The organism is Pseudomonas sp. PI1 (assembly GCF_000812405.1).
GTDB classification, from domain to species: domain Bacteria; phylum Pseudomonadota; class Gammaproteobacteria; order Pseudomonadales; family Pseudomonadaceae; genus Pseudomonas; species Pseudomonas citronellolis.
Window position 1 is genome coordinate 1 of record NZ_JWMC01000094.1, and the last position, 55,931, is coordinate 55,931.

The 55,931-nt window shown below is 66.2% G+C and carries 50 protein-coding genes and 1 pseudogene (1 of these 51 running past the window's edge); 15 read left to right on the top strand and 36 right to left on the bottom strand.

Going from position 1 to position 55,931, the window contains the following annotated elements; all coding sequences use genetic code 11:
• Window positions 1-1,052: 1,052 nt before the first annotated feature.
• The gene (locus tag RN02_RS27065) at window positions 1,053-1,742 is read right to left on the bottom strand and encodes a crotonase/enoyl-CoA hydratase family protein (protein ID WP_043272090.1); all 690 of its coding nucleotides are present in this window, start codon (window positions 1,740-1,742) and stop codon (window positions 1,053-1,055) included.
• A 226-nt stretch (window positions 1,743-1,968) separates the two neighbouring features.
• Here RN02_RS27065 and RN02_RS27070 point away from each other — a divergent pair, with 226 nt between their 5' ends.
• Window positions 1,969-3,243: a hypothetical protein gene (locus tag RN02_RS27070; RefSeq protein WP_009623399.1), complete on the top strand. Its 1,275-nt coding sequence runs from the start codon at window positions 1,969-1,971 to the stop codon at window positions 3,241-3,243.
• Between the two features lie 22 nt (window positions 3,244-3,265).
• On the top strand, window positions 3,266-3,550 hold the full coding sequence (locus tag RN02_RS27075; RefSeq protein ID WP_009623398.1) for a GNAT family N-acetyltransferase: 285 nt from the start codon (window positions 3,266-3,268) through the stop codon (window positions 3,548-3,550).
• A 57-nt stretch (window positions 3,551-3,607) separates the two neighbouring features.
• Here RN02_RS27075 and RN02_RS27080 read toward each other — a convergent pair whose 3' ends face one another.
• Both RN02_RS27080 and RN02_RS27085 read right to left on the bottom strand, forming a co-directional pair.
• On the bottom strand, window positions 3,608-4,684 hold the full coding sequence (locus RN02_RS27080; RefSeq protein ID WP_043272089.1) for a 3-deoxy-7-phosphoheptulonate synthase: 1,077 nt from the start codon (window positions 4,682-4,684) through the stop codon (window positions 3,608-3,610).
• 165 nt (window positions 4,685-4,849) lie between these two features.
• Entirely contained in the window at window positions 4,850-5,269 is a 420-nt protein-coding gene (locus tag RN02_RS27085; RefSeq protein ID WP_024128653.1) for a PilZ domain-containing protein, read from the bottom strand.
• Between RN02_RS27085 and RN02_RS27090 the strand changes: the two genes are divergently transcribed.
• The 5 genes from RN02_RS27090 to cysB all read left to right on the top strand — a co-directional run bounded on the left by RN02_RS27090 (window position 5,268) and on the right by cysB (window position 9,268).
• The gene (locus RN02_RS27090; RefSeq protein WP_009623296.1) at window positions 5,268-5,657 is read left to right on the top strand and encodes a thioredoxin; all 390 of its coding nucleotides are present in this window, start codon (window positions 5,268-5,270) and stop codon (window positions 5,655-5,657) included. The genes RN02_RS27085 and RN02_RS27090 overlap by 2 nt on opposite strands.
• Window positions 5,658-6,611, top strand: coding sequence for a putative 2-dehydropantoate 2-reductase (locus RN02_RS27095; protein WP_043272088.1), 954 nt, complete (start codon window positions 5,658-5,660; stop codon window positions 6,609-6,611).
• Window positions 6,612-6,632: 21 nt separating this feature from the next.
• On the top strand, window positions 6,633-7,544 hold the full coding sequence (locus tag RN02_RS27100) for a 5'-nucleotidase (protein WP_043272087.1): 912 nt from the start codon (window positions 6,633-6,635) through the stop codon (window positions 7,542-7,544).
• 64 nt (window positions 7,545-7,608) lie between these two features.
• Window positions 7,609-8,097 (top strand): universal stress protein, encoded by a 489-nt coding sequence (locus RN02_RS27105; RefSeq protein WP_009623290.1) that lies wholly within the window; start codon window positions 7,609-7,611, stop codon window positions 8,095-8,097.
• 196 nt (window positions 8,098-8,293) lie between these two features.
• On the top strand, window positions 8,294-9,268 hold the full coding sequence (gene cysB, locus RN02_RS27110) for an HTH-type transcriptional regulator CysB (RefSeq protein WP_009623289.1): 975 nt from the start codon (window positions 8,294-8,296) through the stop codon (window positions 9,266-9,268).
• A gap of 679 nt (window positions 9,269-9,947) precedes the next feature.
• On the opposite strand, the gene RN02_RS27115 is transcribed toward cysB, so the two are convergent.
• The 3 genes from RN02_RS27115 to RN02_RS27125 all read right to left on the bottom strand — a co-directional run bounded on the left by RN02_RS27115 (window position 9,948) and on the right by RN02_RS27125 (window position 11,811).
• A complete protein-coding gene (locus RN02_RS27115) occupies window positions 9,948-10,577 on the bottom strand; it encodes a phosphatase PAP2 family protein (protein WP_043318261.1) in 630 nt (209 codons plus the stop codon).
• A gap of 77 nt (window positions 10,578-10,654) precedes the next feature.
• Window positions 10,655-10,999, bottom strand: coding sequence for a hypothetical protein (locus RN02_RS27120; protein WP_009623287.1), 345 nt, complete (start codon window positions 10,997-10,999; stop codon window positions 10,655-10,657).
• Between the two features lie 77 nt (window positions 11,000-11,076).
• The gene (locus tag RN02_RS27125) at window positions 11,077-11,811 is read right to left on the bottom strand and encodes a phosphoadenylyl-sulfate reductase (RefSeq protein WP_043318263.1); all 735 of its coding nucleotides are present in this window, start codon (window positions 11,809-11,811) and stop codon (window positions 11,077-11,079) included.
• Between the two features lie 187 nt (window positions 11,812-11,998).
• On the opposite strand from RN02_RS27125, the gene thrH reads away from it, so the two are divergent.
• Window positions 11,999-12,616 (top strand): bifunctional phosphoserine phosphatase/homoserine phosphotransferase ThrH, encoded by a 618-nt coding sequence (thrH, locus tag RN02_RS27130; RefSeq protein WP_009623284.1) that lies wholly within the window; start codon window positions 11,999-12,001, stop codon window positions 12,614-12,616.
• A gap of 468 nt (window positions 12,617-13,084) precedes the next feature.
• Here the strand turns inward: thrH and RN02_RS34785 are convergent, their stop codons facing one another.
• Together RN02_RS34785 and RN02_RS34790 are read right to left on the bottom strand one after the other, a co-directional pair.
• Complete coding sequence (locus RN02_RS34785; RefSeq protein ID WP_371263880.1) at window positions 13,085-13,840, bottom strand: methyl-accepting chemotaxis protein; 756 nt, start codon at window positions 13,838-13,840, stop codon at window positions 13,085-13,087.
• Between the two features lie 102 nt (window positions 13,841-13,942).
• Window positions 13,943-15,367, bottom strand: a pseudogene (locus tag RN02_RS34790) (PDC sensor domain-containing protein); the annotation flags it as partial.
• 44 nt (window positions 15,368-15,411) lie between these two features.
• On the opposite strand from RN02_RS34790, the gene RN02_RS27140 reads away from it, so the two are divergent.
• On the top strand, window positions 15,412-16,476 hold the full coding sequence (locus RN02_RS27140; protein ID WP_043318269.1) for an AI-2E family transporter: 1,065 nt from the start codon (window positions 15,412-15,414) through the stop codon (window positions 16,474-16,476).
• A gap of 224 nt (window positions 16,477-16,700) precedes the next feature.
• Here the strand turns inward: RN02_RS27140 and nuoN are convergent, their stop codons facing one another.
• The 23 genes from nuoN to RN02_RS27255 form a co-directional block, all read right to left on the bottom strand.
• The gene (gene nuoN / locus RN02_RS27145) at window positions 16,701-18,167 is read right to left on the bottom strand and encodes an NADH-quinone oxidoreductase subunit NuoN (RefSeq protein WP_009623278.1); all 1,467 of its coding nucleotides are present in this window, start codon (window positions 18,165-18,167) and stop codon (window positions 16,701-16,703) included.
• A gap of 7 nt (window positions 18,168-18,174) precedes the next feature.
• Window positions 18,175-19,704 carry an NADH-quinone oxidoreductase subunit M gene (nuoM, locus tag RN02_RS27150; RefSeq protein WP_009623276.1) on the bottom strand — a complete coding sequence of 510 codons (1,530 nt, stop codon included), beginning with the start codon at window positions 19,702-19,704 and terminating at the stop codon, window positions 18,175-18,177.
• 28 nt (window positions 19,705-19,732) lie between these two features.
• Complete coding sequence (nuoL, locus tag RN02_RS27155) at window positions 19,733-21,577, bottom strand: NADH-quinone oxidoreductase subunit L (protein WP_043318270.1); 1,845 nt, start codon at window positions 21,575-21,577, stop codon at window positions 19,733-19,735.
• The gene (gene nuoK, locus RN02_RS27160) at window positions 21,574-21,882 is read right to left on the bottom strand and encodes an NADH-quinone oxidoreductase subunit NuoK (RefSeq protein WP_009623272.1); all 309 of its coding nucleotides are present in this window, start codon (window positions 21,880-21,882) and stop codon (window positions 21,574-21,576) included. Before nuoK ends, nuoL begins: the two co-directional genes overlap by 4 nt.
• Before the next feature lie 4 nt (window positions 21,883-21,886).
• Window positions 21,887-22,387 carry an NADH-quinone oxidoreductase subunit J gene (nuoJ, locus tag RN02_RS27165; protein ID WP_043318272.1) on the bottom strand — a complete coding sequence of 167 codons (501 nt, stop codon included), beginning with the start codon at window positions 22,385-22,387 and terminating at the stop codon, window positions 21,887-21,889.
• Window positions 22,388-22,398: 11 nt separating this feature from the next.
• On the bottom strand, window positions 22,399-22,947 hold the full coding sequence (gene nuoI / locus RN02_RS27170) for an NADH-quinone oxidoreductase subunit NuoI (RefSeq protein ID WP_009623268.1): 549 nt from the start codon (window positions 22,945-22,947) through the stop codon (window positions 22,399-22,401).
• Window positions 22,948-22,958: 11 nt separating this feature from the next.
• Window positions 22,959-23,951 (bottom strand): NADH-quinone oxidoreductase subunit NuoH, encoded by a 993-nt coding sequence (gene nuoH / locus RN02_RS27175; RefSeq protein ID WP_024128655.1) that lies wholly within the window; start codon window positions 23,949-23,951, stop codon window positions 22,959-22,961.
• An 11-nt stretch (window positions 23,952-23,962) separates the two neighbouring features.
• The gene (gene nuoG, locus RN02_RS27180; RefSeq protein WP_043318274.1) at window positions 23,963-26,677 is read right to left on the bottom strand and encodes an NADH-quinone oxidoreductase subunit NuoG; all 2,715 of its coding nucleotides are present in this window, start codon (window positions 26,675-26,677) and stop codon (window positions 23,963-23,965) included.
• A 129-nt stretch (window positions 26,678-26,806) separates the two neighbouring features.
• Window positions 26,807-28,156: an NADH-quinone oxidoreductase subunit NuoF gene (nuoF, locus tag RN02_RS27185; RefSeq protein ID WP_043318276.1), complete on the bottom strand. Its 1,350-nt coding sequence runs from the start codon at window positions 28,154-28,156 to the stop codon at window positions 26,807-26,809.
• Window positions 28,153-28,647 carry an NADH-quinone oxidoreductase subunit NuoE gene (gene nuoE, locus RN02_RS27190; RefSeq protein WP_009623260.1) on the bottom strand — a complete coding sequence of 165 codons (495 nt, stop codon included), beginning with the start codon at window positions 28,645-28,647 and terminating at the stop codon, window positions 28,153-28,155. The genes nuoF and nuoE overlap by 4 nt, the downstream gene beginning before the upstream one ends.
• A gap of 2 nt (window positions 28,648-28,649) precedes the next feature.
• Window positions 28,650-30,431, bottom strand: a complete 1,782-nt coding sequence (gene nuoC / locus RN02_RS27195) for an NADH-quinone oxidoreductase subunit C/D (RefSeq protein WP_009623258.1) — start codon at window positions 30,429-30,431, stop codon at window positions 28,650-28,652.
• A gap of 60 nt (window positions 30,432-30,491) precedes the next feature.
• On the bottom strand, window positions 30,492-31,169 hold the full coding sequence (locus RN02_RS27200) for a NuoB/complex I 20 kDa subunit family protein (RefSeq protein WP_009623256.1): 678 nt from the start codon (window positions 31,167-31,169) through the stop codon (window positions 30,492-30,494).
• A 10-nt stretch (window positions 31,170-31,179) separates the two neighbouring features.
• Window positions 31,180-31,593, bottom strand: a complete 414-nt coding sequence (locus tag RN02_RS27205) for an NADH-quinone oxidoreductase subunit A (protein WP_009623254.1) — start codon at window positions 31,591-31,593, stop codon at window positions 31,180-31,182.
• Between the two features lie 1,065 nt (window positions 31,594-32,658).
• Complete coding sequence (locus tag RN02_RS27210; protein ID WP_009623252.1) at window positions 32,659-34,254, bottom strand: isocitrate lyase; 1,596 nt, start codon at window positions 34,252-34,254, stop codon at window positions 32,659-32,661.
• A 489-nt stretch (window positions 34,255-34,743) separates the two neighbouring features.
• Window positions 34,744-35,559, bottom strand: coding sequence for a secretin N-terminal domain-containing protein (locus RN02_RS27215; RefSeq protein ID WP_043318280.1), 816 nt, complete (start codon window positions 35,557-35,559; stop codon window positions 34,744-34,746).
• On the bottom strand, window positions 35,556-36,173 hold the full coding sequence (locus RN02_RS27220; RefSeq protein WP_009623248.1) for a DUF7931 domain-containing protein: 618 nt from the start codon (window positions 36,171-36,173) through the stop codon (window positions 35,556-35,558). Before RN02_RS27220 ends, RN02_RS27215 begins: the two co-directional genes overlap by 4 nt.
• A gap of 10 nt (window positions 36,174-36,183) precedes the next feature.
• A complete protein-coding gene (locus tag RN02_RS27225) occupies window positions 36,184-36,612 on the bottom strand; it encodes a GNAT family N-acetyltransferase (RefSeq protein WP_009623246.1) in 429 nt (142 codons plus the stop codon).
• Window positions 36,605-37,780, bottom strand: coding sequence for a ribosomal protein uL16 3-hydroxylase (locus RN02_RS27230; RefSeq protein WP_043318282.1), 1,176 nt, complete (start codon window positions 37,778-37,780; stop codon window positions 36,605-36,607). The genes RN02_RS27225 and RN02_RS27230 overlap by 8 nt, the downstream gene beginning before the upstream one ends.
• A gap of 60 nt (window positions 37,781-37,840) precedes the next feature.
• Window positions 37,841-39,211, bottom strand: coding sequence for an adenylosuccinate lyase (gene purB / locus RN02_RS27235; protein WP_043318284.1), 1,371 nt, complete (start codon window positions 39,209-39,211; stop codon window positions 37,841-37,843).
• Window positions 39,212-39,325: 114 nt separating this feature from the next.
• Window positions 39,326-39,952 (bottom strand): high frequency lysogenization protein HflD, encoded by a 627-nt coding sequence (hflD, locus tag RN02_RS27240; protein ID WP_043272073.1) that lies wholly within the window; start codon window positions 39,950-39,952, stop codon window positions 39,326-39,328.
• Window positions 39,949-41,088, bottom strand: coding sequence for a tRNA 2-thiouridine(34) synthase MnmA (gene mnmA / locus RN02_RS27245; RefSeq protein ID WP_043318286.1), 1,140 nt, complete (start codon window positions 41,086-41,088; stop codon window positions 39,949-39,951). Before mnmA ends, hflD begins: the two co-directional genes overlap by 4 nt.
• A 40-nt stretch (window positions 41,089-41,128) precedes the next feature.
• The gene (locus RN02_RS27250) at window positions 41,129-41,596 is read right to left on the bottom strand and encodes an NUDIX hydrolase (RefSeq protein ID WP_043318288.1); all 468 of its coding nucleotides are present in this window, start codon (window positions 41,594-41,596) and stop codon (window positions 41,129-41,131) included.
• A 432-nt stretch (window positions 41,597-42,028) separates the two neighbouring features.
• Window positions 42,029-44,251 (bottom strand): NADP-dependent isocitrate dehydrogenase, encoded by a 2,223-nt coding sequence (locus tag RN02_RS27255; protein WP_009623237.1) that lies wholly within the window; start codon window positions 44,249-44,251, stop codon window positions 42,029-42,031.
• Window positions 44,252-44,648: 397 nt separating this feature from the next.
• On the opposite strand from RN02_RS27255, the gene icd reads away from it, so the two are divergent.
• Window positions 44,649-45,905, top strand: coding sequence for an NADP-dependent isocitrate dehydrogenase (icd, locus tag RN02_RS27260; protein WP_043318291.1), 1,257 nt, complete (start codon window positions 44,649-44,651; stop codon window positions 45,903-45,905).
• Window positions 45,906-45,985: 80 nt separating this feature from the next.
• Here icd and cspD read toward each other — a convergent pair whose 3' ends face one another.
• A complete protein-coding gene (gene cspD, locus RN02_RS27265; protein WP_043318293.1) occupies window positions 45,986-46,261 on the bottom strand; it encodes a cold shock domain-containing protein CspD in 276 nt (91 codons plus the stop codon).
• A gap of 227 nt (window positions 46,262-46,488) precedes the next feature.
• Between cspD and clpS the strand changes: the two genes are divergently transcribed.
• Both clpS and clpA read left to right on the top strand, forming a co-directional pair.
• Window positions 46,489-46,851, top strand: a complete 363-nt coding sequence (gene clpS, locus RN02_RS27270) for an ATP-dependent Clp protease adapter ClpS (protein WP_024128657.1) — start codon at window positions 46,489-46,491, stop codon at window positions 46,849-46,851.
• A 27-nt stretch (window positions 46,852-46,878) separates the two neighbouring features.
• A complete protein-coding gene (gene clpA / locus RN02_RS27275) occupies window positions 46,879-49,152 on the top strand; it encodes an ATP-dependent Clp protease ATP-binding subunit ClpA (protein WP_043272069.1) in 2,274 nt (757 codons plus the stop codon).
• Between the two features lie 88 nt (window positions 49,153-49,240).
• Here the strand turns inward: clpA and infA are convergent, their stop codons facing one another.
• The 4 genes from infA to trxB form a co-directional block, all read right to left on the bottom strand.
• Complete coding sequence (infA, locus tag RN02_RS27280) at window positions 49,241-49,459, bottom strand: translation initiation factor IF-1 (RefSeq protein WP_002553999.1); 219 nt, start codon at window positions 49,457-49,459, stop codon at window positions 49,241-49,243.
• Window positions 49,460-49,560: 101 nt separating this feature from the next.
• The gene (locus tag RN02_RS27285) at window positions 49,561-50,268 is read right to left on the bottom strand and encodes an arginyltransferase (protein ID WP_043272068.1); all 708 of its coding nucleotides are present in this window, start codon (window positions 50,266-50,268) and stop codon (window positions 49,561-49,563) included.
• 31 nt (window positions 50,269-50,299) lie between these two features.
• Window positions 50,300-51,004: a leucyl/phenylalanyl-tRNA--protein transferase gene (gene aat, locus RN02_RS27290; RefSeq protein WP_043318295.1), complete on the bottom strand. Its 705-nt coding sequence runs from the start codon at window positions 51,002-51,004 to the stop codon at window positions 50,300-50,302.
• A gap of 37 nt (window positions 51,005-51,041) precedes the next feature.
• Window positions 51,042-51,995 (bottom strand): thioredoxin-disulfide reductase, encoded by a 954-nt coding sequence (gene trxB / locus RN02_RS27295; protein WP_043318297.1) that lies wholly within the window; start codon window positions 51,993-51,995, stop codon window positions 51,042-51,044.
• 193 nt (window positions 51,996-52,188) lie between these two features.
• Between trxB and ftsK the strand changes: the two genes are divergently transcribed.
• The 3 genes in view from ftsK to RN02_RS27310 are tightly spaced (at most 38 nt apart) and all read left to right on the top strand, a layout consistent with a single transcriptional unit that may run on beyond the window.
• Window positions 52,189-54,627 carry a DNA translocase FtsK gene (ftsK, locus tag RN02_RS27300; protein ID WP_009623226.1) on the top strand — a complete coding sequence of 813 codons (2,439 nt, stop codon included), beginning with the start codon at window positions 52,189-52,191 and terminating at the stop codon, window positions 54,625-54,627.
• Window positions 54,628-54,639: 12 nt separating this feature from the next.
• On the top strand, window positions 54,640-55,263 hold the full coding sequence (gene lolA / locus RN02_RS27305; protein WP_009623215.1) for an outer membrane lipoprotein chaperone LolA: 624 nt from the start codon (window positions 54,640-54,642) through the stop codon (window positions 55,261-55,263).
• A gap of 38 nt (window positions 55,264-55,301) precedes the next feature.
• On the top strand, window positions 55,302-55,931 hold the 5' portion of the coding sequence (locus RN02_RS27310) for a replication-associated recombination protein A (protein ID WP_043318300.1). It continues 696 nt past the right edge of the window; only the first 630 of its 1,326 coding nucleotides appear in the window; it begins with the start codon at window positions 55,302-55,304; the stop codon falls past the right edge of the window.

The window sequence follows — 55,931 nt, forward strand, 5'->3', positions numbered from 1 at the left end:
CTAACGCCGAAACACCAACGCACGCCGAACGGTCCCCTCTCCCTCCGGGAGAGGGTTAGGGTGAGGGGGCCGCAGGCCTGCTCGCTCGATTCCGTGCCTCTATGCGCTTCGTGAGGCACGGCATTTCCCCCGCACCTGTAAGCGGGCCCTGCCCGCGAAATCGCGTGCAGGGCGCGCTCCTATAGGGGAATGGCATCGGCGCTCGGGCTTTCCCCTCACCCCAGCCCTCTCCCGGAGGGAGAGGGAGCCAGTCCGCGCCGAGAGAAGACCTGGTTTCAGCCGGCAACCCCTGCGCTAGCCGGCTAACGCCGAAACACCAACGCACGCCGAACGGTCCCCTCTCCCTCCGGGAGAGGGTTAGGGTGAGGGGGCCGCAGGCCTGCTCGCTCGATTCCGTGCCCCTATGCGCTTCGTGAGGCACGGCATTTCCCCCGCACCTGTAAGCGGGCCCTGCCCGCGAAATCGCGCGCAGGGCGAATGGCATCGGCGCTCGGGCTTTCCCCTCACCCCAGCCCTCTCCCGGAGGGAGAGGGGGCTAGTCCGTGCCGAGAGAAGGCCTGGTTTCAGCCGGCAACCCCTGCGCTAGCCGGCTGACGCCGAAACACCAACGCACGCCGAACGGTCCCCTCTCCCTCTGGGAGAGGGTGAGGGGTCGCAGGCCTGCTCGCTCGATTCCGTGCCTCTATGCGCTTCGTGAGGCACGGCATTTCCCCCGCACCTGTAAGCGGGCCCTGCCCGCGAAATCGCGCGCAGGGCGCGCTCCTACAGGGGAATGGCATCGGCGCTCGGGCTTTCCCCTCACCCCAGCCCTCTCCCGGAGGGAGAGGGGGCTAGTCCGCGCCGAGAGAAGGCCTGGTTTCAGCCGGCAACCCCTGCGCTAGCCGGCTGACGCTGAAACACCAACGCACGCCGAACGGTCCCCTCTCCCTCCGGGAGAGGGTTAGGGTGAGGGGGCCGCAGGCCTGCTCGCTCGATTCCGTGCCCCTATGCGCTTCGTGAGGCACGGCATTTCCCCCGCACCTGTAGGAACAGTGGGGCGGCGTAGGAGCACCTCAGGCCAGGTGCTGCTTGTCCTTCTCGATGGCCTGGTCGAGGGTTTCCAGCAGTTGCCGGCGCACCTTCAGCTTGGTGTTGCGGTGCGCGGTCATGTTCAGTTTCTTCAACTGCTGGGCGGCGGCGCGGGCGGTGTCCAGCAGTTCCTCGGCGCTGACCACCTTGTCGAGGAAGCCGGCGGCCATGGCTTCTTGCGGGGCGAACATCTCGGCGTTGATCACCGAACGGTTGAAGGCCGACTTGCGCAGGCGGTCGCGGGCCAGTTCGATGCCCACGTGGTGCATGGTCATGCCGATGGCCACTTCGTTCAGGCCGATCTGGAAGGGGCCGTCGACGCCGATGCGGTAGTCCGCCGAGAGCAGCAGGAAGGCGCCCTTGGCCACCGCGTGGCCGGGGCAGGCGACGATGATCGGGTAGGGATGGGCCAGCATGCGCCGGGCCAGGGTCGAACCGGCGGCCACCAGGGCCACGGCGTTCTCCGGGCCGGAGGTCATCACCTTGAGGTCGTAGCCGCCGGAAAGGATGCCCGGCTGGCCGGTGAGGATCACCACCGCGCGGTCCTGCTCGGCACGGTCCAGCGCCTGGTTGAAGGCCTCGATCACGGCGGGGGAGATGGCATTCACCTTGCCGTTGGCTAGGGTCAGGGTGGCGACGCCGTCGTCGAGTTGATAGCTGATCAGTTCACTCATGGCAGGACATCCGGAAAAAGGGGCGTGGCGCAGAACATACTGGCGGCCACGGCGACCGTAAAGCGCTGTGTCCGACCGGCCGGTCACCGCGGTTTTGCGACGGACTTCACTCTCCGATGGGCGAGCCGGTGAATTTCGCGGGGTGTGCGTGGAGGCGCGCAGGCCGTGCTGTTAAGCTGCCAGCACCGCCGTCCGTATCAATCCGCTTACAGGGAAGTCCTTCCGAATGTCGAAACTGCTCAAGTGGGGCCTGCTCGGCATCGTGGCCGTCGCGCTCATCATCAAGGTGTCGCTGTGGCTGTCCGTGCGCAGCATCGTCGACGACGCCGTGGCGCGCCTGTCGCCGATGGTGGAGATCACCTACGGCGGGATTTCCTCTTCCTTCGACGGCCGCGTCGGCCTGAAGAACGTGGAGATCCGCGTGCCGGCCGCCCGCGACAGCCTGAAGGTGGCCCATGCCCAGCTCAGGTTCAACGGCCTGCGCGAGCTGCTGAGCTTCAAGGAGCGCCTGGCCGAGGGCAAGCTGCCCAAGCAGATGGCCATGGAACTCACCGGCGTCGAGCTGCAGGTGCACGGGCCGTTCATGCAGGCGCTGTACCAGCAGCCGGCGGAGAGCAGCGTGTTCACCGCCATGAGCGAGGTGGCCTGCGGCAACATCCGCAACATCGGCTCCGACGAGCTGCTGCAGATGGGCTACCGCACCCTGGAGTCGGACATCGAGTTCTCCTACCTGTTCGAGCCCGGCGCGCAGAAGCTGACCTTCAACCTGCGCTCGGACGCCCGCGGCATGCTCGACACCCGCGTCGGCATGTCCCTGAGCAACGTCTCCGAACGCCCCGGCGACATGCGCGTGAACCCGCCGCGGGTGTCCCAGGTGACCGTCGAGCTGGACGACAACCAGTACCAGCGCAAGGTCCAGGAATTCTGCGCCGCGCGCCTGGGCGTCAAGCGCGAGGAGTACCTCAAGCAGGCCCTGGCGCAGTTCGACAAGGCCATGCGCAGCCAGCGCGTGGCGCTGGATCAGCCGCTGCTCGACGCCTACGCTCGCTACCTGGCCGACCCGCAGTCGCTGCGCCTGGAACTCAACCCCAGCGAGGGCATGACCTGGAGCGGGTTGCAGTTCTTCGAGGCCAAGGACGTGGTCGGCATGCTGCGCCCGGTGGTGCTGGTGAACCAGCAGGCGGTGAACCCGATCGGCTTCGCCTGGGTCGACCCGCTGAAGCACAAGGTCACCGCCGATTCGGCCACGCATAAGATTTCAGCCGAAGAAACGGTTGAGTCGGAGAAGAGAACGCAGCAATATGGCTTCGTCAGTATCGACAGCCTTGCCCAGTACACCGGCAAGCGCCTGCAGTTCATCACCTTCGATGGTGCCTATTATCAGGGTGTACTGCACAAGGTGGAGAACGGACGAGTCTATATCACGGTCCTCATGGGGACGGGCTCGGCCGAGATGAACCTCCGCCTGAACAAGATCAATCAGGTGCGCGTCGAGTTGTGAGACGCGCAAGAGGAGAGTGCAAGTGAGTGAGTCGTTGTCCATCCATCATGATGAGTCCAGCCACCAGTTCGTCACGACGGTGGACGGTCATCGTGCCTACCTGGCCTACATGGATCTGGGCAAGCAGACGCTGGACATCTACCGCACCTTCGTGCCCGACAGCCTGCGCGGCCGCGGCATCGCCGCGGCGCTCACCGAGCACGCGCTGCAGTACGCCGAGCGCAAGGGCTACAGCGTGATTCCCTCGTGCTCCTACGTCGAGCGCTACCTGGAGCGCCATCCGCGCCACGCCGACCGCATGGCCTGAGTCGCCAGCACCCATGAAAACGCCGGGCATTGCCCGGCGTTTTTCGTTGCGTCCGATTCAGCCGCGCTGGCGCTTGGGCAGCACGTCCTTGAGCTTGGCGTGCATGCTGCGCACGGCCTTCTCGGTGGTTTCCCAGTCGATGCAGGCGTCGGTGACGGAGACGCCGTACTGCAGCTGGCAGAGGTCCTTCGGGATCGGCTGGCTGCCCCAGCCCAGGTGGCTTTCCACCATCAGGCCGACGATGGAGTTGTTGCCTTCGACGATCTGGTTGGCGACGTTGTCCATCACCAGCGGCTGCAGGGCCGGGTCCTTGTTTGAGTTGGCGTGGCTGCAGTCGACCATCACGTTCAGCGGCACCTTGGCCTTGTTCAGCTCCTGCTCGCACAGGGCCACGCTCACCGAGTCGTAGTTCGGCTTGCCGTTGCCGCCGCGCAGCACCACGTGGCCGTAGCGGTTGCCCTTGGTGGTGACGATGGAGACGCCGCCTTCCTGGTTGATGCCGAGGAAACGGTGCGGGCTGGAGACCGACTGCAGGGCGTTGATCGCCACGGTCAGGCTGCCGTCGGTGCCGTTCTTGAAGCCGACCGCGGAGGACAGGCCGGAAGCCATCTCGCGGTGGGTCTGGGATTCGGTGGTGCGCGCGCCGATGGCCGACCAGCTGATCAGGTCCTGCAGGTACTGCGGGGAGATCGGGTCGAGCGCCTCGGTGGCGGTGGGCAGGCCCATCTCGGCCAGGTCGCGCAGCAACTGGCGGCCGATGTGCAGGCCGTCCTGGATCTTGAAGGAGTCGTCCAGGTAGGGGTCGTTGATCAGGCCTTTCCAGCCCACGGTGGTGCGCGGTTTCTCGAAGTACACGCGCATTACCAGGAACAGGGTGTCGGCGACTTCGGCGGCCAGGACCTTGAGGCGCTCGGCGTATTCGTGGGCGGCCTTGACGTCGTGGATGGAGCAGGGGCCGATCACCACGAACAGGCGGTGGTCCTTGCCATCGAGGATGTCGCGGACGACCTGGCGGCCATGGGCGACGGTGTTCCGCGCGGCTTCGGTCAGGGGAATTTCGCGCTTGAGCTGCTCCGGCGTGATCAGGGTCTCGTTGGAGGCAACGTTAAGGTCGTCGATCTGTAAATCAGCCATCGTGGTACTCAGTCAGGTCACGGGTGCCGGCCGCCAGGAACCCCCATGCGATGGGGCGCAGGCATGAATCTCGCTAAGGGGAAGTCGAACCTTAACGCGTCGGACGCCGGCTCGACAATGGGCAGGCAGCGGGAAAATGCCCGGATGACGGGGTTCGGCGCCGTTTCAGATGGCGCAGAACAGGGGGAAGTCGGCGGCGTTGCAGGCGATCCACTCCAGGGCGGTGTCTTCCACCGGCTGCGCCTGCCCGCTTTCGCGCTCGCGCTGGCGGCGGAAGTGCTCGATCTGGCAGACCTGTTCGACCATTCGCGCGCGGAACAGGGTGTCCTCGTCGAGGAAGGCCACGCCCACCAGGTAGTCGTCGCTGAGCTTGCGGCTCCAGGCCACCACGCCGGGGTAGCGCGCGGCGTCGCCCAGCAGCGGGATGCGCAGCTCGACCGCGGTGCCGCGGCGGAAACCGCGCGGGGCGTTGCAGGCCACCCCGCCGAGGCTGATATTGTACAGGCGCTGGCGCGGCAGGAAGAGCTGCCTGCGGACCACCAGCTCCACCGGTAGATCACAGGGGTGACGCAGGAACTGTCGCATGACGGAAGGCTCCGACTGCAATCTTTTTGGCGTTGGCATTGGGCAAAGTATAGTGCCGTCGCTGGAACTCACCGACCTGGATGCCGATCACCGGTTGCTCGAGTTGCCAGGCGACTCGCTGCTGGTGTTCAGCGCCGAGGGCTGCGCTTCCTGCCGCTGGGCCCGCGCGCAGTTGCCGGGCATGGGGCTGCCGGTGCGGCGCCTGTGCTGGGTCGATGCCGGGCGCAATGGCGGCCTGGTCGAGCGTTATGAAGTCTTCCACCTGCCGGCGCTGTTCCTGGTGCGCGACGGCGCCTTCCATGGCCGCCTCGACGCGCCCCTGCGCGCCGGCCCACTGGCCCAGGCCCTGCGCGCCGCGGCCTTGCGCATTCCCGAGGAGTTGCCCTGAATGACTGTTTCCCCCGTCCGCATCGGCGTGATCGGCACTGGCGCCATCGGCGGTTTCTACGGCCTGATGCTGGCCCGCGCCGGCTTCGACGTGCATTTCCTGCTGCGCAGCGAATACGCCGCGGTGGCCGAGCACGGCCTGCGCCTGAACAGCCAGGTGCACGGCGCCCTGGGCCTGGCGCCGGTGCAGGCCTACCACGACGTCGCCGAGATGCCGCCGTGCGACTGGTTGCTGGTGGGCGCCAAGACCACCAGCAACGCCGAGCTGGCGCCGCTGATCGCCCGCGCCGCGGCGCCGGGCGCCAAGGTCCTGCTGCTGCAGAACGGCCTGGCGGTGGAGGAGGGCCTGCGCCCGCTGCTGCCGGACGCGCTGCACCTGCTCGGCGGGCTCTGCTACATCTGCGTGCACCGCTCCGCGCCGGGAGTGATCGAACACCAGGCCCTGGGCGCGGTGCACCTGGGCTACCACAGCGGGCCGGCCGCCGCTGCCGCCGGCCAGGCTATCGCCGAGGAGGGCGCGGCGCTGTTCCGCCAGGCCGGGCTGGATTCCGTGGCGATGCCGGCGCTGGAGCATGCGCGCTGGCAGAAGCTGGTATGGAACGTCCCTTACAACGGCCTGTCGGTGCTGCTGGACAGCGGCACCCGGGCGCTGATGGCCAATGCCGACAGCCGCGCGCTGATCGCCGCCATCATGGACGAGGTGATGGCCGGCGCCGCCGCCTGCGGCCATGAGTTGCCGGCCGGCTACCCGGCGGCGATGCTGAGCTCGACCGAACGCATGCCCGACTACCTGCCGAGCATGTACCACGACTTCGCCCAGCGCCGGCCGCTGGAGCTGCAGGCGATCTATGATGCGCCCCTGGCCGCGGCGGCCGCCGCCGGGGTGGCGATGCCACGCATCGAGGCGCTGCAACGGGCGCTACGCTTCATCGACGCGCGCAACCAGGCGCGCTGATCCATCACGGGGGAACGGGCAATGGGCAAGGGGCTGGGCGACAAGCTGGTGGTGGCGATCTCCTCGCGGGCGCTGTTCGACCTGGACGAGAGCCACCGCATCTACGAATCCGAAGGCGTGGAGGCCTACCGGCAGTACCAGATCGCCCACGAGGACGAGGTGCTGCAGCCCGGCGACGCCTTCGCCCTGGTGCAGAAGCTGCTGGGGCTCAACGAGATGCTCGGCCGGCAACTGGTGGAAGTGGTGCTGGTCTCGCGCAACAGCGCCGACACCGGCCTGCGGGTGTTCAACTCCATCCAGCAGCATGGCCTGGGCATCTCCCGCGCGGCCTTCGTCGGCGGGCGCAGCCCTTATCCCTACCTGGCGGCGTTCGGTTGCCACCTGTTCCTCTCCACCCACGTCGAGGACGTGCGCAGCGCCCTGGAAAACGGCTTCGCGGCGGCCACCATCCTCTCCGCCGGGGCCCGCCGCGAGACCGCCGGCGAACTGCGCTTCGCCTTCGACGGCGACGCCGTGCTGTTCTCCGACGAGGCCGAGCGGGTGTTCCAGCAGGGCGGCCTGGAGGCCTTCCAGACGCGCGAGCAGGCGTCCGCCCGCGAGCCATTGGGTGGCGGCCCGTTCAAGCCCTTCCTGGCGGCGCTGAACCGCGTGCAGCAGGCCTTCCCCCAGGAGTCCTGCCCGATCCGCACGGCGCTGGTCACCGCGCGCTCGGCGCCGGCCCACGAGCGCGTCATCCGCACCCTGCGCGAATGGGACATCCGCCTGGACGAATCGCTGTTCCTCGGCGGCCTGGACAAGTCGGCGTTCCTCGAGGCCTTCAGCGCCGACGTGTTCTTCGACGACCAGCCCGGGCATTGCGAGCGGGCCCGGGAGGTGGTCGCCACCGGTCACGTGCCCCACGGCGTCAGCAACGAGCCGCAGACGGCCAGCTAGCGCGGCCTCGGCCGCTTGCTGCTACTCTGCTCAGAGGCCCGCCGCCGAGGCAGTAGGAGGCCGCATGATCCGATCGATTCTCTACGCTACCGACCTTGGTCTCTACGCCCCGTACGTCCTCCAGCACGCCATGTCCCTCGCCCGCGCCTACGACGCCGAGATCCACGTGGTGCACGCCGTGGAGCCGATGGGGCTGTTCGCCGACTCCGTGCTGCAGACCTATCTGGATGCCGACACCCTCGCCGAGCTGCGCAGCAGCGGTTTGAGCACCGTCATGGGCAACATCGAGCGGCGGGTGATGGAAGGCTTCCGCGACGAACTCGGCGAGCTGCACGAGGAGTCGGACATGATCCGTTCGGTACGGGTGCTGCAGGGCGACCCGCCACAGGTGATCCTCGACGAGGCGCAGCGCCTGGCCGTGGACCTGATAGTCGCCGGCAGCCACAGCCATGGCGAGGGCATGAACACGCCCCTGGGGCGCACCGCCGCACGGGTGGTGCAACTGGCGGAAGTGCCGGTCTACCTGGTGCCCATGCTGCAGCACCGCAGCTGAAGGCGGCTGCGCGACGAACGGATGCGGCGCTCTGCCGCGCACTTTTCCCGGTGTCCGTGGGGTGCCGGGATGTTGCCAGAGGGGACGTAGTAGGCAAGCTCGAAAAAAACGTCTAACTTTATTCCTCAAACCATTAATATGGTTATAAAAGCAGAGCCCGGGTCGCGGGCCGCGACATCCATTTCGAGGAATCTCCATGAAGCTTCAGCAACTGCGCTATATCTGGGAAGTCGCGCACCACGACCTCAACGTTTCCGCCACCGCGCAGAGCCTGTACACGTCGCAGCCGGGCATCAGCAAGCAGATCCGCCTGCTGGAAGACGAACTGGGCGTGGAAGTCTTCGCCCGCAGCGGCAAGCACCTGACCCGTGTCACCCCCGCCGGCGAGCGCATCATCAACACCGCCGGCGAGATCCTGCGCAAGGTCGAGAGCATCAAGCAGATCGCCCAGGAATTCTCCAACGAGAAGAAGGGCACCCTGTCCATCGCCACCACCCACACCCAGGCGCGCTACGCGCTGCCGAGCGTGATCAGCGGCTTCATCAAGCAGTACCCGGACGTGTCCCTGCACATGCACCAGGGCACGCCCATGCAGATCGCCGAGATGGCCGCCGACGGCACCGTCGACTTCGCCATCGCCACCGAGGCCCTGGAGCTGTTCGGCGACCTGATCATGATGCCCTGCTACCGCTGGAACCGCTGCGTGATAGTGCCCCAGGGCCACCCGCTGACCAAGGTGCCGAAGCTGACCCTGGAACTGCTCGCCGAGCAGCCGATCGTCACCTACGTGTTCGGCTTCACCGGCCGCTCCAAGCTGGACGAGGCCTTCAACCAGCGCGGCCTGGTGCCCAAGGTGGTGTTCACCGCCGCCGACGCCGACGTGATCAAGACCTACGTGCGCCTGGGCCTGGGCGTGGGCATCGTGGCGCACATGGCGGTGGACCCGAAACTGGACAGCGACCTGGTGATGCTCGACGCCAGCCACCTGTTCGAGTCCAGCGTGACCAAGATCGGCTTCCGCCGCGGCACCTTCCTGCGCGGTTTCATGTGCGACTTCATCGAGAAGTTCGCTCCGCACCTGACTCGCGAGTTGCTGGCCAAGGCGGTGCAGTGCCACAACAAGGCTGAGCTGGATGAGCTGTTCGAAGGGATCGAGCTGCCGGTTTATTGAGGCAGGTGTGAAATGGGTGGGGATTGGCGGGGGTTAGGTGGGGTAGGTGTTGGGTTCAAGAGCGCCCTCTCCCCAACCCTCTCCCGCAAGCGGGAGAGGGGGCTGTCCTGAGTGGCTTGTTGGTCCGGCGTCATCCTCCACCTTCATCATTCCCGCGAACGCGGGACGCGGCTCCATCGCGAACAGCGCTTGCGCTGGCCCGAAGGGGGAATAACCCAGTTGCCTCGGCTTGGGTGTTTCTGCGCCGCTCCGAGTTTGCCCGACCGTCTTGTTTCGCCCCCTCGGGCGAGTCCCTTTTGTCAGTCGCCACAAAAGGAACCAAAAAGGCTTGCCCCGACATACGGGCCCGATGGAGCCGGGCTACCCTCGCGAATTCCCCCGCCACGGAGGCCCGCCCCGAGGTACGTCCCTGTAGCCCATCGGGGCTCTCGCGACATCCATGTCGCATGACCTCCTGAGCGCGGGTTTCGCTCGGCCTCCTGAAGGGGCGTTTCGGAGTGCGCGGATGTTTCTCTGGAAGTCTCAAGAGCAGCCAGAGCGAATGCGTTTGGCTTTTCGTAGGAGCGAGCTTGCTCGCGAACCGCCCGTCACTGGGTTCCCTCGTCCGCAGGAATGACGAGGTTAAGGAAGGCGCGAGAGGCAAGGCTCACACCGAAACCAGGCCGCTCGCCAGGCGCATTCAGTGACGCAACCACCCCCGGCTGATTGCCGGCGCCAGAACGCGTCGGTATAGCGTCTCGGCCTGGGCGGTCAACGTGCCGCCGTGGCGCTGCCAGAGCAGCCAGACCAGGCTGTTGCTCACCCCCGCCACGGCCAGCGCGCCGAGCATGTCCAGCGGGGAGTGGATGCCCAGGTAGACCCTCGCGTAGCCCACCGCCAGGCCGACGGCGCCGATCAACGCACCCAGCAGCCAGGCATCGTCGAACAGCAGGCTGAGAGCGCAGCCGGCGAAGAGGGTCAGGTGGTCGCTGGGGAAGGAGGCGTTGGCGGCGTGGGCCAGCCAGGCGTGGCCCAGGCCTATGGCGAAGGGGCGCGGGTGCGGCCAGAGCAGGCCGATCAGCAGGCTGAGCCCCAGCGCCAGCGAGGTCACGCCCAGGGCGCGCAGCAGGCGGCCGCGCAGGCCGTGGTCACCCCGGCACCACAGGTACAGCAACGCCAGCGGCAACAGGTAGAGCGGCACGGTGGCGATGAAGCGCGCGGCGTCGATCAGCCAGGCTGGCGTCTGCGCAGTGGCGTTGATGGCGAGGAACGCCTGGCGGTCGAGCGCCTCCAGCAGGCTGGGGCCGGGAGTAGGGAGCAAGGTGGGCATGGTCGATTCTTGTAAGAGGGCACGCAGGACTATAGGCGTCGGAGCCTGAAGACGGCATTAAGCCGGGACGGAGGCGGTCAGAGTCGGTCGAGGTCGCTGCGCAGGGCCAGCTCGGCCAGTGCCTCGGGCGAGTCCTGCGGCGCCGGGCCGCGGCCTTCGAGAATCTCGTGGAGGAAGCTCATGAACACGGTGAACACCTGCTCGCGGCCGTCGTCGTGGCGCACCACGAAGAAGGGCGCGCTGTCCACGCCGTACTGGGCGGCGACCATCCAGCCGGCGCTGCCCGGGTTGCGTTCGTCGGCCACCAGCACGCGGTCGATGCGCGGCAGGTAGCCGCCTTTCTCCAGGCGTTGCTGCACGTCCTTGCACTTGCCGCAGTCCTCGCCGTCGGCCAGGACCTTCTTGACCATGGTGATGCGCATGGGGCTTTCCTCTTGCGGTAGGGGCAGGGCCTACCTTAAGCGCTGCGGCGCCGGCGGAAAACCCGCCGGCGACGAGCTCAGCCCTTGCTGATCAGGTTGCCGGCGTGCAGGCCGCATTCCTTCTGGGTGGCTTCCTCCCACCACCAGCGGCCTTCGCGCTCGTGCTGGTTGGGCAGCACCGGGCGGGTGCAGGGCTCGCAGCCGATGCTGATGAAGCCGCGCTCGTGCAGGCTGTTGTAGGGAATCTCCAGCATGCGGATGTAGGCCCAGACTTCCTCGCTGCTCATGCTGGCCAGCGGGTTGAACTTGTACAGCGGCTTTTCCGCCGTGGAGAAGGCGCCGTCCAGTTCGACCACCGCCACCTGGCTGCGGGTGCCGGGGCTCTGGTCCTTGCGCTGGCCGGTGGCCCAGGCGCTGATGGTGGCGAGCTTGCGCTTGAGCGGCTCGATCTTGCGGATGCCGCAGCACTCGCCGTGGCCGTCCTTGTAGAAGCTGAACAGACCCTTTTCCTTGACGAAGGGCTCCAGCAGGCGCGGATCGGGGGTCATGACCTCGATGGCGATGCCGTAGTGCTCGCGTACCTGCTCGATGAAGCGGTAGGTCTCCGGGTGCAGGCGGCCGGTGTCCAGGCTGAACACCTTGACGTTCTTGTTGATCTTCCAGGCCATGTCCAGCAGCACCACGTCCTCGGCGCCGCTGAAGGAGATCCACAGGTCGTCGCCGAAGTGCTCGAAGGCGAACTTGAGGATGTCCTGGGGGGACTTGCTGGCATAGGTCGCGGCGATTTCGGCGACGTCGAACGGATGGCTCATCAGGCGGTTTTCCACTTGTACTTGCGCGGTGCGCTATAAGGCTGCCGATCTTAACAAAGGCAGGGATATGCCCCTAAATAACCATCAGGAAGGTCGACTGTATGCTTTGGGTATAAGTGCCGCGTTGCGCCGGCCCGGGCTAGCCGCTAGAGTGCCGCCTTCTGTCCAAACCTGCGGGGAATCGTTCGTGGAAATCGCCTGTCTCGACCTGGAAGGGGTACTGGTCCCGGAAATCTGGATCGCCTTCGCTGAAAAAACCGGTATCGAAGCGCTCAAGGCGACTACCCGCGATATCCCCGACTACGACGTGCTGATGCAGCAGCGCCTGCGCATCCTCGACGAGCACGGCCTGAAACTGGCCGACATCCAGGAAGTGATCGCCACCCTGAAGCCGCTGGAAGGCGCGGTGGAGTTCGTCGACTGGCTGCGCGAGCGCTTCCAGGTGGTGATCCTCTCCGACACCTTCTACGAGTTCTCCCAGCCGCTGATGCGCCAGCTGGGCTTCCCGACCCTGCTGTGCCACAAGCTGGTCACCGACGAGACCGACCGCGTGGTCGGCTACCAGCTGCGCCAGAAGGACCCCAAGCGCCAGTCGGTGATCGCCCTGAAGAGCCTGTACTACCGCGTGATCGCCGCAGGCGACTCGTACAACGACACCACCATGCTCAGCGAAGCCCACGCCGGCATCCTGTTCCATGCGCCGGAGAACGTCATCCGCGAGTTCCCGCAGTTCCCGGCGGTGCACACCTACGAGGACCTGAAGCAGGAGTTCCTCAAGGCATCGAACCGCCAGCTCAGCCTGTAATGCCGGCGGGCCGGCGATGGCCCGCAGTTCGAGAAAGAACGCCGTTTCCCGTCATGGGAAACGGCGTTTTTTGTGGGTTCCAGGAAAACACGGGCGGGCTTGTCGACTGCGCCGAGGCGCTCTTCGTAGGATGGGTTGAGCTTGCGAAACCCATGCGGCCGCGATGATGGGTATCGCTTCGCTCAACGCCATCCTACGGGTGTGGACCGGGGCATTGGTGTTTCCGGCCAACGGCGGATAACCGCGAACGGTTATGCGCCCTACGTCCCTGCGCCGAGGCGCTCTTCGTAGGATGGGTTGAGCTTGCGAAACCCATGCGGGCGGGGCGATGGGTATCGCTTCGCTCAACGCCATCCTACGGGTGTGGACCGGGGCATCGGTGTTCCGGCCAACGGCGGATAACCGCGAACGGTTATGCGCCCTACGTCCCTGCGCCGAGGCGCTCTTCGTAGGATGGGAGTCCGCAGGTCACACCCGGAACTGCCCCATCAACCCCTGCTGGTGATTTGCCAGGTCATTCAGCGATTGGCTGATCTGCGCCGACTCCTGGGCCTGGCCGGACAGCGATTCGGTCACGTCGCGGATGCCCGCCACGTTGCGGTTGATCTCCTCGGCCACCGCGCTCTGTTCCTCGGCGGCGCTGGCGATCTGCAGGTTCATGTCGTTGATCACCCCCACCGCCTCGCCGATGCGCTGCAGCGCGGCGACCGCCTGCTCCACCTGGCTGACGCTGCCCTGGGCCTGCTGGTGGCTGCTGTGCATGGCGGTGACCACTTCGCGGGTGCCGTTCTGCAGGCCTTCGATCACCTGGCGGATTTCCTCCACCGAGTCCTGGGTGCGCTTGGCCAGGTTGCGCACTTCGTCGGCCACCACCGCGAAGCCGCGCCCGGCCTCGCCGGCGCGGGCCGCTTCGATGGCGGCGTTGAGCGCCAGCAGGTTGGTCTGCTCGGCGATGGCGCGGATCACTTCCAGCACCGAGCCGATCTGCTCGCTGCTGGCGGCCAGGCCTTCGACCTGGGTCATCGCCTGGCTCATGTCGCGGGCCAGTTCGTCGATGGCGCGGGTGGTCTGGTCGATCACCGCCAGGCCGTCGCGGGTGGCGCCGTCGGCCCCGCGGGCGGCGTCGGCGGCCATGGCCGCGCTGTTGGCTACGTCGTGGGCGGTGGCGCTCATTTCCTGGGAGGCGGTGGCCACCTGCTCGATCTCGCGGAACTGTTGCTGCATGCCGGCGCTGGTCTGGGTCGACAGCGCGGCGGACTGGTCGGCGGTGGCGCGGGCATCCTGCACCGAGGCCTTCACGTCACGGATGATCGGTTGCAGCTTGTCGAGGAAGCGGTTGAACCAGCCGGCCAGCTCGCCCAGTTCATCCCGGCCCTGGTATTTCAGGCGTTGGGTCAGGTCGCCCTCGCCGCTGGCGATGTCGCGCAGCATGCCGGCCACGCCGAGGATCGGGCGGGTCACGCCGCGGGCGGTCAGCCATACCAGCAGCAGGCCGAGCAGGGCGGCGAGCAGGCCCAGGCCGAGTTCGACGACGGTGCCCTGGGTGCGTTGCTGGTCCAGCTCCTGCTGCAGTTTCACCGCCGGGCCCTGCAGCGCCTGCAGCGGCACGTCGATGAGCACGCCCCAGGCGTCGGCCTCGGGGATCGGGCGCAGCGGTTGCAGGGCGCGCAGTTCGCTGTCGTGTTCGAGGACCTTGTGCTGGCCGGCGCCGAGCAGTTGCAGCAGCTGCCCGCCCTGAGCGGGGTAGACCTCCTGCAGCTTCTTGCCGAGCTTGCCGGCGTCGGCGCTGTAGCCGGCGAGCAGGCCGGCGGGGCTGACGATGGCGACGCGGCTCTGGCCTTCGTAGAGTTCCTGGCTGCCTTCATGGGCGATTTCCTGCAGGCGGTCGAGGGCGATGTCCACGCCCAGCACGCCGACCAGCTTGCCGTCCACCCGCAGGGGCAGGGCGATGCTGGTCATGAGGATCTTGCGGTTGCCCACTTCGTCGACGTAGGGCTCCAGCACGCAGGTCTTGCCGGCGGCCTTCGGGCAGGTGTACCAGGCGTTGTAGGCTGCGCCGCTGGGCCCGGGGCTGGTGTCGGCGAGCATCTTCTCGTCCATCGGCTCGGCCTCCAGCTTGCCGGGGGTGGCCTGCGCCCAGTATTGCGAGAAGCGCCCCTTCTCGTTGCTGCCGATCTCCGTGCGGCCTTCGGCCTGGGCGTCGCGGCCGTCGAGGGCGTCGGGCTCGAAGGCGAGGTACAGGCCGAGCAGTTCCGGGTTGGCCGCCACCGCATCGTGCATCTGCCGGTTCAGGTCCTCGCGCAGGGCCAGGGTGTCCAGGCCGCGCTGGGCGGCGAGCTGGCGCATGGCCAGGGCCTGGCGGGCGAAGCTCTGTGCGTAGCGGTAGGCGTCGCTGAAGTAGCGTTGGATGCGCATCGCCTGGATTTCCCCGCGGGCGCGCAGGCGGGCTTCGGCGGCATCGTCCAGCATGCGGGTGCTGGATTCCTTCACCAGCGCGGTGCTGTGCTGCATGCGGAAGATCGAGAGGCCGGCGAGCAGCGAGACCACGCCGAGCAGGCACAGGCCCGCGAGCAGGGTGATCTTCCACTGGATGGAGAGGCGACGGAAGGGCATGGGGGTGTCCTCTGCGGGAACCTTGGGGATGTTCGGAAATATCGGCGGCTGTGCGATTTTCTTTACAGACATTGCTACCGTCCGTCGGCTGAGCTTCTGGGGCGCCAGTCTCGCGCCGGGTTGCACTTCGCCACCCATCTGCTGACTAATGTGCAGGCCACTCTCGGCAGATGGGATTGCACATGCTCGATTCGAAACTGGAAAACCGGACGTTCCTGATACTGCTGGCGGTGGTCAGCATCGCCTTCGCCTGGCTGCTGCTGCCGTTCTACGGCGCGGTGTTCTGGGGCACCATCCTGGCCATCATCTTCACCCCGGTGCACCGCCGGCTGCAGGCGCGCCTGGGCGGGCGCAGGAACCTGGCGGCGCTGATCACATTGAGCGCCTGTATCCTCATCGTGATCCTGCCGGTGATCTTCATCGCCGGCTCGCTGGTGCAGGAAGGCGCCAACCTCTACCAGAGCCTGAAGTCCGGCCAGCTGAACCTCGCCGGCCTGGTGCAGCAGGCCTTCGCCGCCTTGCCGCCGTGGGCCCACCAGTGGCTGGAACGCTTCGACCTGGGCGACCTGTCGAGCCTGCAGGAGAAGCTTTCCAGCGGCGCCATGCAGGCCAGCCAGTTCGTCGCCACCAAGGCCTTCAGCATCGGCCAGAACACCTTCGACTTCGTCGTCAGCTTCGGCGTGATGCTCTACCTGCTGTTCTTCCTTTTGCGCGACGGCCGCACCCTGGGCCGGCGTATCAAGCAGGCGGTGCCGCTGGACCACGAGCACAAGCAGCACCTGTTCACCAAGTTCACCACCGTGGTGCGCGCCACGGTGAAGGGCAACATCGCCGTGGCCGCCACCCAGGGCGCGCTGGGCGGGCTGATCTTCTGGTTCCTGGGCATCCAGGGTTCGCTGCTGTGGGGCACGCTGATGGCCTTCCTGTCGCTGCTGCCGGCGATAGGCGCGGGGCTGGTATGGGTGCCGGTGGCGGCCTGGTTCCTGCTCACCGGGGCGATCTGGCAGGGCGTGGTGCTGATCCTCTTCTGCGTGCTGGTGATCGGCCTGGTGGACAACATCCTGCGCCCGATCCTGGTGGGCAAGGACACCAAGATGCCCGACTACGTGGTGCTGATCTCCACCCTGGGCGGCATGTCGCTGTTCGGCCTCAACGGCTTCGTCATCGGCCCGCTGATCGCCGCGCTGTTCATCGCCAGCTGGGACCTGTTCACCGGCCGCGAGGAACTGGAAGACCCGGCGGGGTAGGGGAGGGAGGGCCTGGGGATAGCGTAGGCGCAACTGTTTGCGCCGAGGCGTCTTTCGTAGGATGGGTTGAGCTTGCGAAACCCATGCGGTTGCGCTGATGGGTATCGCTTCGCTCAACACCATCCTACGAAAAGCCATGCTTGCTCCTACGGTTCCAGGGAGCACGGTGTTTCGCAGGCAACAAAAAACCCCGCCGAGGCGGGGTTTTTCTTTGCTGCCTGCGCTCAGCCGGCGACGGCTACCGCCAGGCCGGAGTGCTGGAGGATGTCCAGCAGCGGCTGCGGGTAGACGCCGAGGAAGAAGGCCAGCAGGGCGATGGCCACCAGCATGATGCCGCCGGCGCGCTGGGCCCAGTCCAGGGGCGCGTCGTGGCGCTTCATGTTCGGCTCGACCAGGAACAGGGTGACCATGACGCGCAGGTAGTAGTACAGGCCGATGGCGCTGCCCAGCACCAGGGCGCCGACCAGCCACCACAGGTGCGACTCGACGCCGCTGGCGATGACGTAGAACTTGCCGATGAAGCCGGCGGTCAGCGGGATGCCGGCCAGGGACAGCATCATCACGGTCATCACCGCGGTCAGCACCGGACGGCGCCAGAACAGGCCGCGGTACTCGAACAGCGCGTCGGCGTCGCGGCCGCCGTAGGGGGTGGACATCAGGGTGACCACGCCGAAGGCGCCCAGGGTGGTGACCACGTAGGTGGTCAGGTAGACGCCGACGGTCTCCACGGCCAGGCCGTTGCTGGCCACCACGGCGATCAGCAGATAGCCCAGGTGGGCGATGGAGGAGTAGCCGAGCAGGCGCTTGAGGTTGCTCTGGGTCAGCGCCAGCAGGTTGCCGACCAGGATCGAGATGACCGCGATGACCGCCAGGGCGACGTGCAGCACGCCGCTGTGCAGGGCCGCCGGGGCGATCTGGAACAGGCGCAGCAGCACGGCGAACACGGCGACCTTGGCGGCGGTGGCGAGGAACGCCGCCACCGGGGCCGGGGCGCCTTCGTAGACGTCCGGGGTCCACAGGTGGAAGGGCGCCAGCGACAGCTTGAAGCCCAGGCCCACCAGCATCATGCCCACGCCGATGGTCAGCAGCGGGCTGTGCACGGTGCCTTCGGCCAGGGCGCTGCCCAGGCCGGCGAAGTCCAGGGTGCCGGCTTCGGCGTAGAGCATGGCCATGCCGAACAGCAGGAAGGCCGAGCCCGCCGCGGACAGCACGGTGTACTTGATGCCGGCTTCCAGGCTGCGCTTGTTGAAGAAGGCGTAGGCCACCATGCCGTAGACCGGCACCGAGAGCAGTTCCAGGCCGATGAACAGGCCGGCCAGGTTCTGCGCCGCCACCAGCACCAGGCCGCCGGCGGTGGCCAGCAGCAGGAGCAGGTAGAGCTCCTCGCGGTTGCCTGGGTAGCTCTCCATGTAGGCATGGGCGAGGGTCGAGCAGGCGAGGGCGGCGATCAGGATCAGCGCCGAGTAGAACAGCGCGAAGTTGTCGATCAGTAGCAGCGGGGTGACGGCGATGGGGGTCGCCTTGATCGCCCAGAGGATCGACAGCAGCGCCAGGTTGAGGCCGATCATCGAGAGGGTGGCGATCAGCCGGTGGTTGCGTTTCCAGGCGACCGCCAGCATCACCACCACCAGAGTGGCGCTGGTGATGAGCAGCGGCAGGAGCGCGATGAAGTGTTGGATCGTGAAGGTCATTTCGCGACTACCGTGCGGCAAGGGTGGAAAGGGCGGAATCGAACCACTGCTGGACACCGTGCATGGTGGCGGCGGAGGTATCGAGAACCGGCTGCGGGTAGATGCCGAGGATGATCAGCAGGACCGCCAGGCCCAGGACCATGCTCAGCTCGCGGGCGTTCAGGCCGGCGATCGGCGTGTCCGCCTTCGCCGGGCCGAAGTAGGCGCGGTGGATCATGATCAGCGAGTAGATCGAGGCGAACACCAGGCCGAAGGTGGCGATGACGATGACCACCGGCACGGTCTTGAAGGCGCCCAGCAGGATCAGGAACTCGCCGACGAAGTTGCCGGTGCCCGGCAGGCCCAGGGACGCGGTCGCGAAGAACAGGGCCACGGCCGGCAGGTACGGGATGCGCGACCACAGGCCGCCCATCTTGCGCATGTCGCGGGTGTGCAGGCGCTCGTAGAGCTGGCCGCAGAGGATGAACAGCGCGGCGGCGGACAGGCCGTGGGCGATCATCTGGATCACCACGCCCTGCAGCGCCTGGGGGCTGCCGGAGTAGATGCCGATCATCACGAAGCCCATGTGCGACACGCTGGAGAAGGCCACCAGGCGCTTGATGTCGGTCTGCGCGAAGGACAGCAGGGCGCCGTAGAAGATGCCGATCAGGCCCAGGGTCATGGCGATGGGCGCGAACTCCGCCGAGGCGTTGGGGAACAGCGGCAGGGCGAAGCGGATCAGGCCGTAGGCGGCGGTCTTCAGCAGGATGCCGGCCAGGTCCACGGAACCGGCGGTGGGCGCCTGGGCGTGGGCGTCCGGCAGCCAGGAGTGCACCGGCACCACCGGCATCTTCACCGCGAAGGCGACGAAGAAGCCGAGCATCAGCAGCCACTCGACGTGCTCGCTCATCTGCGTCTTCAGCAGGTCGGCGTAGTTGAAGGTCAGCACGCCGGTGCTGTTGTAGTGCACGAACACCAGGCCGAGGATCGCCACCAGCATCACCAGGCCGCTGGCCTGGGTGAAGATGAAGAACTTGGTGGCGGCGTAGATGCGCGTCTTCTTGCCGTCGTCCGAGCTATGGCCCCAGAGCGCGATGAGGAAGTACATCGGCACCAGCATCATTTCCCAGAAGAAGAAGAACAGGAACAGGTCGACGGCGAGGAACACGCCGATCACGCCGCCGAGGATCCACAGCAGGTTCAGGTGGAAGAAGCCGATGCGGCGCTGGATCTCGTTCCACGAGCAGAGCACGGACAGCACGCCGAGCAGGCCGGTGAGGGCGACCATCAGCAGCGACAGGCCGTCGATGGCCAGGTGCACGCTGATGCCGAAGCGCTCGATCCATTGCAGCTTGAATTCGGCGGTCCACTGCGGCTCGCCACCCGGCGCGGGCGCCAGGTGGAAGTCGCCGGTGTGCCACAGCCACAGGCTCAATGCCAGGGTCAGGGTCATGGAACCCAGCGCGACCCAGCGGGGCAGGGTCTTGCTGGTGTACTCGGCGATCCAGCAGAGGAAGCCGCCGATGAAGGGGATCAGGATTAGCCAGGGCAGAATCATGACGGGCTCGATCTCTTTCGTGAATGCGTTAGGCCAGTAGCAGCGCGAGCAGCAGCACCGCGCCGCCGACCAGGGAAGCGGCGTACCAGCGCAGGCGGCCGTTCTCGGTCAGGCTCAGAAGGGTGTGCCCACCGCGGGCGGACAGCGGCACCAGGACCAGGGTCTGGTCGATGGGGTCGCGGCCGAGCAGGCGGCAGAGCAGCAGGTAGGGTTTCACGAACAGCTTGTCGTACAGCCAGTCGAAGCCCCAGGCGTGGTACCACCAGGTGCCGAAGAAGCGGCCCGGCGCGCTCTTGGCCAGGGCGCTGACGAAGCGGCGCTTGCCGAGGAACAGCAGGCCGGCCAGCAGGATGCCGGCCAGGGCGATGGCGCCCGAGGCAATTTCCAGGCTGTGCTGGGCTTCGCCGCCGGCATGGCCGACGCTTTCCGGCAGCACGCCGTGCAGCGGCGGGGTGATCAGCGCGCCGACGAAGGTCGACAGCACGATCAGCACCGACAGCGGCAGCCAGTGGCTGATGCCATGGCCGGCGTGGGCCTCGGTCTTCTGCTCGCCGTGGAAGGCGATGAAGATCAGGCGGAAGGTGTAGATCGAGGTCAGGAAGGCACCCGCCAGGCCGGCGATCAGCAGGTTCTGGTGACCGCTGGCGAAGGCTTCCCAGAGGATCTCGTCCTTGGAGTAGAAGCCGGCGGTGACCAGCGGCAGGGCGGCCAGGGCCGAACCACCGACGATGAAGCTGGCGTAGGCCAGCGGCAGCTTCTTCCACAGGCCGCCCATCTTGAAGATGTTCTGCTCGTGGTGGCAGGCGACGATCACCGCACCGGAGGCGAGGAACAGCAGGGCCTTGAAGAAGGCGTGGGTCATCAGGTGGAAGATCGCCGCGTCCCAGGCGCCGACGCCCAGGGCCAGGAACATGTAGCCGATCTGGCTCATGGTCGAGTAGGCGAGGATGCGCTTGATGTCGGTCTGCACCAGGGCGGCGAAGCCGGCCAGGACCAGGGTGACCGCGCCGACCACGCCGACCAGTTCCAGCACGTTCGGCGCCAGGGTGAAGATGCCGTGGCAGCGGGCGATCAGGTAGACGCCCGCGGTGACCATGGTCGCCGCGTGGATCAGCGCCGAAACCGGGGTCGGGCCGGCCATCGCGTCCGCCAGCCAGGTCTGCAGCGGCAGCTGGGCCGACTTGCCGACCGCGCCGCCGAGCAGCGCCAGGGCCGCCAGGCTCACCCACATATCGCCCTGGGCGAAGTGCTGCGGGGCCAGCACCAGCAGTTCCTGGATGTTCAGGGTGCCCAGCTGCTGGAACAGGATGAACAGGCCGAAGGCCATGAACACGTCGCCCACGCGGGTGACGATGAAGGCCTTGAGCGCCGCGTTGCCGTTTGGTACGTGGCTGTAGTAGAAGCCGATCAGCAGGTAGGAGCACAGGCCCACGCCTTCCCAGCCGAAGTACAGGAACAGCAGGTTGTCGCCCAGCACCAGGAACAGCATGCTGGCGATGAACAGGTTGGTGTAGGCGAAGAAGCGCGAGTAGCCGGCTTCACCGCGCATGTACCAACTGGCGAACAGGTGGATCAGGAAGCCGACGCCGGTGACCACGCCGAGCATGGTGACCGACAGGCCGTCCAGGTACAGGGCGAAGTTCGGCGCGAAGCCGTCGACGCTCATCCACTGCCACAGCACCAGGGTGTAGGCGCCGCCTTCCGGCGGGGCGCTGTGGAAGCTCCAGATCGCCCAGAAGGCGGACAGCGCGGCCAGGCCGACCGAACCGACGCCGACCAGCGCGGAGAGATTTTCCGACCACTTGCCGCGGGAGAAAGACAGCAGCAGGAAGCCGACCAGGGGGAACAGGAAGGTGAGGGGCAGCAGGTTCATCCGCGCATCTCGCTGGCAGCGTCGACATCGAGGGTATGGAAGCGGCGATACAGTTGCAGCAGGATCGCCAGACCGATGCTCGCCTCGGCCGCGGCCAGGCTGAGCACCAGGATGAACATCACCTGGCCGTCGGGCTGCGCCCAGCGGCTGCCGGCGACCACGAAGGCCAGCGCGGCGGCGTTCATCATCACTTCCAGGCTCATGAGTACGAACAGGATGTTGCGCCGGACCATCAGGCCGGCCAGCCCGAGACAGAACAGCACGCCGGAGAGTGCCAGCCCGTGTTCCAGGGGGATTGCATTCATGGTGTTATTCCTTCGCGTCGTGGCGGCCGAGGTGGTAGGCGGCGACCAGTGCCGCCAGCAGCAGCATCGAGGCCAGTTCGACGACCAGCAGGTAGGGGCCGAACAGGGCGATGCCCACGGCCTTGGCGTCCACGGTGGTGTGGCCGATGCCGGCGCCGCTGGGGTTGCGCGACAGCACCAGCAGCAGCTCGACGAGCAGGACGGCGGAGAGCACGCCCGGGCCGATCCAGACCCCGGGCTTGAGCCACTTGCGCTCCTGCTCGGCGATCGCCGGGCCCAGGTTGAGCATCATCACCACGAAGACGAACAGCACCATGATCGCGCCGGCGTAGACGATGATCTCCAGGGCGCCGGCGAACGGGGCGCCGAGGCTGAAGAAGGTCATCGACACGGCGAGCAGCGAAACGATGAGGTAGAGCAGGGCATGCACCGGGTTGCTGTTGGTGATGACCCGCAGGGTTGCCAGCACGGCGACGCCGGCGGCGAAGTAGAAAGCGAATTCCACGCGACGTCTCCTTACGGCAGCAGGCTCTTGACGTTGATCGGTTCGGCCTCGTTCTGCGCGCTGCCCTTGGGCTTGCCGGCGATGGCCATGCCGGCGACGCGGTAGAAGTTGTAGTCCGGGTTCTTGCCGGGGCCGGAGATCAGCAGGTCTTCCTTCTCGTACACCAGATCCTGGCGCTTGAACTCGCCCATCTCGAAATCCGGGGTCAGCTGGATCGCGGTGGTCGGGCAGGCTTCCTCGCACAGGCCGCAGAAGATGCAGCGGGAGAAGTTGATGCGGAAGAACTCGGGGTACCAGCGGCCGTCGTCGGTCTCGGCCTTCTGCAGCGAGATGCAGCCGACCGGGCAGGCCACGGCGCACAGGTTGCAGGCCACGCAGCGCTCCTCGCCGTCGGGGTCGCGGGTGAGGACGATGCGGCCGCGGTAGCGCGGCGGCAGGTAGACCTGCTCTTCCGGGTACTGCAGGGTGTCGCGCTTGCGGAAGGCATGGCCGAAGATCATCACCAGGCTGCGCAGCTGGGTGTAGGTGCCATGCACGATGTGCAGGATTTCTTTGATCATGGTGGTTCTCCTTACTGGGCCGCGGCCAGCACGCAGGCGCCGGTCACCAGCAGGTTGATCAGGGTCAGCGGAAGGCAGAACTTCCAGCTGAAGGCCATCACCTGGTCATAGCGCGGACGCGGCAGCGAGGCGCGGATCAGGATGAACAGCATGATGAAGAAGCTGGTCTTCAGGGCGAACCAGATGAACGGGATCTGCGGCAGCAGGCCGAACGGGCCGTGCCAGCCACCGAAGAACAGCGTCACCAGCAGCGCCGAGATCAGCACGATGCCGATGTATTCGCCGACGAAGAACATGCCCCATTTCATCCCGGCGTACTCGATGTGGTAGCCGTCGGCCAGTTCCTGCTCCGCTTCCGGCTGGTCGAACGGGTGACGGTGGGTCACGGCGACGCCGGCGATGATGAAGGTGCAGAAGCCGAAGAACTGCGGAATGATGAACCACAGGTGCTGGGCTTGGTAGTCGACGATGTCGCGCATGTTGAACGAGCCGACCTGGGCCACGATGCCCATCAGCGACAGGGCCAGGAACACCTCGTAGGAGATGGTCTGGGCCGAGGCGCGCAGGCTGCCGAGCAGGGCGAACTTGTTGTTGCTCGACCAGCCGGCGAAGAGCACCGCGTACACGGTCAGACCGGCCATGGCGAAGAAGAACAGGATGCCGATGTTCAGGTCCGCCACGCCCCAGCTGGGGCTGATCGGGATGATGACGAAGGCGATCAGCAGCGCGCCCATGGCGATGACCGGGGCGAGGGTGAAGATCATCTTGTCGGCGAACGGCGGCGTCCAGTCTTCCTTGAAGAACATCTTGATCATGTCCGCGCCGAGCTGGAAGGCGCCGAACGGGCCGACCCGGTTGGGACCGTAGCGGTCCTGCCAGAGGCCCAGCAGGCGCCGCTCGACCCAGCTCAGCAGCGCGCCGCAGACGACCACGGCGAGCAGGATGACGATGGCCTTGATGACCTCGACGATGATGTCGACGATGGCGGGTGTCAGCCAGCTCATGCTCATCAAACTCATTGGGCAGCCTCCTGCAGACCTTCAGCGACACCGCCGAAGACACCGGCGGGGATGCCGGCCAGGCCGGCCGGCAGGGCGACCAGGCCCGCGCCCAGCTCTTCGCTGATGCGCAGCGGCAGGCGCAGCTCGTGGCCCTTGACGCTCAGGCGCAGCAGCTTGCCTTCGGCCAGGCCCAGGCGCTCGGCTTCCTCGCGGCCCAGGGCCACGTAGGTTTCCGGGATGCGCTCCTGCACCGGCTTGGCGCGGGCGCTGTTCTCCTCGCTGCCGAACAGGTGGTAGAAGGGCACCACCTTGAACTGGCTGGCCGGGGTGTGGAACGGCGCCGGTACGTCGCTGAACCACAGGGCCTCGCCCTTGGCCTCGATCAGGCGCACGCCCGGGTCGCCGGCGCGCAGGTGGCCGCCGACCTCGTCCTGGAACTTGTTCCAGGCCTGCGGCGAGTTCCAGCCCGGGGACCAGGCGAAGGGAATCTGCTGACGCGGCTCGGTGCTGCCGGAATAGCCCTCCATGGAGAAGGCGAAGGCGCTGTCGATGTCCTGCGGGGCGCGGGGCTCGCTGACGTTGATGTTGGCGCGCATGGCGGTGCGGCCGGAGTAGCGGTGCGGTTCGCGCGCCAGCTTCAGGCCCTTGATGCGGAACGCGGCGTTCGGCGCGGCGTCGCGGATGCCGGCCAGGTGCGGCTTGGCGGCGACCACGGCGTCGATCACGTGGTCCAGCTGCGTCCAGTCGACGCGCTTGCCCTCGAGGGTGCTGTGCAGGGCGTGCAGCCAGCGCCAGCCTTCGCGGACCAGGTTGTCGGCGTTGTAGTAGGTCGGGTCGAAGACCTGGAAGAAGCGCTGGGCGCGGCCTTCCTGGCTGACCAGGGTGCCGTCGCCTTCGGCGAAGCTGGCGGCCGGCAGGACGATGTGCGCCTTGGCGCTGGTCGCGGTGCTCTGGTGGTCGGCGACGATCACCAGCTTGGCGGCGGCCAGGGCGGCGTCGACCTGGGCGGCTTCGGCGCGGCGGTACAGGTCGTTCTCCAGCACCACCACGGCGTCGGCGGCGCCGGAGGTCAGCTGCTCCAGCGCGGCTTCGACGGACTCGCCGCCGAACAGGGCAAGGCCCAGGCTGTTGGCTTCCGGCACCACCAGGCTCAGCGAGCCGTTCTTCTCGCGCTGCTTCAGCGCGCTGGCGATGTTCGCCGCGGCTTCGATCAGGGCGTTGCTGCGCAGCGAAACGCCGGAAACCACCAGCGGGCGCTTGGCGGCGACCAGGGCGTCGGCGATGCGCTGGGCCAGGGCTTGCGCTTCCGGTTCCAGACCGGCCACGGCCGGGGCGCTCGGGTCGATCGCGTGGGCCACGGCGAAGCCCAGGCGGGCCAGGTCCTCGGGGGCGGCGTGCACGCACTCGGCGGCGACATCGTCCAGGCGCGTCTCGGCCAGGCTGGCGATGAACAGCGGGTTCTTCTCGTGCTGGGCGATGGTCTTCACCGCGGCGTCGAGCCACGGCTGGATCTTCATCGCGGCGGCCATGTCCTCGCCCTTGCCCTTCACCGACTGGCGCAGGGCCAGGGCGATGCGGGCGGCGGTCTGGGTGAGGTCTTCGCCGAGCACGAAGACCGCGTCATGGTCTTCCATGTCGCGGATGGTGGGGGAGGGCAGCGGGCCTTCCTGCATCACCTTGAGCACCAGGCGCAGGCGCTGCAGCTCGTCGGCGGCGATGCCGCTGTAGAAGTTGCCGGCGCCGACCAGCTCGGACAGCGCGTAGTTGCTTTCCAGGCTGGCGCGCGGCGAACCGATGCCGATCATCTTGCGGCCCTTGAGCAGGGCGGCGGCCTGGTCGAGGGCGCCGTCCAGGCTCAGCTTCTGCTTGCTGAGCATCAGCATCGGCTGGCGCGGACGGTCCTCGCGGTTGACGTAGCCGTAGCCGAAGCGGCCGCGGTCGCAGAGGAAGTAGTGGTTCACCGAGCCGTTGTAGCGGTTCTCGATGCGGCGGATCTCGCCGTAGCGCTCGCCGGGGCTGATGTTGCAGCCGCTGGAGCAGCCATGGCAGATGCTCGGGGCGAACTGCATGTCCCACTTGCGGTTGTAGCGCTCGGAGTGGGTCTTGTCGGTGAACACGCCGGTCGGGCAGACCTCGGTCAGGTTGCCGGAGAACTCGCTCTCCAGCACGCCGTCCTCGATGCGGCCGAAGTACACGTTGTCGTGCGCGCCGTAGACGCCCAGGTCGGTGCCGCCGGCGTAGTCCTTGTAGTAGCGCACGCAGCGGTAGCAGGCGATGCAGCGGTTCATCTCGTGGGCGATGAACGGGCCGAGCTCCTGGTTCTGGTGGGTGCGCTTGGTGAAGCGGTACCGGCGCTTGTTGTGGCCGGTCATCACCGTCATGTCCTGCAGGTGGCAGTGACCGCCTTCCTCGCACACCGGGCAGTCGTGCGGGTGGTTGGTCATCAGCCATTCGACGACGCTCTCGCGGAAGGCCTTGGCCTCTTCGTCCTCGATGGAGATCCAGGTGTTGTCGGTGGCGGGGGTCATGCAGGACATGACGAGGCGACCACGCTTGTCGTTCTCGTCGGTGTACTGCTTGACCGCGCACTGCCGGCAGGCGCCGACGCTACCGAGCGCCGGGTGCCAGCAGAAGTAGGGGATGTCGAGTCCGAGGGACAGGCAGGCCTGCAACAGGTTGTCCGCCCCATCGACTTCTAACGTCTTGCCGTCTACGTGGATAGTGGCCATGGTTCAAGTTCTTCGTTGGCCCGTTGTCAGCGGGCTTGGCTAAGGGAAATCACGGCTCCGTCGGGCCGGCGGCATGCCGCGGCGCTACGACGGAACATCGCCGGGCCCGCGGGCCCGGCATCCAAAGCTTTACGCGCCGACGCGTTGCGGTTGCGGCGCGGCCTGAGCCTGGCGGGAGACGCCCGCTTCGAACTCGGGACGGAAATATTTCAAGGCACTGCCCAGCGGTTCGACGGCGCCCGGTGCGTGGGCGCAGAAGGTCTTGCCCGGGCCGAGGAAGTTGACCAGCTGCTCGAGGGTCTCGAGGTCGCCGGGCTGGCCTTCGCCGCGCTCCAGCGCGCGCAGGAGCTTCACGCTCCACGGCAGGCCGTCGCGGCACGGAGTGCACCAGCCGCACGACTCGCGGGCGAAGAACTCTTCCATGTTGCGCAGCAGCGAGACCATATTGATGCTGTCGTCCACCGCCATGGCCAGGCCGGTGCCCATGCGGGTACCGACCTTGGCGATGCCGCCAGCGTAGAACAGGGCGTCCATGTGCTCGGGGAGCAGGAAGCCGGTGCCGGCGCCGCCGGGCTGCCAGGCCTTGAGCTTGTAGCCCTCGCGCATGCCGCCGGCGTAGTCCTCGAAGACCTCGCGCACCGGGATGCCGAAGGGCAGTTCCCAGATGCCGGGGTTCTGCACCTTGCCGGAGAAGCCCATGAGCTTGGTGCCCATGTCTTCGCTGCCCGGGCGCGCCAGGCCCTTGTACCAGTCGACGCCGTTCTCGACGATCGCCGGCACGTTGCACAGTGTCTCGACGTTGTTGACGCAGGTCGGCTTGCCCCAGACGCCGACGGCAGCGGGGAAGGGCGGCTTGGAGCGCGGGTTGGCGCGGCGGCCTTCCAGGGAGTTGATCAGCGCGGTTTCTTCACCGCAGATGTAGCGGCCGGCGCCGGTGTGGACGAACAGCTCGAAGTCGAAGCCGCTGCCGAGGATGTTCTTGCCCAGCAGGCCGGCGGCCTTGGCTTCGTCGATGGCGCGGTTGAGGTTGCGCGCCGCGTCGACGTATTCGCCGCGCAGGAAGATGTAGCCGCGATAGGCTTTCAGCGCCCGCGCGGAGATCAGCATGCCTTCCACCAGCAGGTGTGGCAGCTGCTCCATGAGCATGCGGTCCTTCCAGGTGTTGGGCTCCATCTCGTCCGCGTTGCACAGCAGGTAGCGGATGTCGAGGGATTCGTCCTTGGGCATCAGGCCCCATTTCACGCCGGTGGGGAAGCCCGCGCCGCCGCGGCCCTTGAGGCCGGAGTCCTTGACGGTCTGGACGATGTCGTCGGCAGCCATTTCGGCCAGCGCCTTGCGCGCGGCAGCGTAGCCGTTCTTCGCCTGGTATTCCTCCAGCCAGACCGGGGCGCCGTCGTCGCGCAGGCGCCAGGTCAGCGGGTGGGTTTCCGCGGCGCGCGCGGTGCGGTTGGGCGTGCCGTAGGAGGTGAGGAGCGTCATGCGTAGGCCTCCAGCAGTTTGGCGACCGCCGACGGCTCGAGATTGCCGTGGGTATCGTCGTCGATCATCAGCGCCGGGGCCTTGTCGCAGTTGCCCAGGCAGCACACCGGCAGCAGGGTGAAGCGGCCGTCGGCGGTGGTCTGGCCGAGGCCGATGCCCAGTTGCTTCTGGATCTCGCCGACCACGGACTCGTGGCCGCCGATGTAGCAGACCATGCTGTCGCACACGCGGATGATGTGGCGGCCGACCGGTTGGCGGAAGATCTGGCTATAGAAGGTGGCCACGCCCTCGACGTCGCTGTCGGGGATGCCGAGGATCTCGGCGATCGCGCCGATGGCGCCGTCCGGCACCCAGCCGCGCTCCTTCTGGACGATTTTCAGGGCTTCGATGGACGCCGCGCGGGAGTCCTCGTAGTGGTGCAGTTCGTGCTCGATGGCCGAGCGCTCGGTTTCGCTCAGGGCGAAACGGTCAGTCTGGATGATGGTGCTCATGATCAGCGGTCCACGTCAGCCATAACGAAGTCGATGCTGCCCAGATAGGCGATCAGGTCGGCGATCATGCTGCCGTTGATGACCGACGGAATCTGTTGCAGGTGCGCGAAGCTGGGCGTGCGGATGCGCGTCCGGTAGCTCATGGTGCTGCCATCGCTCGTCAGGTAGTAGCTGTTGATACCCTTGGTCGCCTCGACCATCTGGAAGGCTTCGTTGGCCGGCATGACCGGGCCCCAGGAAACCTGCAGGAAGTGGGTGATCAGCGTCTCGATGTGCTGCAGCGTGCGCTCTTTGGGCGGCGGCGTGGTCAGCGGGTGGTCGGCCTTGTACGGGCCTTCGGGCATGTTCTTCAGGCACTGCTCGATGATGCGCAGGCTCTGGCGCATCTCGCCCATCTTCACCATGCAGCGGTCGTAGGCGTCGCCGTTGTGGGCCAGCGGCACTTCGAACTCGAAGTTCTCGTAGCCGGAGTAGGGGCGGGCCTTGCGCAGGTCGAAGTCGCAACCGGTGGCGCGCAGGCCGGCGCCGGTGGTGCCCCATTCCAGGGCCTGCTTGGTGTTGTACTGCGCCACGCCGATGGTCCGGCCGCGCAGGATGCTGTTCTGCAGCGCCGCCTTTTCATACTCGTCCAGGCGCTTGGGCATCCAGTCGAGGAATTCGCGGACCAGCTTGTCCCAGCCGCGCGGCAGGTCGTGGGCGACGCCGCCGATGCGGTACCAGGCCGGGTGCAGGCGGAAGCCGGTGATGGCCTCGACCACCTTGTAGGCGCGCTGGCGGTCGGTGAAGGTGAAGAACACCGGGGTCATGGCGCCCACGTCCTGGATGTAGGTGCCCAGGTACAGCAGGTGGTTCAGGATGCGGAAGAACTCCGACATCATGATGCGGATGACGTCGACGCGCTGCGGCACCTTGATGCCGGCGAGCTTCTCCACCGAGAGCACGTACGGCAGGTTGTTCATCACCCCGCCGAGGTAGTCGATGCGGTCGGTGTAGGGGATGAAGCTGTGCCAGGACTGGCGCTCGGCCATCTTCTCGGCGCCGCGGTGGTGGTAGCCGATCTCCGGCACGCAGTCGAGGATCTCTTCGCCGTCGAGCTGCAGGATGATGCGGAAGGCACCGTGGGCGGAGGGGTGGTTCGGGCCGAGGTTGAGGAACATGAAGTCCTCGTTCTCGCCGTGGCGCTTCATGCCCCAGTCCTCGGGCTTGAAGCGCAGGGCTTCCTGTTCCAGCTCCTGCTTGGCCACGGAGAGCGAGTAGGGATCGAACTCGGTGGCGCGCGCCGGGTAGTCCTTGCGCAGCGGGTGGCCCTGCCAGGTCGGCGGCATCAGCATGCGGGCCAGGTGCGGGTGGCCGTTGAAGTGGATGCCGTACATGTCCCAGACCTCACGCTCGTACCAGTTGGCGTTGGGCCAGATACGGGTGGCGGTGGGCAGGTTGAGGTCGTTCTCGGAGAGGGCCACCTTGATCATCACGTCGCTGTTACGCTCGAGCGACATCAGGTGGTAGAACACGCTGAAGTCGGCGCCCGGCAGGCCGCGACGGTGGGTGCGCAGGCGCTCGTCGACCCCGTGGAGGTCGTAGAGCATCACGTAGGGCTTGGGTACGTTGCGCAGGAAGGTGAGGACGTCGATCAGCTTCTCGCGGCTCACCCAGAGGACCGGCATGCCGGTGCGGGTGGCCTGGACGGTGAAGGTCTCGGCGCCAAAGCGGGAATTCAGTTCGACGACTATGTCTTGGTCGTCCGCCTTATAGGGCGGGATGTACAGAGCGGAGTCTGCGGTCATGGTCTCGGTCGCTATCGGTCAACGGTGGAGTGAAGTAAGGGCCTCTCGTGGAGGTCGGCTTCACACTTCGTCGGGGCTGCGCAGGTTGGTGACCGCAATGCGCTGTTCGCGCTTGAGGTCCTTCTGGGCAGGCATTTCGGCACGGTAGATGCCTTGATCGCCAACCACCCAGGACAACGGGCGACGCTCCTGGCCGATGGATTCCTGCAGCAGCATCAGGCCTTGCAGGAACGCCTCGGGGCGGGGCGGGCAGCCGGGGATGTAGACGTCCACGGGGAGGAACTTGTCGACCCCCTGGACCACCGAGTAGATGTCGTACATGCCGCCGGAATTGGCGCACGAGCCCATGGAGATCACCCACTTGGGTTCCAGCATCTGCTCGTACAGGCGCTGGATGACCGGGGCCATCTTGATGAAGCAGGTGCCGGCGATGACCATGAAGTCCGCCTGGCGCGGCGAGGCACGAATCACTTCGGCGCCGAAGCGGGCGATGTCGTGCGGCGCAGTGAACGCCGTGGTCATCTCCACGTAGCAGCAGGACAGGCCGAAGTTATAGGGCCACAGCGAGTTCTTGCGACCCCAGTTGACGGCGCCGTTGAGAACATCCTCGAGCTTGCCCATGAAGATGTTCTTGCTGACCTGCCCCTCTACCAGAGGGTCGTCTACCGTTTCGCGCTGGCCGATCGGGTACTGATCGTTGGCCGCATCGGGGTCGATCCGGGTAAGTTTGTATTGCATCGCCAAAGCCTCATTGTTTTAGCTTCGCCTGCCGCTCGCGACGTGCCGCCGGCGCCCAATCGAGCGCGCCGACCCGCCAGAGGTAGACAAGACCTGCCAACAGAATTGCAATGAAAATGGTGGCCTCGACCAGACCGGCCCAACCGCTTTCACGGACGGACACGGACCAGGCGAAGAGGAAGAGGGCTTCGACGTCGAAGATCACGAAGAGCATCGCGACCAGATAGAATTTTGCCGACAGGCGCAGGCGTGCGCTGCCGGTGGGAACGATGCCGGATTCGAAGGGCTCGTTCTTGCTGCGACCAAATGCCTTGCTGCCCAGCAGCGAGGAAACCCCTAGCATGAAGGCCAGCAGGCCGACCACGCCTAGAAGGAAGGCGGCGAGTCCCCAGTGTTGAGCTGCAAGTTCAGCTGGGTTGGGCATGCCGATACTCCTTCCTACAAAAATTAGCGGTGGTCTTGGATTCCGGGCCTTCGCCCGGCTGCATGAACCTCGGGCTCAAGATAGCGAGCTAAGGGTTCGAGTGATCTTTCCAATTTTATGCCCAAAGCCTCGGGCAAGTAAATTTTTCTAACACAAACAGATGCTTCCAAATCGGGCAAAAGGCTTTTGCATTTTTGTCCGGGCCCCGGCTGCAGGCCGCTCCACGCCTGGGCTGGCACGATTCAGGCTTTGGTCGAATGGCACTTTTGCAGATAAGAAGAAAGTATTTCTGTCGTTCCTTAAATGATAAATATTATCATTCGCGGTGTCGTTTATCCGTAACTTTACTACATATAGGCGTCGTACTTTTTATTGTCGGCGGTTTTAAGGGTTTATGGGCGTCAATTGGTGTCGGGAATTTCCCAATGGTCTGTTTAGGGGCTGCTGCGTAGGGGGCAATCGTCGGCATGGGCCGGCCTGCCGGCCGGATCGCGGATAAATCCGCTCCTACAGGTGGGTGTCAGCCCGGAGCGCAGTGCCTCCCAGCGAACTGTAGGAGCGGGCCCTGCCCGCGATTCGCGCGCAGGGCGCGCTCCTACATGGAATGACGCGGGTGGGGCAGCGTAGGAGCGGATCTTATCCGCGAATCGCGCCGATATGTCCGGCTATCGCGGACAAGGTCCGCTCAGGGTACAGGGGCGTCGTAGGATGGTGTTGAGCGAAGCGATACCCATCGCCGTGGCCGCATGGGTTTCGCAGGCTCGACCTGTCCTACGAAGAGCGCCTCGGCGTAGCCGGCAGGCCAGTTGTTCGCTCCGCGTACTCGCGAAGAGCGCCCTCTCCCCAATCCTCTCCCGCAAGCGGGAGAGGGGGCCGTTCGGAGTGGGTGGATGGTTCGGCGTCAGCCGGCGAGTGCGTAGGGCGCATAACCCTTCGCGGTTATCCGCCGCATCTCGGCGGCGGACATGAAAAAACGCCGCTTCCCTGGGGAGGCGGCGTTTTCCTGAAGCTACACCTTTGCGGCTGGGCCGCTTCCCGGCCCCGAGGGGCCGGGCGAACCGGTTCTTAGTGGAACTGGTTCATGGTGTTGTCTTTGCCCGAGGCCTTCAGTGCGGCTTCGCCGGCGAAGTACTCTTTGTGGTTGTCGCCGATGTCGGAGCCAGCCATGTTCTGGTGCTTGACGCAGGCGATGCCCTGGCGGATTTCCTGACGCTGCACGCCCTTCACGTAGGCCAGCATGCCCTGGTCGGCGAAGTAGCCCTTGGCCAGGTTGTCGGTGGACAGGGCCGCGGTGTGGTAGGTCGGCAGGGTAATCAGGTGGTGGAAGATGCCGGCGTGGGCCGAACCGTCGCGCTGGAAGGTGCGGATCTTCTCGTCGGCGATCTGGGCCAGTTCGGTCTCGTCGTACTCGACGCTCATCAGCTTGGCGCGGTCGTAGGCGGAAACGTCCTTGCCTTCGGCGACGAACGCATCGAACACCTGCTGGCGGAAGTTCAGGGTCCAGTTGAAGGACGGGCTGTTGTTGTACACCAGCTTGGCGTTCGGGATGACTTCGCGGATGCGGTCAACCATGCCCTTGATCTGGCCAACGTGCGGCTTCTCGGTTTCGATCCACAGCAGGTCGGCGCCGTTCTGCAGCGAGGTGATGCAGTCCAGGACGCAGCGGTCTTCGCCGGTGCCCTTGCGGAACTGGAACAGGTTGGAGGGCAGGCGCTTGGGACGCAGCAGCTTGCCGCCGCGGTTGATCACCACGTCGCCGTTCTGCAGTTCGGCCGGGCTGATCTCGTCGCAGTCCAGGAAGGAGTTGTACTGGTCGCCCAGGTCGCCCGGTTGCTTGGTCACGGCGATCTGCTTGGTCAGGCCGGCGCCCAGGGAGTCGGTACGGGCGACGATCACGCCGTCGTCAACGCCCAGTTCGAGGAAGGCGTAGCGAACGGCGGCGATCTTGGCGAGGAAGTCTTCGTGCGGGACGGTCACTTTACCGTCCTGGTGGCCGCACTGCTTCTCGTCGGAAACCTGGTTCTCGATCTGGATGCAGCAGGCACCGGCTTCGATCATCTTCTTGGCCAGCAGGTAGGTGGCTTCCGGGTTGCCGAAGCCGGCGTCGATGTCGGCGATGATCGGCACCACATGGGTTTCGTAGTTGTCGATCTGGTTCTGGATCTCTTCCTGCTTGGCCTTGTCGCCGGCTTCGCGGGCGGCGTCCAGGGCGGTGAACAGCAGGTCCAGTTCGCGGGCGTCAGCCTGGCGCAGGAAGGTGTACAGCTCTTCGATCAGGCTGGAGACGGCAGTCTTCTCGTGCATGGACTGGTCGGGCAGCGGGCCGAACTCGGAGCGCAGCGCGGCGACCATCCAGCCGGACAGGTAGAGGTAGCGCTTGTTGGTGGTCTTCAGGTGCTTCTTGATGGAGATCAGCTTCTGCTGACCGATGAAGCCGTGCCAGCAGCCCAGGGACTGGGTGTAGAGGGAGGAGTCGGCGTCGTATTCGGCCATGTCCTTGCGCATGATGGCCGCGGTGTACTTGGCGATATCCAGGCCAGTCTTGAAGCGGTTCTGGGCGCGCATACGGGCGACGGACTCGGGGTTGATAGCGCTCCAGCTGCTGCCGAACTTCTCTTTCAGGGCGGCAACGGCCTTGATGTCGTTCTGATATGCGGACATGGTCAACAATCCTTCAAAAAATGTGTTGGTTGAGCACCGACTTCCCACGCAGGGCTCGTGGGATCGCTCGCCGCGGATGGCGAAATGACGACTGGAAGGATTGACGCAGAGGGGGAGGGGTGGCGCGGGCGAACAGGTAGATGATCGCAGCGATGGCATCCGGGATCGCTTGCCGGCTCGTGGCTGCCGTTGGGCGAGGGCGAATGGCTGCATTCGACCATCTTGCTGATACGTTGGTTGCTTCCCCGTCCCTCAGGACAACTTCTTGCCAGTCGCAACCTCGTCATTTCGCCTTGTGGGCTGTAACAACACGGACCGGCACAGCGAGTGGGCTGCGGACTCGGTCCGGAGGCCCGGTTCAGGGCCCCTGGTTAGCGGGAGCGAGGCCATCATGCCTTTCGAACAAACGTTCGTCAAACGTTTTGTAGTGTTTTTTTTGGGCTACTACACGAAGGTCTAAGGAGGACTCTCCGGTCACCTTCGGAAGGCTCAGTCGAGCACTTCGACCTTCACCCGCAGGCTGCTGTCGCTGCGGCCCTGGGTGCTGTAATTGCGCGTCAGGCCGCCCTGGCTGCCCTGGCTGTTTTCGCTGACGCCGCCCACCTCGATCCACTCGCCGAGGCGGCCGCTCAGGCGGGTGCTGGCGCCGGCCGTGTCCATGGCGCCGGGGGCGCTGTTGTTGAAGCGGTCGTTGCGGGTGTCCAGGTCGATGTGGACGATGTTGCCGCTCAAGGTGGCGGTCACGTACATGCCGCGGTTGGCGTCGCGGTACTCGGTCTGGCTGTAGACCTGGCCGTAGGGGCCGACGCCGACGTTGTACACCGGCTGGCTCTGGCCGACCTGGATCAGCGCCGGCGAGCCCTCGGTGGTCTGGATCTGCTGCACGCCGCCGCTGCGGCTGGCGGTGGAACTGTCGATGATGCGCACCTGGTCGCGGCCGTGGACCTCGCCGCGGCCGCTGTGAATCTCGACGTTGCCGACGCTGGCCGAGCCGTTCACCGAATAGCCGCTGCGGCTGCGCTGGCTGGAGTCTCTGGTGTCGACGCTGATCAGTAGGCGGTGGGGGCGGGTGTCCAGTTGTTCCAGTACCTGCTGCAGCTCGCGGATCTTCGCCGGCTCGGCGTTGACCACCAACTGGTTGCCGTAGGCGGTCACCCGGCCTTCGTTGCCGAGGACCTGCTGCGCCACCGGGAGGATTTCGTCGGCGCTGCGGTAGCTCAGCGGCAGGATCTCGGTGCGCGGCGCGGCCTGGACGGCCAGGCTGATGGCGCAGGCGAGGAGCAGGGCGGTTCGGCGATGGCTCACAGCAGGAAGCTCCGCAGGTTCGGGTCGGCGAGGCTGGTGTCCCAGGCCTGGTCGAACTGCGCCTGCAACTGGCGCACCCGGCCGGGGTCGTTGTAGTGGGCGTGGCCGGCGGGCAGCGCCGGTTCGGTTCGCAGCAGCAGGCCGAGCTGGTCGGCGAGCAGGAAGGCCTGTTCAGGGCTGGGGTAGTCCGGGTTGAGCAGGCGGATATGCAGGTTGCTCGACAGGCGCCGGCTGAGGTTGAGCAGGCGGTGGCCTTCCCTGACCGGGCGGGTGCTGTCGCGCAGGAGGATACGCAGGCGGTTCTGCGGATGGCGCAGCAGCAGGCGGGTGCAGGCTTCCTGGATGCTGCTGTGGTTGTACAGCCAGGCTTCCAGGTCGGGGCTGTACAGGCACAGGCTGCGGCTGGCCTGCTGCATCAGCGCCAGGGCATGGGAGCGGGCGGCCTCCGGTTCGCCGAAGCGTTGCAGGCCGCTGGCCTCGCCGAGGCGGAAGGGCGCCGGTTCCCAGGGCTGGGAGGCCGGCAGGTCGGGCGCCGGATTGTGCACGCTGAAACGCCCCGGGGACTGGAAGTCGATGGCCGGGAGTTGGCCTTCGTGGTCCGGGGCGTCTTTCATCGCGGCTTCCTCAGGCGCTTTCGCGCACCATGTCGACGTGGGGCAGGCCGGCTTCGAGGAATTCGCCGCTGGCCACCTTGAAGCCTAGCCGCTCGTAGAAGGGGATGGCATAGACCTGGGCGGTGAGCAGCTGACGCTTGAGCTGGCGGCGCTCGGCTTCCTCGATGGCGGCGCGCATCAGCTGGTCGCCGACCTTCAGCCCGCGCCAGTCCTTGAGTACCGAGACGCGGCCGATGTGGCCGTCGGGCAGCAGGCGCGCCGTGCCGATTGCGTAATCCCCCTCGAAGGCGAGGAAGTGCACGGCTTCCGCGTCCTCGGCATCCCACTCCAGTTCCGGCGGCACCGATTGCTCGGCGATGAAGACCGCCTCGCGGATGCGTCGCAGGTCGGCATTGTCCTTCTGCCAATCGGCCAGGCGAACCCTGATCTTGTTACTCATCGGCAAACTCCAAACTGCCCTGTTTGACCAATTCTGCCAACAGCTTACGCCCATCCTCGTCGCCCAGCCATTGGCCGAGGTTGTCGCTGTGCAGGGCGTCCGCCGAGCACACCAGCTTGAGCAGCGGCTCCATGGCCTTGGGCAGCACCACGCTCTGGCCGCTGGAGAACAGCAGCAGGCCGACGTCCACTTCGCTCCAGGCCAGGCGCGCGCTGGGGTTGCGCACCAGCACGGCGCCGTCTTCCAGGGCCTGCCGCAGGTCCGTGTCGTCGATCTCCTCGCCGGTCACCAGTTCCGGGTAGCGCGGCTCGGTCATGAACTGGCCGAACCAGGTGAGCAGCAGGCGCTCGTCGCTCATGTGTTCCTGCAGCAGGTTCTTCAGGCGGTCGAGGGCGTCGCGCTGGATCTTGTGCTGGTCCTCGCCGCTCTGCACGGCGGCCATGCCGGCGTCGCTGTAGCGTTCCTCGTCGGAGAGGAACTGGGCGAGGAAGTCGGTGAAGTGGGTCAGCACTTCGGCGGCGCTGGGCGCGCGGAAGCCCACCGAGTAGGTCATGCACTCGTCTTCGGCGATGCCGTAGTGGGCCACGCGCGGCGGCAGGTAGAGCATGTCGCCGGGCTCCAGCACCCACTCGTCGCTCTGCTGGAAGTCGGCGAGGATGCGCAGGTCGGCGTGCTGCAGCATCGGGCTGTCGGCGTCGCACAACTGGCCGACCTTCCAGTGGCGGCGGCCGTGGCCCTGCAGCAGGAACACGTCGTAGTTGTCGAAGTGCGGCCCTACACCGCCGCCGGGAGCCGCGTAGCTGATCATCACGTCGTCGATGCGCCAGCTGGGCAGGAACTTGAAGTGCTCCAGCAGTTCGGCGACTTCCGGCACGAACTGGTCGACGGCCTGCACCAGCAGGGTCCAGTCGCGCTCGGGCAGTTCCTTGTAGGTGTCCTCGCTGAAGGGGCCGCGGCGCATTTCCCAGGGGGTGTTGCCGTGTTCGAGGACGATGCGCGACTCGACGCTGTCTTCCAGGGACAGGCCGGCCAGCTCGTCGGCCTCCAGCGGGCTTTCGAAACCGGGGATGGCCTGGCGCACCAGCAGGGGTTTCTTCTGCCAGTAGTCGCGGAGGAATTCATCGGCGCTGATGCCGCCCAGGAGCTGAAGAGGAATAGCAGGATTCATATGTAAGTCCTTGAAACAAAAACGCCCGGCACAGCCGGGCGTGCAAATGTTCAGCGCATGTCAGATGCGCTTGGCCTGGGCGGCGGCGTTGCCGATGTAGTTCGCCGGGGTCAGCTTCTTCAGCTCGGCCTTGGCTTCGGCGGGCATGTCGAGGCCGTCGATGAACACCTGCAGGGCCTTGGCGCTGATGCCTTTGCCGCGGGTCAGCTCCTTGAGCTTCTCGTAGGGGTTCTCGATGCCGTAGCGGCGCATCACGGTCTGCACCGGCTCGGCCAGGACTTCCCAGCAGGCATCCAGGTCTTCGGCGATGCGCGCGGCGTTCAGCTCCAGCTTGCCGATGCCCTTGAGGCTGGCTTCATAGGCGATGACGCTGTGGGCGAAACCGACGCCCAGGTTGCGCAGCACGGTGGAGTCGGTCAGGTCGCGCTGCCAGCGGGAGATCGGCAGCTTGCTGGCCAAGTGCTGGAAGATCGCGTTGGCGATGCCCAGGTTGCCTTCGGAGTTCTCGAAGTCGATCGGGTTGACCTTGTGCGGCATGGTCGAGGAGCCGATCTCGCCGGCCACGGTCTTCTGCTTGAAGTAGCCCAGGGAGATGTAGCCCCAGACGTCGCGGTCGAAGTCGATGAGGATGGTGTTGAAGCGGGCGATGGCGTCGAACAGCTCGGCGATGTAGTCGTGCGGCTCGATCTGGGTGGTGTAGGGGTTCCAGGCCAGGCCCAGGTCATGGACGATGAACTCGCGGGCGTTGGCTTCCCAGTCCACCTGCGGGTAGGCCGACAGGTGGGCGTTGTAGTTGCCCACGGCGCCGTTGATCTTGCCCAGCAGCTCGACCGCGGCGACCTGCTTGATCTGCCGCTCCAGGCGGTAGACCACGTTGGCCAGTTCCTTGCCCAGGGTGGTCGGCGAGGCCGGCTGGCCGTGGGTGCGCGAGAGCATGGGCACGTCGGCGAACTGGACCGCCAGCTCGCGGATCGCCTCGGCGATCTGGCGCATCAGCGGCAGCAGCACCTGGTCGCGGCCTTCGCGCAGCATCAGGGCGTGGGACAGGTTGTTGATGTCCTCGCTGGTGCAGGCGAAGTGGATGAACTCGCTGACCTTGGCCAGTTCCGGCAGCTTGGCCGCCTGTTCCTTGAGCAGGTACTCCACGGCTTTCACGTCGTGGTTGGTGGTGCGCTCGATTTCCTTGATGCGCTGCGCATGCTCCAGCTGGAAGTCCTCGGCCAGCTTGTCGAGCAGGGCGTTGGCTTCGCCGGAGAAGGGCGCCACCTCGGGGATGCCGGCGTGCGCCGCGAGGCGCTGCAGCCAGCGGACCTCAACCAGGACGCGGAAACGGATCAGGCCGTACTCGCTGAAGATCGGACGCAGGGCGCTGGTCTTGCTGCCGTAACGGCCGTCGACGGGGGAAACCGAGGTGAGGGAGGAAAGCTGCATGGGGCGTTCTCGTGGCTGTCGGTCAACGAAAAGGGCGCACATCATACACGAACGAACGCGCTTTCGCCCGTACTCGCTGCCGCACGAAGACGCCCGGGCGGGCGCCTCGGCGGATCAGTCGGTGCCGCGCAGGATCGGGCGCAGCTCGCCCAGCAGCTTGCGCCGGCCGAACACCATTTGCCAGCGGTTGCCGCCCAGCTGCCGCCACAGGCGCGCCGAGCGGATGCCGGCCAGCAGCAGGGCGCGGATGCGCGCGGCGTTGGCGTTGATCTGCAGGTAGCGCATGTCGCCGTGCACCTGGATGCGCTGGCGGAAGGTGCTCAGGGTGTCCTGGTAGAGGCCGGCGCAGGAGGCGATGACGTTCTCGTGGACCAGGCCGAAGTGCTGCACCTGCTGCTGCACCTGGTCCAGGCGCGAGCCGATCAGGTCGAGCATGTCGTCGCGCTTGGCCAACTGGCGCTCCAGGCCGATCAGCGACAGCGCGTAGCGCAGCGGTTCGCGCTGCAGGCTGTTGGGATCGCGCTCCAGGGCGCTGGCCAGGGCGCGCAGGCCCTCGCGCAGGTTGTGGATGTCGCCGCCGAACACCTCCAGGGTGGTCTTCGGCTCGCGCACCAGCAGGCTGCCGAGCATGCAGCCCAGCGGGGCTTCGGGAATCTGCCCGGTGCGGGCCAGGCGGTCCACCAGGGCGGCGGCTTCGAAGACGCCGGCGAGGGCGATCAGTTGGTCGCGCAACTCGCTCATGCACGCTCCTTCGCGTAGGCCGGTTCGGCCGATTCGATCACACCACCGCCCAGGCACACCTCGCCGTCGTAGAACACCACGGACTGGCCCGGGGTGACGGCGCGCTGCGGCTGGTCGAACACCGCGCGGTAGCCGTCGGCGGTACGTTCCAGCACGCAGTCCTGGTCGGCCTGGCGGTAGCGCACCTTGGCGTGCAGGGCGCGCGGCTCGGGCAGCTCCAGCGGGTTCACCCAGAAGATGCTGGAGGCGTGCAGGGCGCGGGAGAACAGCCAGGGGTGGTCGTTGCCCTGGCCGACGATCAGCACGTTACGCGCCAGGTCCTTCTCCAGCACGTACCAGGGGCTGTCGTCGGCGTTCTTCATGCCGCCGATGCCCAGGCCCTGGCGCTGGCCGATGGTGTGGTACATGAGCCCGGCGTGGCGGCCGATGACGGTGCCGTCGGTGGTCTCGATGTCGCCCGGCTGGGCCGGCAGGTACTGCTTGAGGAAGTCGCTGAAGCGCCGTTCGCCGATGAAGCAGATGCCGGTGGAGTCCTTCTTCTTCGCCGTGGCCAGGCCGTATTTCTCGGCGATGGCGCGGACTTCAGGCTTCTCCAGCTCGCCGACCGGGAACAGCGTCCTGGCGATCTGCTCGCCGCCCACGGCGTGGAGGAAGTAGCTCTGGTCCTTGTTCGGGTCCAGGCCCTTGAGCAGCTCGGTGCGGCCGTCGATGTCGCGGCGGCGCACGTAGTGGCCGGTGGCGATCAGGTCGGCGCCCAGGGCCAGGGCGTAGTCGAGGAAGGCTTTGAACTTGATCTCGCGGTTGCACAGGATGTCCGGGTTCGGCGTGCGCCCGGCCTTGTATTCGGCGAGGAAGTACTCGAAGACGTTGTCCCAGTACTCGGCGGCGAAGTTGGCGGTGTGCAGCTTGATGCCGATGCGGTCGCAGACGGCCTGGGCATCGGCCAGGTCGGTCATGGCGGTGCAGTATTCGGTGCCGTCGTCCTCTTCCCAGTTCTTCATGAACAGGCCTTCCACCTCGTAGCCCTGCTCCTTGAGCAGGAGGGCGGAAACCGAGGAATCCACGCCGCCGGACATGCCGACGATGACGCGGCCCTTGCCGGGCTGGACGGGGGAGGTGGTGCTGGAATCGGACATGGCGGGCTATCGCAGGCGTCGGTGCAAAAGCGGGATTCTATCAGGCCGGGTTCGGCACGGGCAGTTCGGCGTCGCGGATCAGCGCCAGGGGGAAGCGTCCGCCGGCCAGGTAGTCGTCGATGCAGCGCGCTACCAGATGGCTGCGCCAGCTGTCCCGGCAGGCTTCCAGCTCGTCGCGGGTCAGCCAGCGCGGGCCGATGATGCCGTCGTCCAGCGGCAGTTCCGGGCGGTGCCGCAGCGGGCGGGCGGCGAAGCATACGCGCTGGTAGGTCACGCCGTTGCTGGGCGCGGTGTAGAGGTAGATGCCGGTGACCGCAGTCAGCTCGACTTCCCAGCCGGTTTCCTCGAGGGTCTCGCGCACGGCGGCCTGCAGCAGGCTCTCGTCGGCCTCCAGGTGGCCGGCGGGCTGGTTCAGCACGGTCTTGCCGTGGGAGGTTTCCTCCACCAGCAGGAAGCGGCCCTGGTCTTCGACGATGGTTGCGACTGTGATATGCGGTTGCCAGCGCATGGGTGGTCCTCCGGGGGAAATGGGCATGATAACCCTGGAAGGTGGGGTGGTGTTGGGGGTGTTTTTTGGAGCGAGCTTGCTCGCGAGCGGTGCTATCCGGCGACTCCGTTGCCAAACCCACCCCTGATCCCCTCTCCCTAACCCTCTCCCTGAAGGGAGAGGGGACCGTTCGGCGCGCTCGGTTGTTTTCGAGTCAGCCGGCAACGCCGAAGTTGCCGACTGAAACCAGGTCCTCTCTCGGCACGGGCAGGCTCCCTCTCCCTTCAGGGAGAGGGCTGGGGAGAGGGTTGCGGGGGCAATCCAACACACCGTGTCCGCCGGGAAGCACTGTTCGCGAGCAAGCTCGCTCCTACGAAAAGCCCGGCGCAGCCCCGGAAAAGCAAAAACCCCGGCGCCGGGCCGGGGTTTTCGTCGGTCACGCTAGCCTTCGATTCAGTTCAGCGAGTCGATGGCGGCGTTGAAGGTGGCGCTGGGGCGCATCACCTGGCTGGTTTTCTCCGGGTTGGAGCGGTAGTAGCCACCGATGTCCACGGCCTTGCCCTGGGCGCCGTTCAGTTCGGCGACGATGGTCGCTTCCTGCTCGGTCAGGGTCTTTGCCAGCGGGGTGAAGTGGGCTTTCAGCTCGGCGTCTTCGTTCTGCGCGGCCAGGGCCTGGGCCCAGTACAGCGCCAGGTAGAAGTGACTGCCGCGGTTGTCGATCTCGCCGACCTTGCGCGCCGGGGACTTGTTGTTGTCCAGCAGCTTGCCGGTGGCTTCGTCGAGGGTCTTGCCCAGGACCTTGGCCTTGGCGTTGCCGGTCTTGATGCCTTCTTCTTCCAGGGACACGGCCAGGGCCAGGAACTCGCCCAGGGAATCCCAGCGCAGGTAGTTCTCTTCAACCAGCTGCTGCACGTGCTTGGGCGCCGAGCCGCCGGCGCCGGTCTCGTACATGCCGCCGCCAGCCATCAGCGGAACGATGGACAGCATCTTGGCCGAGGTGCCCAGTTCCATGATCGGGAACAGGTCGGTCAGGTAGTCGCGCAGGACGTTGCCGGTCACCGAGATGGTGTCCTGGCCGCGGATCATGCGCTCCATGCTGGTGCGGATGGCTTCGTTGTAGCCCTTGATGCTGATGTCCAGGCCGGTCAGGTCGTGGTCCTTCAGGTACAGCTCGACCTTCTTGCGCAGCTCGTTGTCGTGGGCGCGCTCCGGGTCCAGCCAGAAGATGGCCGGGGTGTTGGACTGGCGGGCGCGGGTGACGGCCAGCTTGACCCAGTCGCGGATCGGGGCGTCCTTGGTCTGGCAGGCGCGCCAGATGTCGCCGGCTTCGACTTCGTGCTGCATCAGCACCTTGCCGTCTTCGTCGACCACGCGCATGGTGCCGTCGGCTTCCATCTCGAAGGTCTTGTCGTGGGAGCCGTATTCCTCGGCCTTCTGCGCCATCAGGCCGACGTTCGGCACGCTGCCCATGGTGGTCGGGTCGAAGGCGCCGTTGGTCTTGCAGAAGTTGATCATCTCCTGGTAGATGCGGGCATAGGTGCTCTCCGGCATCACCGCCTTGGTGTCCTTCTGCTTGCCGTCCTTGCCCCACATCTGGCCCGAGTTGCGGATCATCGCCGGCATCGAGGCGTCGACGATCACGTCGCTGGGGATGTGCAGGTTGGTGATGCCCTTGACCGAGTCGACCATCGCCATTTCCGGACGGTGGCTGTACACCTCGTGGATGTCGTGGAGGATCTCTTCCTGCTGCGAGGCCGGCAGCGACTTGATCTTGTCGTAGACGCTGGAGATGCCGTTGTTCGGGTTCACGCCCAGCTCGTCGAACAGTTGGCCCCACTTGTCGAACACGTCCTTGTAGTAGACGGTGACGGCGTGGCCGAAGACGATCGGGTGGGAGATCTTCATCATGGTCGCCTTGACGTGCAGGGACCACATGACGCCGGTTTCCTTGCAGTCCTGCAGGGTCTTCTCGAAGAAGGCGCGCAGCTTGTTGCAGCTCATGAACATGCTGTCGAGGACTTCGCCTTCCTGCATCTTCAGAGTCTTCTTCAGCTCGACCTTGCCGTCCTTGCCGACGAACTCGATGCGAACCTCACCGGCCTTGGGAATGGTGACCGACTGCTCGCTGGAGAAGAAGTCGCCGCCACGCATGTAGTCGGCGTGGGAGCGCGAGGCCATGCTCCACTTGCCCATGCTGTGCGGGTGCTTGCGGGCATAGGCCTTGACCGCGGCGGGGGCGCGGCGGTCGGAGTTGCCTTCGCGCAGGACCGGGTTCACGGCGCTGCCCAGGACCTTGGCGTAGCGGGCGCGGGTGTCTTTCTCTTCGTCGGTCTGCGGGTCTTCCGGGAAGTCCGGGATGGCGTAGCCCAGGGCCTGCAGCTCGGCGATGGCGCCCTTGAGCTGGGGCACCGACGCGCTGATGTTCGGCAGCTTGATGATGTTGGCGTCGGGGGCGGTGGCCAGCTTGGCCAGGTAGGCCAGGTCGTCTTCGATGGCCTTGTCGCCGAGCTTGTCGGTGAAGGCGGCGAGGATGCGTCCTGCAAGAGAGATGTCGCGGGTTTCGACGTCAATGTCGGCGGAGGCGGCGAACGCCTTGACGATCGGGAGGAGCGAGTAGGTGGCGAGGGCGGGTGCTTCGTCGGTGAAGGTGTAGGTGATCTTCGAGCGGTTGGACATCTACTATGACTCTCTTCTTTGCTGGGCGCGCACAGAGTCTCGATACGCCTTGGTGGGCGCTTTCGTCCGACACGGCAAGGTGCCGGCATTCGAGAATTGCCGCGGGGATATAGGGGCGCCAGTAGAGCGTTGTACGACCGCGTCAGGGTGGCGACGTGGCCGTTGCGAGGGGAGGGGGTCTGGTCCCAGACGGCTCGGACCTCGATGACTGTGAAGTCACGGCGCGCAGTATACCACTCTCGCGGCGGGGTGACGCACCCGCGGCTTTTAGACTAAGGCATAAGATTGTGGTTAGGGGCCGGCAACTGGGCTACCCTCAGGAACCCGGGCCTGTTCCCGTCACGCCGCGACGAAGCGGGGCTGGTCCCTGAGGTTCAACCACAGCACGGAGTTCAGCATGGGATACCAGAAGATCCAGGTGCCGGCCGCAGGTGAGCGCATCACCGTCAATGCCGACAATTCCCTGAAGGTACCGAACAACCCGATCATTCCCTACATCGAAGGCGACGGCATCGGCGTGGACATCAGTCCGGTCATGATCGACGTCGTCGATGCGGCAGTGGAAAAGGCCTACAGCGGACAGCGCAAGATCGCCTGGATGGAGGTCTATGCCGGCGAGAAGGCCACCCAGGTCTACGACCAGGACACCTGGCTGCCCGAAGAGACCCTGGAAGCCGTGCGCGACTACGTGGTATCCATCAAGGGCCCGCTGACCACCCCCGTCGGCGGCGGCATCCGCTCCCTCAACGTGGCCCTGCGCCAGCAGCTCGACCTCTACGTCTGCCTGCGCCCGGTGCGCTGGTTCGAGGGCGTGCCCAGCCCGGTGAAGAAGCCCGGCGACGTGGACATGGTGATCTTCCGCGAGAACTCCGAGGACATCTACGCCGGCGTCGAGTGGAAGGCCGGCTCGCCCGAGGCCGAGAAGGTCATCAAGTTCCTCACCGAGGAGATGGGCGTCAAGAAGATCCGCTTCACCGAGAACTGCGGCATCGGCATCAAGCCGGTCTCCCGCGACGGCACCAGGCGCCTGGTGCGCAAGGCCCTGCAGTACGCCGTGGACAACGACCGCAGCTCGGTCACCCTGGTGCACAAGGGCAACATCATGAAATTCACCGAGGGCGCCTTCAAGGACTGGGGCTACGAGCTGGCCCGCGAGGAGTTCGGCGCCGAGCTGCTGGACGGCGGCCCCTGGATGCAGTTCAAGAACCCGGTGACCGGCAAGAACATCGTGGTCAAGGACGTGATCGCCGACGCCATGCTGCAGCAGATCCTGCTGCGCCCGGCCGAGTACGACGTGATCGCCACCCTGAACCTGAACGGCGACTACCTCTCCGATGCCCTGGCGGCGGAAGTGGGCGGCATCGGCATCGCGCCGGGGGCCAACCTGTCGGATTCGGTGGCCATGTTCGAGGCGACCCACGGCACCGCGCCCAAGTACGCCGGGCAGGACAAGGTCAACCCCGGCTCGCTGATCCTCTCCGCCGAGATGATGCTGCGCCACATGGGCTGGACCGAGGCGGCCGACCTGATCATCAAGGGGATGAACGGCGCCATCGCGGCCAAGACTGTGACCTACGACTTCGAGCGGCTGATGGACGGCGCCAAGCTGGTGTCCTGCTCGGAGTTCGGCGAGGCCATGATCGCCAAGATGTAACGGGCGTGAGACAACGAAAAAAGGCCGGTTCTCACCGGCCTTTCTTCATCGCTTCGCCGGAAATGGCGGGGCAGGGGGAATCAGGCTTCTGCGGTGACGCTCTGCACCTCGCTGCTGGGGCTGGCCTGGGCGGCGCTGGCCGGCGCGCCGGCGCCGATCGGCTGGATGTTCACCGCATGCAGACCCTTCGGACCTTGCAGGATCTCGAAGCTGACCGGCTGGCCGGCCTTGAGCGTCTTGTAGCCATCCATCTGGATTGCCGAGTAATGAGCGAACAGGTCCTCATCTCGGCCGTCGGCCAGGATGAATCCATAGCCCTTGGCGTTGTTGAACCACTTGACCTTACCGCTGAGCATGCTGATATCCCTCTGCAAAGGACTCCATCGCTGGAGTATCATCCACTACGATTCCGCTCCAGCCCCAGAGGTTCCAGGGCCGCAGAACGCCTGATACCCGCTGTGGGGTATCCTTTGTTTGTAACACCGTTTCGGGGTTAGTCAAGGCGCTCTCGTCCGTGCCTGAGATTCCGGTCAAACTCCACTCAGGCCTTTAATTCCCACGTTGCGAACCCATTTATTCCAGCATGCATGCAAGTAGCCAGATTCGACTAACATTCAATCAGGACCGTCCCGATCCCCTCGAGGAAGAGGGGGCCGGGCTTGCGGTCGAGGAATCCAAGCCGGCCCTGAAACCTCCGCCGATGTACAGGGTCATCATGTTCAACGATGACTACACGCCGATGGATTTCGTGGTAGAGGTACTGGAGCTGTACTTCAACATGAACCGGGAGCAGGCGACCAAGGTCATGTTGACGGTACATACTCAAGGTAAGGCGGTCTGCGGCACGTTCACCCGTGACATCGCCGAGACCAAGGCCATGCAGGTCAATCAATATGCGAGGGAGAGCCAGCATCCACTGTTGTGTGAGATTGAGAAAGAAAGCTGATGCGGATGTTTGGAGCGAGGTGAAGCCATGTTGAATCGAGAGCTCGAAGTCACCCTCAATCTCGCCTTCAAGGAAGCGCGGGCAAAACGGCATGAGTTCATGACCGTCGAGCACCTGCTGCTGGCGCTCCTGGACAACGAGGCGGCGGCCACGGTGCTGCGCGCCTGCGGGGCGAACCTTGACAAGCTGCGTCGTGATCTGCAGGAATTCATCGATTCCACCACGCCGCTGATCCCGCAGCACGACGAGGACCGCGAGACCCAGCCGACCCTGGGCTTCCAGCGCGTGCTGCAGCGCGCCGTGTTCCACGTGCAGAGCTCGGGCAAGCGCGAAGTGACCGGCGCCAACGTGCTGGTGGCGATCTTCAGCGAGCAGGAGAGCCAGGCGGTGTTCCTGCTCAAGCAGCAGAGCGTGGCCCGTATAGATGTGGTGAACTACATCGCCCACGGCATCTCCAAGGTGCCGGGCCATGCCGAGCACCCGGAAAGCGACCAGGAAATGCAGGACGAGGAGGGCGGCGAGTCCTCCACCTCCAGCCACCCGCTGGACGCCTACGCCAGCAACCTCAACGACCTGGCGCGCCAGGGCCGCATCGACCCGCTGGTCGGCCGCGAGGCCGAGGTGGAGCGCGTGGCGCAGATCCTCGCCCGGCGGCGCAAGAACAACCCGCTGCTGGTGGGCGAGGCCGGCGTCGGCAAGACCGCCATCGCCGAAGGCCTGGCCAAGCGCATCGTCGACGGCCAGGTGCCGGACCTGCTGGCCGACAGCGTGGTCTACTCCCTGGACCTGGGCGCGCTGCTGGCCGGCACCAAGTACCGCGGCGACTTCGAGAAGCGTTTCAAGGCGCTGCTCAATGAATTGCGCAAGCGCCCGCACGCGGTGCTGTTCATCGACGAAATCCACACCATCATCGGCGCCGGCGCGGCGTCCGGCGGGGTGATGGACGCGTCCAACCTGCTCAAGCCGCTGCTGTCCTCCGGGGAAATCCGCTGCATCGGCTCGACCACCTTCCAGGAGTTCCGCGGCATCTTCGAGAAGGATCGCGCCCTGGCGCGGCGCTTCCAGAAGGTGGACGTCACAGAGCCGTCGGTGGAAGACACCGTGGGCATCCTCAAGGGCCTGAAGCCGCGCTTCGAGCAGCACCACCACATCGAGTACAGCGACGAGGCCCTGCGCGCCGCCGCCGAACTGGCCGCGCGCTACATCAATGACCGGCACATGCCGGACAAGGCCATCGACGTCATCGACGAAGCCGGCGCCTACCAGCGCCTGCAGCCGGAAGAGAAGCGCGTGAAGCGCATCGAGGTGGCCCAGGTCGAGGACATAGTGGCGAAGATCGCGCGGATTCCGCCGAAGCACGTCACCAGCTCGGACAAGGAGCTGCTGCGCAACCTCGAGCGCGACCTCAAGCTGACGGTGTTCGGCCAGGATGCGGCCATCGAGTCGCTGTCCACCGCCATCAAGCTGTCCCGCGCGGGCCTGAAGTCGCCGGACAAGCCGGTCGGCTCCTTCCTCTTCGCCGGCCCCACCGGGGTGGGCAAGACCGAGGTCGCCCGCCAGTTGGCCAAGGCGATGGGCGTGGAGCTGGTGCGCTTCGACATGTCCGAGTACATGGAGCGGCATACCGTGTCGCGGCTGATCGGCGCCCCTCCGGGCTACGTCGGCTTCGATCAGGGCGGCCTGCTCACCGAGGCCATCACCAAGACGCCGCACTGCGTGCTGCTGCTGGACGAGATCGAGAAGGCCCACCCGGAAGTCTTCAACCTGCTGCTGCAGGTGATGGATCACGGCACCCTGACCGACAACAACGGGCGCAAGGCGGACTTCCGCAACGTCATCGTCATCATGACCACCAATGCCGGCGCGGAAACCGCAGCGCGGGCCTCCATCGGCTTCAGCCAGCAGGACCACGCCAGCGATGCCATGGAAGTGATCAAGAAGAGCTTCACGCCGGAGTTCCGCAACCGCCTGGACACCATCATCCAGTTCGGCCGGCTCAGCCACGAGACGATCAAGAGCGTGGTCGACAAGTTCCTCACCGAGCTGCAGGCGCAGCTGGAGGACAAGCGCGTCCAGCTGGAGGTCAGCGACGTGGCGCGCAACTGGCTGGCGGAGAAGGGCTACGACCCGCAGATGGGCGCGCGCCCGATGGCGCGGCTGATTCAGGACAAGATCAAGCGGCCTCTGGCCGAGCAGATCCTGTTCGGCGAACTGGCCGAGCACGGCGGCGTGGCGCACATCGACCTGAAGGACGGCGAACTGGTCTTCGAGTACGAGGTGGTCACCGCGGAGCCGGCCTGACGGTCGGCCTCGCGGCCCAAATGCAAACGCCCGGCAATGCCGGGCGTTTTGCTATTCGTCCGGGCCGAGGCCCGGATTCACCTTGCGCTCAACGGGCGCGGTAGGTGATGCGACCCTTGCTCAGGTCGTAGGGCGTCAGTTCGACGCGAACCTTGTCGCCGGTGAGGATGCGGATGTAATTCTTGCGCATCTTACCGGAGATGTGCGCGGTAACGACGTGCCCGTTCTCCAACTCCACGCGGAACATGGTGTTGGGCAGGGTGTCGACGACAGTGCCTTCCATTTCGAAGCTGTCTTCTTTCGACATGCAGTAGAGCCCTCGGTGTCTATGAATGGCCTGGGTGGCCTGAAAAAAGGCGAGTATTGTGCCTGAAATCCGCGTCATACGCCAGAAGTGGCGTGCCGGCTTCAGCTCAGGGCTACCCAGCGCTGGTTGACGAAGAGTTCGATCGGCCGGTACTGGGTCTTGTAGTTCATCTTCCGGCAGTTCTTGATCCAGTAGCCCAGGTACACCGCGTACAGGCCCAGGCGTTCGGTCTCGGCGATCTGCCAGAGGATGGCGTAGCGTCCCAGGCTGCGGCGTTCCTCGTCGGGGTCGTAGAAGGTGTAGACCGCCGACAGGCCGTTGGGCAGCACGTCGGTGACCGCCACGGCGAGCAGGCGGCCCTGCAGGCGGAACTCGTAGAAGCAGCTGAACGGCAGGTCGCGCACCAGGAAGGTGCTGAACTGGTCGCGGCTGGGCGGGTACATGTCGCCGTCGGCGTGGCGCTGCTCGATGTAGCGCATGTACAGCGCGTAGTACTCCTCGGTGAAGGCCGGGCGGCGCTTGAGCACCTTGAGATCGGCGTTGCGCTTGATGATGCGCTTCTGCTGGCGGTTGGGCTGGAAGCCCGCGGCGGGGATGCGCGCCGGGATGCAGGCGGTGCAGTGCTGGCAGTGCGGGCGATAGAGATGCTCGCCGCTGCGACGGAAACCGACTTCCGACAGCGAGGCGTACAGCTGCGCGTCCATGGGCTGGCTGGGATCGAGGAACAGGGTGGTGGCCTGCTCCTCGGGCAGATAGCTGCATGGATGCGGCTGCGTCGCGTAGAACTTCAGTCGGGCCAGTTCGGTCATGGTCAACCCCCGCGATAACCCTCTGGCAAGTTTATGCCAGTCCGCGCGAGTCCGCTTGCGAACGCCAGTCGCAGAGCGGCGTTTCGTCGAGATGACGGCGCAGGTGGCTGGCGAAATCGGCACGGCTGATGGCGCGGGCGCCGAAGCTGTGCAGGTGCTGGGTGGGCATCTGGCAGTCGATCAATACGAACCCGGCGGCGCGCAGATGTTGCACCAGGGTGACGAATGCCACCTTGGAGGCGTTGTCGGCGCGGCTGAACATGGACTCGCCGAAGAACAGCCGGCCCATGGCCAGGCCGTAGAGGCCGCCGACCAGGTCGTCGCCGTCCCAGCTTTCCACCGAGTGGGCGATGCCCATGCGGTGCAGCTGGCGGTAGGCGTCCTGCATCGGCTGGGTGATCCAGGTGCCGTCTGCGTAGTCGCGCGGCGCGGCGCAGGCGGCGATGACCCGTTCGAAGGCGGTATCGAAGGTTACCCGGTAGCGGCCCTGGCGCAGGCACTTGGCCAGGCTGCGGGAAACGTGCAGTTCGTCGGGGAAGAGCACGGTGCGCGGGTCCGGCGACCACCAGAGGATCGGCTGGTCGTCCTGGTACCAGGGGAAGCAGCCGTGGCGGTAGGCGGCCACCAGGCGGCGCGGGTCGAGGTCGCCGCCGGCCGCGAGCAGGCCGTTGGGCTCGTGCAGGGCCTGTTCGAGGGGCGGGAAGTCGAAATTGCTGCGGGAAAGCCAACTGAGCATGGCGGGGTAGGGGAGGGCGGGGCCCTCCCCGGGCCTGTCAGTGGCTGTCGTCGAGGTATTTCTCGGCGTCCAGCGCGGCCATGCAGCCGGCGCCGGCCGAGGTGATGGCCTGGCGGTAGACGTGGTCGGCCACGTCGCCGGCGGCGAACACTCCGGGGATGCTGGTGGCGGTGGCGTTGCCTTCGCCGCCGCCCTTGACCACCAGGTAGCCGTCACGCATTTCCAACTGGCCGGTGAACAGGTCGGTGTTGGGCTTGTGGCCGATGGCGATGAACACGCCGGCCAGGTCCAGCTGGCGGGTCTCGCCGCTGTTCACGTCCTTAAGGCGCACGCCGATCACGCCCATGTCGTCGCCCAGGACCTCGTCCAGGGTGGTGTTCCAGTGCAGGCGCACGTTGCCGTTTTTGGCCTTCTCGAACAGCTTGTCCTGGAGGATCTTCTCCGAGCGCAGCTTGTCGCGGCGGTGGATCAGGTGCACTTCCTTGGCGATGTTGGCCAGGTACAGCGCTTCCTCGACCGCGGTGTTGCCGCCGCCGACCACGCAGACCACCTGGTTGCGGTAGAAGAAGCCGTCGCAGGTGGCGCAGGCGGAGACGCCCTTGCCCATGAAGGCCTCTTCCGAGCTCATGCCCAGGTATTGCGCGGAGGCGCCGGTGGCGATGATCAGCGCGTCGCAGCTGTAGGTGCCGCTGTCGCCCTTGAGGATGAACGGCTTGCCCTGCAACTCGGCGGTGTGGATGTGGTCGTAGACGATCTCGGTATCGAAACGCTTGGCGTGCTGCTCCATGCGCTCCATCAGGGCCGGACCGGTCAGGCCTTCGACGTCGCCCGGCCAGTTGTCGACCTCGGTGGTGGTGGTGAGCTGGCCGCCGGGCTGGATGCCGGTGATGACAACAGGCTTGAGGTTGGCCCGCGCGGCGTACACGGCAGCGGTGTAACCCGCCGGGCCGGAGCCCAGGACGATCAGGCGCGAATGCTTGACTTCACTCATAAAAAGACTCCATAAGCCTTTGTCACGTAAGAGAATGCATGCTCCAATTGAGCAGCCGTGAAACCTTGGTGGGCTATGCTACACCGAACCTGGAAAAGGCGGCAAAAGGCGCCGCGGCGGGCCCTGTGGCATCGAGCGGCCAAAGCCGTACAATAGGCCCGTTTTGTCGCCAGATGACTCTCGGACGCGCCCAGTGCGCAGGAATAGACGCGTTTTGAAGGACTCGACCACCGCTAGCCACGCCGCAGCCTGGCGTCAGCAATTGCACATTCGCCTGAAGGAAGGGGCCCTGATCGCGCTCGGCGCGCTCTGCCTTTACCTGTGGATGGCGCTGCTCACCTACGATTCGTCCGATCCGGGCTGGAGCCATTCCAGCCACGTCGAGCAGGTGCAGAATGCCGCTGGTCGCCTGGGGGCCCTGAGCGCCGACATCCTCTTCGTCGCGCTGGGGTACTTCGCCTACCTGTTCCCGCTGCTGCTGGGGGTCAAGACCTGGCAGATCTTCCGCAAGCGCCACATGGCCTGGGAGTTCAGCGGCTGGCTGTTCTCCTGGCGGCTGATCGGCCTGGTGTTCCTGATCCTCTCCGGCTCGGCGCTGGCCTACATCCATTTCCACATCGGCGGCGGCCACCTGCCGGCCTCCGCCGGCGGCGCCGTGGGCGAAAGCCTCGGCCAACTGGCGCTGAACGCCCTCAACGTGCAGGGCAGCACCCTGCTGTTCATCGCCCTGTTCCTGTTCGGCCTGACGGTGTTCGCCGACCTGTCCTGGTTCCAGGTGATGGACGTCACCGGGAAGATCACCCTCGACCTCTTCGAACTGATCCAGAACGCCTTCAACCGCTGGTTGAGCGCGCGCAGCGAGCGCAAGCAACTGGTCGCGCAACTGCGCGAGGTGGACGAGCGCGTCGCTGAGGTGGCCGCGCCCGTGGTGCCGGACCGCCGCGAGCAGGCCAAGGTCAAGGAGCGCCTGATCGAGCGCGAGGAAGCCCTGGTCAAGAGCGTGCAGGAGCGCGAGAAGCGCACGGCGCCGAAGATCGACGCGCCGCCGCCGCCCAAGCCGGTCGAGCCCAGCAAGCGCGTGCTCAAGGAAAAACAGGCGCCGCTGTTCGTCGACACCGCTGTCGAGGGCACCCTGCCGCCGCTGTCGATCCTCGACCCGGCCGGCGAGAAGAAGCGCAGCTACTCCCCGGAATCCCTTGAGGCCATGTCGCGCCTGCTGGAGATCAAGCTCAAGGAGTTCGGTGTCGAGGTGGTGGTCGAGTCGGTCCATCCGGGCCCGGTGATCACCCGCTTCGAGATCCAGCCGGCGGCCGGCGTCAAGGTCAGCCGCATCTCCAACCTGGCCAAGGACCTGGCGCGTTCGCTGGCGGTGATCAGCGTGCGGGTGGTCGAGGTGATCCCCGGCAAGACCACCGTGGGCATCGAGATCCCCAACGAAGACCGGCAGATGGTGCGCTTCTCCGAAGTGCTGATGTCGCCGGAATACGACGAGCACAAGTCCACCGTGCCGCTGGCCCTGGGCCATGACATCGGCGGCAACCCGGTCATCACCGACCTGGCGCGCATGCCGCACCTGCTGGTGGCCGGTACCACCGGCTCGGGTAAGTCGGTGGGGGTGAACGCCATGCTCCTGTCGATCCTGTTCAAGTCCACGCCCCAGGACGCGCGGCTGATCATGATCGACCCGAAGATGCTCGAACTGTCGATCTACGAAGGCATCCCGCACCTGCTCTGCCCGGTGGTCACCGACATGAAGGAGGCGGCCAACGCCCTGCGCTGGAGCGTCGCCGAGATGGAGCGGCGCTACAAGCTGATGGCCGCCATGGGCGTGCGCAACCTGGCCGGCTTCAACCGCAAGGTGAAGGACGCCGAGGAAGCCGGCACGCCGCTGACCGACCCGCTGTACCGCCGCGAGAGCATGGAAGACGAGGCGCCGCTGCTGCAGACGCTGCCGACCATCGTCGTGGTGGTCGACGAATTCGCCGACATGATGATGATCGTCGGCAAGAAGGTCGAGGAACTGATCGCCCGTATCGCGCAGAAGGCGCGGGCCGCGGGCATCCACCTGATCCTCGCCACCCAGCGCCCGTCGGTGGACGTGATCACCGGCCTGATCAAGGCCAACATCCCCACGCGTATCGCCTTCCAGGTGTCGAGCAAGATCGACTCGCGGACCATCCTCGACCAGGGCGGCGCCGAACAGCTGCTCGGCCACGGCGACATGCTCTACCTGCCGCCGGGCACCGGCCTGCCGATCCGCGTGCATGGCGCTTTCGTCTCCGACGAGGAAGTGCACCGCGTGGTCGAGGCCTGGAAGCTGCGCGGCGCGCCCGACTACATCGAGGACATCCTCGCCGGCGCCGATGAAGGCGGTGGCGGCGGCTTCGACGGTGGCGGCGGCGGTGGTGGCGAAGGCGGCGAGGGCAGCGAGGACGACCCGCTGTACGACGAGGCCGTGCGCTTCGTCACCGAGAGCCGCCGCGCCTCCATCTCCGCGGTGCAGCGCAAGCTGAAGATCGGCTACAACCGCGCCGCGCGCATGATCGAGGCGATGGAAATGGCCGGTGTGGTCACCCCGATGAATACCAACGGCTCGCGCGAAGTGGTCGCGCCGGCTCCCATCCGCGACTGATCGAGGATTTCCATGCGACTGATCCGCATGCTCGTGCTTGCTGCGCTGGCCGTCGCCGGCGTCCAGGCCCACGCCGACGACGCCGCCACCCAGCGCCTGAGTGCCATGCTGAGCAAGGCCCAGACCCTGAGCGCGCGCTTCTCCCAGCTGACCCTGGACGGCAGCGGCACCCGCCTGCAGGAGACCGCCGGCAACCTGGCGCTCAAGCGCCCGGGCCTGTTCCGCTGGCACACCGATGCGCCCCAGGAGCAGCTGCTGATCTCCAACGGCGAGAAGATCTGGCTGTACGACCCGGACCTGCAGCAGGTGACCATCCAGAAGCTCGACCAGCGCCTGACCCAGACCCCGGCGCTGCTGCTCTCCGGCGACATCTCGAAGATCCACGAGAGCTTCGACATCACCAGCAAGGACGGCGGCAACGTGGTCGACTTCATCCTCAAGCCGAAGGACAAGGACACCCTGTTCGACAACCTGCGGATTTCCTTCCGCAACGGGGTGGTCAACGACATGCAACTGATCGACAGCGTCGGCCAGCGCACCAACATCCTGTTCTTCGACGTGAAGATGAACCAGCCGGTGGACGCCAAGCAGTTCGTGTTCGAGGCGCCCAAGGGCGTCGACGTCATCCAGGAGTGAAGGGCCGCCGCCTGGCGCGGCGCCCATGAGGTAGCAGCGTGGACCTGTTCCGTTCCGAACCCGTAGCCCAGCCCCTGGCCGCGCGCCTGCGCGCCACCAGCCTGGACGAATACGTCGGCCAGGAGCACCTGCTCGCCCGCGGCAAGCCGCTGCGCGAGGCCCTGGAGCAGGGCGCGCTGCACTCGATGATCTTCTGGGGCCCGCCGGGCGTGGGCAAGACCACCCTGGCCAAGCTGCTGGCGCAGGTTTCCGACGCCCACTTCGAGACCATCTCCGCGGTGCTCTCGGGGGTGAAGGAAATCCGCCAGTCGGTGGAGATGGCCAAGCAGCAGGCCGCGCAGTACGGCCGCCGCACCATCCTCTTCGTCGACGAGGTGCACCGCTTCAACAAGAGCCAGCAGGACGCCTTCCTGCCCTACGTCGAAGACGGCACCCTGATCTTCATCGGCGCCACCACCGAGAACCCCTCGTTCGAGCTGAACAACGCGCTGCTCTCGCGGGCCCGCGTCTACGTGCTGAAAAGCCTGGACGAAGCCGCCCTGCGCAAGCTGGTGCAGCGCGCCCTGAGCGAGGACAAGGGCCTGGGCAGGCGCCACCTGAGCCTGCCGGAGGAGAGCTTCGCCATCCTCATGGCCGCCGCCGACGGCGACGGCCGGCGCCTGCTCAAC

What these genes read in the sequence shown, in the direction of transcription:
- RN02_RS27230 (WP_043318282.1), bottom strand. Translation starts at nt 37,780, where the DNA reads ATGAATCCTGCTATTCCTCTTCAGCTCCTGGGCGGCATCAGCGCCGAT.
- RN02_RS27100 (WP_043272087.1), top strand. Translation starts at nt 6,633, where the DNA reads ATGGGCAAGGGGCTGGGCGACAAGCTGGTGGTGGCGATCTCCTCGCGG.
- RN02_RS27220 (WP_009623248.1), bottom strand. Translation starts at nt 36,173, where the DNA reads ATGAAAGACGCCCCGGACCACGAAGGCCAACTCCCGGCCATCGACTTC.
- RN02_RS27120 (WP_009623287.1), bottom strand. Translation starts at nt 10,999, where the DNA reads ATGCGCATCACCATGGTCAAGAAGGTCCTGGCCGACGGCGAGGACTGC.
- nuoI (WP_009623268.1), bottom strand. Translation starts at nt 22,947, where the DNA reads ATGATCAAAGAAATCCTGCACATCGTGCATGGCACCTACACCCAGCTG.
- RN02_RS27115 (WP_043318261.1), bottom strand. Translation starts at nt 10,577, where the DNA reads ATGCCCACCTTGCTCCCTACTCCCGGCCCCAGCCTGCTGGAGGCGCTC.
- RN02_RS27285 (WP_043272068.1), bottom strand. Translation starts at nt 50,268, where the DNA reads ATGACCGAACTGGCCCGACTGAAGTTCTACGCGACGCAGCCGCATCCA.
- purB (WP_043318284.1), bottom strand. Translation starts at nt 39,211, where the DNA reads ATGCAGCTTTCCTCCCTCACCTCGGTTTCCCCCGTCGACGGCCGTTAC.
- hflD (WP_043272073.1), bottom strand. Translation starts at nt 39,952, where the DNA reads ATGAGCGAGTTGCGCGACCAACTGATCGCCCTCGCCGGCGTCTTCGAA.
- nuoF (WP_043318276.1), bottom strand. Translation starts at nt 28,156, where the DNA reads ATGACGCTCCTCACCTCCTACGGCACGCCCAACCGCACCGCGCGCGCC.
- aat (WP_043318295.1), bottom strand. Translation starts at nt 51,004, where the DNA reads ATGCTCAGTTGGCTTTCCCGCAGCAATTTCGACTTCCCGCCCCTCGAA.
- lolA (WP_009623215.1), top strand. Translation starts at nt 54,640, where the DNA reads ATGCGACTGATCCGCATGCTCGTGCTTGCTGCGCTGGCCGTCGCCGGC.
- RN02_RS27200 (WP_009623256.1), bottom strand. Translation starts at nt 31,169, where the DNA reads ATGCAATACAAACTTACCCGGATCGACCCCGATGCGGCCAACGATCAG.
- nuoH (WP_024128655.1), bottom strand. Translation starts at nt 23,951, where the DNA reads ATGAGCTGGCTGACACCCGCCATCGTCGACATCATCGTCGAGGTCATC.
- nuoG (WP_043318274.1), bottom strand. Translation starts at nt 26,677, where the DNA reads ATGGCCACTATCCACGTAGACGGCAAGACGTTAGAAGTCGATGGGGCG.
- RN02_RS27105 (WP_009623290.1), top strand. Translation starts at nt 7,609, where the DNA reads ATGATCCGATCGATTCTCTACGCTACCGACCTTGGTCTCTACGCCCCG.
- RN02_RS27255 (WP_009623237.1), bottom strand. Translation starts at nt 44,251, where the DNA reads ATGTCCAACCGCTCGAAGATCACCTACACCTTCACCGACGAAGCACCC.
- nuoN (WP_009623278.1), bottom strand. Translation starts at nt 18,167, where the DNA reads ATGACCTTCACGATCCAACACTTCATCGCGCTCCTGCCGCTGCTCATC.
- RN02_RS27070 (WP_009623399.1), top strand. Translation starts at nt 1,969, where the DNA reads ATGTCGAAACTGCTCAAGTGGGGCCTGCTCGGCATCGTGGCCGTCGCG.
- nuoM (WP_009623276.1), bottom strand. Translation starts at nt 19,704, where the DNA reads ATGATTCTGCCCTGGCTAATCCTGATCCCCTTCATCGGCGGCTTCCTC.
- icd (WP_043318291.1), top strand. Translation starts at nt 44,649, where the DNA reads ATGGGATACCAGAAGATCCAGGTGCCGGCCGCAGGTGAGCGCATCACC.
- RN02_RS27090 (WP_009623296.1), top strand. Translation starts at nt 5,268, where the DNA reads ATGACGGAAGGCTCCGACTGCAATCTTTTTGGCGTTGGCATTGGGCAA.
- RN02_RS27085 (WP_024128653.1), bottom strand. Translation starts at nt 5,269, where the DNA reads ATGCGACAGTTCCTGCGTCACCCCTGTGATCTACCGGTGGAGCTGGTG.
- clpS (WP_024128657.1), top strand. Translation starts at nt 46,489, where the DNA reads ATGCATGCAAGTAGCCAGATTCGACTAACATTCAATCAGGACCGTCCC.
- RN02_RS27140 (WP_043318269.1), top strand. Translation starts at nt 15,412, where the DNA reads ATGCTCGATTCGAAACTGGAAAACCGGACGTTCCTGATACTGCTGGCG.
- clpA (WP_043272069.1), top strand. Translation starts at nt 46,879, where the DNA reads ATGTTGAATCGAGAGCTCGAAGTCACCCTCAATCTCGCCTTCAAGGAA.
- cysB (WP_009623289.1), top strand. Translation starts at nt 8,294, where the DNA reads ATGAAGCTTCAGCAACTGCGCTATATCTGGGAAGTCGCGCACCACGAC.
- RN02_RS27250 (WP_043318288.1), bottom strand. Translation starts at nt 41,596, where the DNA reads ATGCGCTGGCAACCGCATATCACAGTCGCAACCATCGTCGAAGACCAG.
- RN02_RS27125 (WP_043318263.1), bottom strand. Translation starts at nt 11,811, where the DNA reads ATGAGCCATCCGTTCGACGTCGCCGAAATCGCCGCGACCTATGCCAGC.
- nuoE (WP_009623260.1), bottom strand. Translation starts at nt 28,647, where the DNA reads ATGAGCACCATCATCCAGACTGACCGTTTCGCCCTGAGCGAAACCGAG.
- RN02_RS34785 (WP_371263880.1), bottom strand. Translation starts at nt 13,840, where the DNA reads ATGCAGCAACAGTTCCGCGAGATCGAGCAGGTGGCCACCGCCTCCCAG.
- RN02_RS27095 (WP_043272088.1), top strand. Translation starts at nt 5,658, where the DNA reads ATGACTGTTTCCCCCGTCCGCATCGGCGTGATCGGCACTGGCGCCATC.
- trxB (WP_043318297.1), bottom strand. Translation starts at nt 51,995, where the DNA reads ATGAGTGAAGTCAAGCATTCGCGCCTGATCGTCCTGGGCTCCGGCCCG.
- RN02_RS27210 (WP_009623252.1), bottom strand. Translation starts at nt 34,254, where the DNA reads ATGTCCGCATATCAGAACGACATCAAGGCCGTTGCCGCCCTGAAAGAG.
- RN02_RS27205 (WP_009623254.1), bottom strand. Translation starts at nt 31,593, where the DNA reads ATGCCCAACCCAGCTGAACTTGCAGCTCAACACTGGGGACTCGCCGCC.
- infA (WP_002553999.1), bottom strand. Translation starts at nt 49,459, where the DNA reads ATGTCGAAAGAAGACAGCTTCGAAATGGAAGGCACTGTCGTCGACACC.
- RN02_RS27080 (WP_043272089.1), bottom strand. Translation starts at nt 4,684, where the DNA reads ATGGCTGATTTACAGATCGACGACCTTAACGTTGCCTCCAACGAGACC.
- RN02_RS27065 (WP_043272090.1), bottom strand. Translation starts at nt 1,742, where the DNA reads ATGAGTGAACTGATCAGCTATCAACTCGACGACGGCGTCGCCACCCTG.
- RN02_RS27225 (WP_009623246.1), bottom strand. Translation starts at nt 36,612, where the DNA reads ATGAGTAACAAGATCAGGGTTCGCCTGGCCGATTGGCAGAAGGACAAT.
- nuoK (WP_009623272.1), bottom strand. Translation starts at nt 21,882, where the DNA reads ATGAATGCAATCCCCCTGGAACACGGGCTGGCACTCTCCGGCGTGCTG.
- cspD (WP_043318293.1), bottom strand. Translation starts at nt 46,261, where the DNA reads ATGCTCAGCGGTAAGGTCAAGTGGTTCAACAACGCCAAGGGCTATGGA.
- mnmA (WP_043318286.1), bottom strand. Translation starts at nt 41,088, where the DNA reads ATGTCCGATTCCAGCACCACCTCCCCCGTCCAGCCCGGCAAGGGCCGC.
- nuoC (WP_009623258.1), bottom strand. Translation starts at nt 30,431, where the DNA reads ATGACCGCAGACTCCGCTCTGTACATCCCGCCCTATAAGGCGGACGAC.
- nuoL (WP_043318270.1), bottom strand. Translation starts at nt 21,577, where the DNA reads ATGAACCTGCTGCCCCTCACCTTCCTGTTCCCCCTGGTCGGCTTCCTG.